The sequence below is a fragment of the Vibrio sp. 1S139 genome, assembly GCF_041439475.1.
GTDB classification, from domain to species: domain Bacteria; phylum Pseudomonadota; class Gammaproteobacteria; order Enterobacterales; family Vibrionaceae; genus Vibrio; species Vibrio crassostreae_C.
The window spans coordinates 1-53,937 of sequence record NZ_JBGOOD010000032.1 but is presented as its reverse complement, the minus strand read 5'-3'; the positions used below and the strand labels follow the sequence as shown (position 1 = coordinate 53,937).

Sequence of the window (53,937 nt, the reverse complement as noted above, 5' to 3'; positions counted from 1 at the left end):
AAAAGGTTACGACGTTCGTTTCGATGATTGAATGTGTCGATTTAAAGACGCTTACCTTCCACGCACAAAAAAGAGCACCGAAGTGCCCTTATTAGATTTCAAGCTAGCTATTAATAACTAACGATTATTGCCATATAGCTGAAAGTGAATCCATCAGGCCGCTCGTTGCACCTTGTGACTGCAGTGCTTGAAGAATGATGGGTGCAAATGTTGTAACCATTGATGGATCCATACCTAATCCAGAAAACGCACTTTCAACGGCACCTTGTGAGCTTAGTAGCGATGATAGACCAGTAGACTCAAGGCTCGACATACCCGGAATAAGTGTCGCGAGTTCTTTGTTGTCGGCTGTGCCAAGAGAGTTTTGTGCAAGGGCTAACATTGAACCAATACCGCCAACTGCTTGGTCGCTGGTAACAGAAGCTTGGTCAGCTACCGTATCCACAAGCGGTGTTGTTTCGTTCTGCTGAGACCACATATTCACTGCAGCCATCAGTGCAGTTTGGGATAGTTGGGAATAGTTGGTATCTGATGATGAACTGGTTTGTTCAGAGTCGCTAGTGCTAGCGCAAGAGACAACAGCAAGGCTGCTTAAAACTGTGATGAGTACTTTCTTCATTATTCGTCCTTAAGTAATAAAGTAATTTACTCTTTCACTATAAACGAAAAACGGCGATGTAGTCACATCGCCGTTGGATTATTTCAATTTTATTTACCTATAGTATTTTGTTTTACTAAAGGTTTTTATAAAAATTAAAGAATTGCTAGAAGTTCTACTTCAAATACTAGAGCAGCAAATGGTGGGATTGCAGCACCTGCGCCACGCTCACCGTATGCTAGATCTTGAGGGATGTATAGCTTCCACTTAGAGCCAACAGGCATCATTTGTAGAGCTTGTACCCAACCTTGAATTACGCCAGTTACTGGGAATTCAGCAGGTTGACCGCGAGATACAGAGCTGTCGAAAACAGTACCGTCAGTTAGTTCGCCGTGGTAGTGAACACGTACTTGCTTGTCTGCAGTTGGGATTTCGCCAGTACCTTCAGTTAGTACTTCGTACTGAAGACCAGACTCAAGAACCGTTACTTCTGAACGAAGAGCGTTGTCAGCTAGGAAAGCTTCGCCGTCAGCAGCAGCAGCTTTAGCTAGTTCTTGACGTGCAGCTTCACCACGAGTGTGTAGCTCTTGTAGTGCGTTGTTGATTTCGTCAACTTCGATAGCTGGCATGTCGCCAACTAGAGCTGTTGCGATACCAGCAGCGATTGCGTCAACGTTTAGGCCTTCAAGACCAGAACCAGCAAGTTGTTGGCCCATTTGTAGACCGATACCGTAGCTAGCTTTTTGCTCTACAGTTTCAAATTTTACTTCAGACATGAAAAGTCACTCTTTTTGTCAGTACGAAAAGGGTAAGAATACCAGTATTAGCAGCGTGAAGAAACGGCTAGTCCCTGATCACTTGCGCTTTACCGTGCCCAAATCACAGCCATGTCAATTTTCTCGCTTTGGGCCTTGTTGTGACGGAAAGATCTATACTGTTGGTACTTTGGTTTTTATACTGTAGTTATTCAATGTATAGGACGCAGTGGTATGAATCGTCGTCAAAAGAAAAAACAGAAAGTTGACCACTTAGCAGAATTCAAGGATCGACTGAATCAGGTCAAAGAGAAATTGAGTTCGATCGATGTGAAGAAAATGAAAACCTCGACAGCGCAAACTTGGGGTTCATTGCCGAAGTTACACCAAAGACTGTTGATGGTGATTTCTCCGATCGTACTGATATTACTTTTTGTGCCGCTACCAGAACCTAAAGTAGACACAGCTCCAACAACATCGCGCGTTGAGCTTGAAATAAACACCGTCGGCTTAAGCGAACAGCAAAATGCCAAGAACAGCTCATTAGAACCGAGTAACAAAAATTGGCAGGAGTACCTTGTTAAGCAAGGGGATACGTTAGCGCAGGTTTTTCGAAACAACGATTTGCCATTGTCTGACTTGAATGCGTTAGTGCGAATTGAAGGTGCAGATAAGCCGCTCAGTCAGATTCGTAAAGGCCAGCTGGTTCGTTTCAAACTTGCTGAAACTGGGCAGTTGGACATTCTTCAGCTAGAGAAAGGCGACACTTCGGTGATGTTCTTCCGCTTATCCGATGGTGGCTTTGGTCGCAGTAAGTAGATGAATAGTGAGCCTGAGTTAAAGCGCTTCACCAGACACAGATAAACGATAGAAAAGAGCTAAGCATTAGCTCTTTTTTTTGGTCGCTTGAAAGGGGCGAGTGGCAAGATGATAAGCATGATTCCGATAAAGGTTAATGTATCCGGAATCTCATCGAACCATATTGCACCTATTAGCGCGACAAACACCAATCCTGAATACTCAGCCAAGGCAATTTGGCTAGAGTGTGCTTTTTGATAGGCAGCAACCGCAAGGCCGTTGTAACTTAAGATTAGCGTCGCACTCAGGGCTATGTATCCCAAATGCTCCACAGACACTGGCTGCCAGTATAAGAAGCACAGTACTAATGAGGCTGGAATAGAGAATAAGGTTGTCCACCACAGCGTAGTGACCACCGTTTGCTCACTAGGAAGCTTTCTTACGAGTACATTAAATAGTGCTAGGGTGAGTGCTGTCCCCAAAGCAAACAGTGCCGCCCAATGAAATTGTGATGGCCTCAAGACAATCAATGCACCAATAAAACCTATGGTTGTGCCGATAACCTTGCCGAGTGCCGGTTGCTCTTTCAATAGCAACATTGAGAGCGGCAACATCAGTAAAGGCGCGACATAAAATACTGCGTTGGCGGTTGCCAAAGACAAGTGAGTGATCGCGACCACCATGCACCCACTGCCGATCAGAATTAACTGACCTCGAATGAAGGTTACCTTAGCCTGCTGTAAGCGCCGTTGTTCTTTTTTCTGCTGTAGCCACAAAGGGGTGATGATGACCAGAGATATCAACTGTCGGAAAAAAATATACTGTAAGGGCGGTACTTCGCCATTTAACAGCTTTACCGCTACGTCGGAAAGCGAGGCAAACAAGTTACCTGCAACCAACAATAGAATACCGGCAGTGATATTCGTCATTATTTTTCTAATCTCATGTCTATATGAGGAATGTCATCTTCGAGATACATATCCGAGATGGTGTTGAAGCCGTGGCTCGTATAGAAGTTTTCTAGGTGTTGCTGCGCGCCAATATCAATGGCCGTATTTGGCCAAAGAGCCTCGCAGCGTGTTAATGCTTCTTTGATTAATTGATGCCCCAAGCCACCACCTCTTGCCGATTGCTTTGTTGCGACTCGACCGATGCTGGTGTTGTCGTAAGAGGTACCTGGTGGTAATAAACGTGCACACGCTACCAACTCTTCATCAGCATAGCCAAGCAGGTGCTCAACACCCGCGAGTGTATCTTTACCGTCCAGCTCTGGATAAGGACAAGTCTGCTCGACCACAAATACATCGACTCTTAATTTAAGTAGTTGATAAAGCTGTTGTGTTGAGAGTTCAGAAAAAGGAATTGAGTGCCAAGTGATCATGTTTACATCCAGAGATTATCGATGCTATGAATGTACTATGCGTGATGATTGTTGGCATTAACTATTGTTAATTCGACCTTTAATTCTGCTCAGGCTGATTGCGGTGATTCCTAGATAAGCGGCAATTTGATTGTCATTTAAGCGCTGCTCAAGGTCGGGATAGTGCTCGCAGAACAGCTGATAACGTTGCTCTGGTGTATAGAGCAGCATGAAGCGTTCTTTGTTTTCCTTATGCATCAGCTGTGTTTCTAACAGCTTTAAATACAAAGGATTATTTGATGCACGCCACTCGATAACCGCATTCATTGGCAGCTCTAACATGGTGATGGGAGTCAGCGTTTCTAATAGGTAAGGGGACGCTTGGCTTTTTATCAGACTCTCAAAGCCGATGATCCAATCTTGTTCCCAATAGAACTCTTTACTGTATTGCTTACCATCATCAGTGAGGTAGCAGGCATGGCACAAGCCTTCAAGTACAAAGTAGATTGAACTCGCCATCTCACCTTGATTGATCAAGATGTGTCTGGTTGGCAACTCAAATGGCTTGGCGACAGCAACTAGAGATTCAATCTGGCTTTCAGAGAAGTCGAAGCTTTGTAGTTGTTCGATAAAAGAGGTGTGCATGAAAATAACCTAACCCAAATAAGTGCCGAAATCATCGCACTTATTTGGAGAGAGGTACAGAGCGGGATAAATCAGCGGCGTGCGTGTTGCTCTAGGTAATCTTGAGCAAGCTCTCTGCCCATGTATTTACCCAGAGTCTTCAGTGGTACCTTTTTAAGGTTCACCACAATCAAGCCATCCAAGGCATCATTAAACGATGGGTCGACATTAAAACACACCAGTTTACCGTTCATCCCTAGATATTGGCGCAGCAGTACCGGCAGGCCTTTACCTTGCTCCATGCGTGCTAACACTTTAGAGAGCAGAGGCACACTCGCCAGTGACGATAATAGATGATTCTGCCAGAACACATGACTGCTGGTATTGAGTGGTGATGAAGGTGAAACCAAGTTCGCCTTTTCCTCATCGTAGTGATGGATTGATAAGGTGGTCGCGATCAACAGACGCGCATTGTGGCTGTAATCATTACTGATACTGACTGGGCCGAACAGATGGGTATATTGAGGGTGACGAGAAACAAAAGTCGCAATGCCTTTCCACAATAGTAACAGGGAGTTCAGGCTCTTTTGGTAAGGTTTACTTACTACCGATCGCCCTAGTTCAATGCTGTTTTCTAACGTATCAATGAATTCTTGGTTGTAGTTAAACAGGCTACGAGAGTAAAGCTGATCAAGCCAGTGCTCTGCGATGAGTTTGTCGACCATACCGAGTCGATACGCCCCGACCAGTTCTGCCTTGGTTTTATTCCACACAAACAGTTGATGGTAGTAAAGGTCATACTCATCTAAATCACAGGCCAGCCCACTGCCTTCTCCGACTTCTCTAAAGCTTTCTTCTCTTACTCGACCAATCTCGCGCATTAAGTTAGGAATAGATTGGCTAGGCGTGCAGTAGACCTCGAAGTCCCCTTGCTCAAGTAACTTCATATCTTCCGGAAGAGAATCGACCTCTATTGCCAACACTTCTGGCGGAATAGGCGCAATCACTTGGGTATCAAAAGAAGGTGCGTGGATGGGCGTGCTCGGGCTGTCTTGTTGACTCATTAGATAGGTATTAAGTCGTAGGTAGTTGACGATATCCATCTCTTTTTCAAACGATTTTATCTCTGAATATGGAATCGATGAGCCAATCGAGATAGAGATAGTTGTCGCTTGTTTATTAAGAAGTTCACGCCCGAGTAGAGCGGTTCTCAACAGTGGATGAACACGACCCGCTTGATAGAAAAGCTCACTGTTCTTGCCATTGATAAAGATAGGTACCGTGGTGGCTTGGTGACGTTTGACGAATTTCGCTACCGACTTGCTCCACTCGATGTCTGTCAGTGTTTTTGCCCCTTTACGGTAGCTTGATACTTCACCTGCTGGGAATACAATCAATAGTCCACCATCAGCCAAATGACGATTGGCATCTCGAATCGCTTTGGCATTGGTGCGTTTCGATTCTTTACTGTTAAAGACATCGACACCGATGAAAAGATCATCCAGTTCAGGCAGGTGCTTAAGTAACTCATTGGCCAGCACCTTCACATCCTTTCTTACTGATCCTACGAGATCGGCAAGGATCACGCCTTCGATGGCGCCAAGCGGGTGGTTCGCCACAATCACGACAGGCCCTTCTTCCGGGATGTTTTCCGTGCTTCCCGATGCAACCGAGTAGTCGATATTGAGCGCCGACAGAGTGTAATTCATGAATTCGAAGCTAGATAACTCGTTTTTACGATCTTGGTAGAGTCGGTCTAGCTTAGATAGCCCAGTTGCCCACTCGACAACAGACTCACCTAAACCAAAAGGCGTGTAACGTGGTAAACGAAAAGGACTATCAATCATAATGAAATTACCTTACTTAATCAGTTGCGGCCAAACTTTATCGGCTTGTTGAATATGCTGTGCTTGGTCTTGTTCCCAGCGCTGCTTAATCTCTTGGTCGTAGTTGAGGTAAAGCTTGTTATCAACAATCGTCCATTGATGTGGGTCACTCGGTGCAAAGTCGCTCTTCGCTGATACTGCCCAAGCGCAATAGCCACCATATTGAGGGGCATATTTTTCAGGATTATTAACAAATAAAGTCAGATTCTTTTCAGAAGAGAAATACCCGTCCGCGCCTTTGTACTCTGTGCTGAACTTCTTGCTCCCTTCAACAGGCTTCCCAGACGTGAAATAAGCCACGGTATCGTAGCCATCGAGTGCCTTACTGCTAAAGAAGCCGGTATAGATTTCATCGGCGGCAAATACGTACGGGCTAACAAGTAGCAGAACCATGGTGAATAGTTTTCTCATGATGGACTCCATCTATAGATTGATTGCGGGTGATAAATCAAAGGTAAAGCGCTGCTGATTTATCTGACATGGTTTAATGGGTTCGCATGGTGAGCCGGGTGCATAAAACATAGAGGCTTGACCATGCAGGTTACGTAAGTGTGTAAAGCTCACGGTATGTGCGTCTTCGCGATGCATACAGGTCGCTAAATGAGGTTGCTCATTGTGATGGTGAGAGTGGAACATCAGTAAGTTCTGTTGATTCTTACCTGCCGCCATGAGCTGATCATATTTTGCTTGTCGGTAGGCTTGCACTCGCTCTAAATCAACACCGGATGAGAAGAGTGGAGAATCAGTGTCGACTATTTTCTGTTGAATACCATCCCACATGTAGGCGATAACCAGACCATTGTGTTGGGTTAGATTGGACGCGAAAGCTAGCAAGGTAAATGGGGCAAAAGAGTGTAGGTCTAGCTTGTGAAACGCTTCAGATAGCTGACTGATATTACGACTCGATGATAGGTTTTTAAGTAGCAAACCGCGGCTTACTAAAGGACCAACGGGCACTGTGCCTTGATAGTTATTGAGTAGGCATAGCGAAAGCCCGAACTCATTAATACTTATCCAGCTACCGCCGCCAGTTGGGTCGAGTGGCATGATGATATCGACACCGTTGACTCGATATTGTCTAGGTGGCATCGCCAGTGCTCGCGTCTTTTGTTCATCACGATTAAAAAAGACCTGATAACCATTTTCTTCAAGTAGCCAAGATACTGAACACATGATTATTGCTCCCTCAGATAGCTGTTGGTGGTTGGGGCATAACCAAAGGTATTGCAGGTTTCAATATCTAAGAAGGTGGTGAGCACTTTGATCATCGCATAGTGATGATTGGCATGCAGAGCAGCAAAGGTGACCTCTCTTTCTAACGTAGAAGGCAGGCTGGCGAACACTTGCGTATCCATTGAAACTTCGGTTTGGATCATGATAGGCGCTTCGAGATCTCGACGGTCTAATCGTTCAAGCCAGTTGATCACGTAATGGATCTCTTTCAACGCAATCGATCTGTCGAATTCGACGGGGTGACCACGACGACGAGTGTTGTAATCAACGGTCTCATCCTCTTTTAAAATCAAGGCGTGAAAAAGATCCAGTGTGTGACGAGTATGTTCACCGATAGAGCTTGTAACGTGTGGCTTTGCTCGTGTCAGGTAATCGCTGTCAGAAATCGCTAACAAAAACTCTAGACCCTGATTCAATATCTCTACCGCTCCCTTGATACTAGGAGAGAAAGAAGTAAGGGCGCTCGGTTGGGCTATGGGGTTCATTCATGATCCTCGTGCAAAGTTAGTCGGTAGTCGGATATTGTTGAACAAGACGTCGCTCTTCTTGCCACGCCGTAAATAAGCTCTTGAAAGAAGGGGATTGGTGGCCTCGTTGTTTTTGCTGAACGCCAATATCAAAAAGAATGCGATATTGCAGGAGTAGCGTAGAAAATATCTCTCGTAATGGGGTGTTGCGATCCCAGATATGTCCAGCCTCACTGCTTGCGCCATTGACCTCAAGAATCGTGAAATCCTCGCCGTTCATTAGGCTGTGCATGTCCTTAAACTTGACGTCGAGTCGACCAAAGTGAAAGCCATCGAAGTCGTCGAATATCTCATCTAAGCGTTCTGTTAGAGCCTGAGTGATGTATTGATTACCGTCTCGGAAGATACAGCCACGGCTATGGCTGCCTGAAAACGCGAGTTGGAACTCTTCGCCCTCTGCGAGCACTTGATCCAATTTATCTTGATGTCTCGGTAGATACAGGTGACTAAGCTGCCCAGCGCGCGGGCTATTTTCAATTAATTGTTTGAGTGTCGACTTGCCATCACCCATCACCATTGGCGCGTATTTGAGTGTGATCGAGATGATCTCACCTTGCTTTTTGTTTGGGTAACGAACATAGAAAACACCCGCTTCGGCTTGATAAGGCGCCTTTTTTTGCAGTAGAAAGCGAGCATTATTTGGGAAAGATTCGACATATTGCTCAAGTTGAACTTGGTTGTTGATCAGCTTAACGCCAACACCTCGACAACCAAGATCCGGCTTCGCCACGATAGGTAAATCAAGATCTGATTGTATGAGTGCGCTGCGTGCGTCTTCGGCTTGTTTTTTACTGCTGAGATCCGTTTTGGTTAGGGTAATAAACGGAGAGATCCAACGCTGACTCGATGATCCGGCAAGGCTCAATATCTCGTGCTTTGATTCGCCGACCATACCACTGAGTTTGATGCTTGGATTAGCGATGAGCGGAAGTGCCCAGTCAAAGTGCCGTAACCCTTGCATCAGACTTTGAATGACCACTGGCGTGTAGAAGAACCAAGTCGGAAGAAACTCATAAGGAGAGACACTGCGCACGGTATCTTTTTCAAGCAGAGGCATACCTGCATTAATTTGATGTGCGGGAATGATGCGAATATCTTGCGGTGAACTCATGATAGCCCTCTAGAGTAGGTTTTATTCATTAATCGATTGCCGATAAACAGCAAAACGATGGCACACGGGATGATGATCCATTGATATTCAGAGGCTTGCAGCCAGGCTGATGTCCCTAAATAGTAGATGGCAGAGAAGACAATGCCAGTCCAGAGCGCAGTTGCGCTGATGACGGCAAATAAGAAAGTAGGCAGTGGGATGGCGAAAAAGCCACTCAGAGTAAAACCAACGGTGCGTAGCCCAGGAATAAAGCGGATAACAAAAAGGCTGCTGAATGCGTTTTGGCGTAATTTGGTACGAAGCGAACGAAAGTACTTATTGGTGAGGGCTTTATATCGAACGCCTCGGAAGTAACGTCCTGATTTACCAAGGTAATAAAGACCAAGATCACCAGTGGCAATGCCAATGAAAATTGCAAGTAACGCATATTGCGGTGGGATGAGTGCTTGAGTCGCTAAACCAGCGGCCGTCACGATTGCCAGATCTTCAAGCAGGTAAGAAAGCGCGATAATGCCAAGCATCAGCCATAGCAGCGACTCCTCCCCTGAATGTAACCATGCTTGAATGCTCTCGACGGTGCCCATCAAATGTCCTTATCTATCCTATAGATGAATGGCTTACCGGCCATTCATTGAGTGTAGTAAATTAAATAGACAGGAGGAGCTCAGAAAAACTTACAGCGAATTGCTGCTTTTTTACGTTGATTGGATTCAATAGGTGATTTGAGGTGTGCGATATTAGGCGAAGAATGAGCAGGAGTTTAAGCTTCGAAAGCTGAGGCCTTACACTAAGAATTTAGATAAGAAAAGAAAAAGGCTGAGTTGTTAAACTCAGCCTTTAGAAGGTTAACTATTGATTACTGAAGTAATCTATTTAGTTAGGTCAATCTGGTAAACAGCGAAACCAACATCGTCAGTGGCAACACGTTTCATCGGGTATTGACCCTTCTCTTTGATGAACTCTGCTGCTTTCTCGCTTGGCGACGTTTCAAAGCGGATATCTAGTTTGTTATCTGTTTTGATTGGCGCAAATGACCAGTTGTTGTCAGCCGTTGGGCTTACTTGACCTTGCTCTTTGCTTACGCGAGAGATGTAGTTCGCCAGTACAGTACGGTTCTCATCTGGTGCATCAAATGCGATGAAGTCTTCACCCGTACCTGGGAACTTAGCACTGTACGCACGGTAGTTGTTGGTTGCGATCAGGAAGTCTTGCTTCATGTCGATTGGCTTACCTTGGTAAGTTAGGCCAACAATACGTTGTGAGTCAGGGTTAACGACTTTACAGTTTGCATCGTATTTCGCAGGTTGAGTTACGTCGATTTGGTAATCAACACCGTCGATAACATCGAAGTTGTAAGTGCGGAAGTTATCCCACTCGATCAACTGTTGTGGTGCTGTTGAGTTAACATCAACTTGGTTGAACTGACCAGCAGAACACTCAAGCCACTCTTTTACTTCATGGCCTGTTACCTTCATCGCGACTAGCGTGTTCGGGTAAAGGTACAAGTCAGCTGCGTTACGGAATGTCAGTTGACCAGATTCAACTTCAGTGAAGTTCGCTGGATCATTCTTACGGCCACCGGCTTTGAATGGTGCAGCTGCAGAAAGTACTGGCGTACCATCTAGGTCTGGGTCGCCTTGGATGAACTGTTCAACGTAATCTTTCTGCGCAAGGTTAACAATCTGTACTGTTGGATCGTCTTGCACTAGAGATAGGAAGCTGTACATCACGTCGTCTGCTTTACCAATCGGTTGGTTAACAAACTCACGAGTACCAGCGTGGTCTTTTTCTAATGCTGTTACGATGCCTTCATCAGCTGCAGCAAGCGATTTCTTCTCGATTTTGTCGTAGATAGGGCATGCTTCTGATTGGCCTTTAACGACTTCCCACTTACCGTCTTTTTGTGCAAGTGTTAGATCCATAACACCAACGTGGCTACCCCAACGACCAGGCATTACCGCCGCAACGCCGTTCATTGTGCCCGTTTCGTTGTCGATGCCTTGGATGTCATCAAAACCTTTGCCTGGGAACACAGCGTGAGAGTGGCCGAATGCGATTGCATCAATGCCGTCTACTTCAGATAGGTAGAACGTTGAGTTCTCTTCGCCATTTTTGTATGGGTCAGTTGATACGCCTGAGTGAGGGATAGCAACGATAACTTCAGCGCCTTCCGCTTTCATTTGAGGCACTAACTCGTTAGCCGTCTCAATGATATCGCGAGCGATCACTTTGCCTTCAAGGTTCTTCTTATCCCACGTCATGATTTGTGGTGGAACAAAACCGATGTAACCCACTTTTACTTCGTGCTCTACACCAGCAGTATCTTCGAACGTGTGCGTCTTGATGATATAAGGCGTGAAGTAGTGTTCTTTGGTTTCTGCGTCGTAAACGTTAGCACTGATGTACGGGAAATCAGCGTCGTTGATCGATTCTTCTAGGAACTCAAGACCGTAGTTGAATTCGTGGTTACCTAGGTTTGCAGCGTCGTAGCTTAGTTGGTTCATAGCTTTGTATGCAGGGTGAACTTCGCCTACTTCGATGCCTTTGTCTGCCATGTAGTCACCCATTGGGCTACCTTGCAGCAAGTCACCGTTATCAACTAATACGCTGTTGGTTACTTCGCTTTGAGCTTCTTTTACTAGAGTTGCAGTACGTGCTAAGCCAATTTTTTTCGATGGCTTGTCTTTGTAGTAGTCGTAATCCATTAGGTTGGTATGGATATCCGTCGTTTCTACGACACGTAATTTAATCACTTCATCGGTATCTGGTGTTGTTGTGCAGCCTGCTAAAGTCAAACCAAGACCCGCAAGTACAGCCAATGACAAAGGTTTCATTGCAACTTTCATTTTGTAGCTCCAAAGTGGATAGTAGAAAATTCGTTGCGTAATGTAACAAAATGGAATGAAACAATGATTACAACGAATGTTAATTCGTGACTTAGATTGATTACTTTATGGTGTTCTGCAAGACGCCTCCCAAACCTGATTAATCGATGTGCAACTGATATCGATAATATTAGTCCATTCATTTCACCTGCTTATCGATAAATTCAATCCCTTATCAGCTTTTCGAATAAAAAATGAAATTTTAGAATTTCCAGTAATATGAGAGGCTCGTCATAATGCCTATATCAAGGACGTATCAGGCAGACGAATAGCAAGGATAGCTCAACACGAAGCTTCTGTTTTCTTCTAGTGCCAATACTCCCATTCACTCAAGTGGATGAGTTAAATCCCATGCTTGGCAAGACCAAGTAATGAATTGCTCGTAACGCGAGCCTTAAAGGAAGCACTGAAATGGACCAAGAACGTTTAACCCACCTAAAACAGCTCGAAGCGGAAAGTATTCATATTATCCGTGAAGTGGCGGCTGAGTTTGATAACCCAGTGATGATGTACTCCATCGGAAAAGATTCTTCTGTGATGCTTCATTTAGCTCGCAAAGCGTTTTATCCAGGCAAGATTCCATTCCCGCTATTGCATGTAGATACGGATTGGAAATTCCGCGAGATGATTGAGTTTCGTGATCGTACGGCTAAAAAGTACGGCTTCGACCTTTTAGTACATAAGAACCCAGAAGGTATAGAGATGGGTTGTAGCCCATTTGTACATGGTTCTTCGAAGCACACTGACATCATGAAAACACAGGGCCTTAAGCAGGCGTTAAACAAGTATGGGTTCGATGCGGCTTTTGGTGGTGCGCGTCGTGATGAAGAAAAATCTCGTGCGAAAGAACGTGTTTATTCTTTCCGTGATAAGAACCATACGTGGGATCCAAAAAACCAGCGTCCAGAGCTTTGGAACACCTACAACGGTCAGGTTAATAAGGGCGAAAGCATTCGTGTCTTCCCGCTATCTAATTGGACTGAGCTCGATATCTGGCAATACATCTATCTAGAGAGCATCGATATTGTTCCACTTTACCTTTCAGACAAACGCCCTGTAGTTGAGCGTGATGGCATGCTGATCATGGTTGATGATGACCGTATGGAGCTGCAAGAAGGTGAAGTGATTGAAGAGAAAAGCGTTCGTTTTCGTACTTTAGGCTGTTACCCATTAACCGGAGCGGTTGAATCTGAGGCGAATACGCTAACGGGCATTATTGAAGAGATGCTGGTGGCGACGTCTAGTGAGCGTCAAGGTCGAGCGATTGACCATGATCAGTCGGGCTCTATGGAGCTGAAAAAGCGCCAAGGTTATTTCTAAGAATCTAAGGAAAGAAAAATGAATAGTGCAGTAGAAGCCGAATTGGCTGAACTAGGGATTGAAGGTTATCTAAGTCAGCATCAGCATAAATCTATGCTTAGATTTTTAACTTGTGGCTCGGTAGATGACGGTAAAAGTACGCTAATCGGTCGCTTACTCCATGATACAAAACAGATTTATGAAGATCAGCTAGCGGCGGTTCACTCGGATAGCCAACGAGTGGGAACGACAGGTGAGAAACCTGATTTGGCACTGCTTGTTGATGGTCTGCAGGCTGAGCGTGAGCAAGGGATCACGATCGATGTGGCTTACCGCTACTTCTCGACTCAAAAACGTAAGTTCATTATTGCTGATACTCCTGGGCATGAGCAGTATACGCGCAACATGGCAACAGGCGCTTCAACGTGTGATCTGGCGGTGATCTTGATTGATGCTCGTAAGGGCGTTCTGGATCAAACACGTCGTCACTCGTTTATCTCTAACCTGCTTGGTTTGAAGCATTTCATCGTTGCTGTAAACAAGATGGATCTTGTGGAGTATTCACAAGATCGTTTTGAAGAGATTCGCGATCAGTATCTAGAGTTTGCAGAAAACCTAGAAGGCGAAACCAATATTCAGATCTTGCCAGTATCGGCGCTTGAAGGCATCAACGTTGCTGCACCAAGTAAAGAGCTTGCATGGTTCGAAGGCCCATCTCTGCTAGAAGTGTTAGAGAACGTCGACATTGACCAAAAGCGTTCGGCAGGTGAATTCCGATTCCCAGTTCAGTACGTCAATCGTCCTAACTTAGACTTCCGCGGTTTTGCTGGCACCGTTGCCTCTGGCCGTGTCAGTGTCGGTGATGAAATCAAGGCGCTGCCGTCGGGTAAAACCTCTAAGGTTGCACGCATTGTAACTTTTGATGGTGATTTGGAGTCTGCGCAAGCGGGCTTGGCAGTAACACTGACCCTTGAAGATGAGATTGATATCAGTCGTGGTGATTTGATTGTGCTAGAAAACGCGCAGATTGAATCCACTAACCACGTATTGGCTGACATCGTGTGGATGACAGAGCAACCATTGCAACCGGGCAAAGCTTACGACATCAAGATCGCAGGCAAGAAAACCGTTGGTCAGGTTGAAACGGTTCGTCACCAATACGACATCAACAACCTATCGACTCACGCTGTCGATGAGTTGCCATTGAATGGCATTGGCTTGTGTGAATGGTCACTGAACGAGACTGTCGCGCTGGATAAATACCGTGAAAGTGCCGATACCGGTGGCTTCATCGTTATCGACCGACTAACCAACGTGACGGTTGGCGCGGGTTTGATTCGAGACCGTTTGGACTCTGTTGAACAGCAAGTCGGTAACTTCTCTGCATTTGAACTTGAGTTCAACGCATTGGTTCGCAAACATTTCCCTCATTGGGATGCCAAAGATCTAAGCCAACTACTGAAGTCATAAACGACCAAGTAACAGCTTATTGAATCAGGCGGAAACCGATCGTTTCCGCCATAAAGGACGGGTATATGTGGCAACAAGGATTTGTATTAGCGATTTTGCTCGGCATCATTACTTGCCTGCTCGTTACCCGTATTAAGCCAAGCTTTATCTTTGCTGGCGCGGCGTTTATTGCTTTTATGGCTGGCATGATCGACTTGTCGAGCTTGGCTAATAACTTCACTAACTCCTCGTTACTGACTTTAATTCTTCTGATCCTCGCATCAAGTGCGTTGGAGAAAACTCGCTTAATCAGCTGGGTTAGCCGCAATATCTCTGAAGGTAGGCTAGGTACCGTGGTTGCGAAGTTGGGTATTTCTACAGCGTTACTTTCTTCTTTTACTAATAACACCGCGGTGGTTGTTTCTTTGATCGGGGCGATCAAACGTAATCAACAGCACGCGCCGTCTAAGTTACTTATCCCTTTGTCATACGCTGCCATCTTAGGTGGCACCCTGACATTGATCGGCACCTCTACCAATTTGATCATCAATAGTTTTGTTGAAGATGCAGGTTTACCGAGCTTAAACTTTTTCACACCTACCTTGATCGGTTTAGCGGTTTTGGTCGGTGGGGTATTGATCCTTATTCCTCTTAGCTATTTTCTACCCAGCTACGATGATGGTTCTCAAGATGATCTGCCTTACTTTCTCGAGGCGCGAGTTGAGCCAGGTTCTCCATTAGTTGGCCGTAGCGTCAGTGAAAATAATCTTAGAGCTCCGCCGCCGTTTCCCAGTCGATATTGTGGTGATCGTGGGCTCTGCACTTTCTATTGCTCAACTGATGATTTCATCGGGTTTATCTGAGCGGATGGGGCTGATGTTTATGGAGGCGTTTAATGGCTGGGGCGTATTCGGTGCGTTAGTTGCTACCTACTTTATGACTTTGGTTTTGACAGAGCTGGTGACCAATAATGCGGCTGCAGCACTCTCATTTCCGATTGGCTACAGTATGGCAGTAGGTTATGGCGTTGACCCTATGCCGTTCATCATGGCGGTACTGTTTGGTGCCAGTGCCAGTTTTATCTCTCCATACGGCTACCAAACCAACTTACTTGTTTATAGCGTAGGTAATTACCATTTAACGGATTATCTGCGTATCGGCATTCCAATCTCGATTGTATATTCGGGCTTGGTGCTGACCCTAATTCCTTATTTTTTCCCATTTTAATGCTGTTTATTTAAAGGACTAATTATGACCGCAGTACTCAAACCCAAAGATGAGAATGTTGTGTGGCATCAACACTCGATTGATAAAACATTTCGCGCGGATCTGAAATCACAAAAGCCAGCCGTGCTCTGGTTCACGGGGTTGTCTGGTTCTGGTAAATCGACAGTCGCTGGAGCATTAGAAAATCGCTTGGCACAGCTTGGTTACCATACTTATTTATTGGATGGCGACAATGTGCGTCATGGATTATGTAGTGACCTTGGCTTCTCTGAGCAAGATCGTCGAGAGAACATCCGTCGTATTGGTGAGCTTGCTAAATTGATGGCAGATGCAGGCTTGATCGTGTTGTCAGCCTTTATTTCTCCGCATCAAGCTGAAAGGCAACTCGTGAGAGATTTATTGCCGGAAGGTGAGTTTCTTGAGGTGTTCGTCAATACTCCATTAGAGGTTTGCGAACAGCGTGACCCTAAAGGTCTGTATAAGAAAGCACGTGCCGGAGAGATCCCGAACTTTACAGGTATTAGTTCAGTGTACGAAGCGCCTCAGAACCCTGAGATTGATCTACCTGCAGGTGAGAAGACACTCGATGAATTGGTCGAACTGTGTATTGATGCGTTGGAGAAGCGAAATATCTTAGCCAACTGAGATCGTTGGTATGACTAAGGCTACTCAGCTGTTTATCTGTTTATTCACGACCGATAAATAGTGCAGCCTTAGTTTACCGAGACAAGAAACCTATCCTCTAGATTCTCTTTATTCCTCTCTATACTTCACTTTTTACACCGTCTATTTTAGCTCCGTCGAGTGTCTAGACGGTGTAATTCACACTGCTTTTCACTTCTGTCTGTACTGTGAATTTCTGGCTCAATAGTGCAATCAGTTGATCGTAATACTGCGTGTTTGGCTTGTTACCGAGCAAGGTACAAAGCTCATTGCCTGTAGGGCTGAATCGGTAGTAAACCAGCTTCACGCCTTTTGATAATGGTGCCAGTGACATGCTCTTACCTTGATAGGTTAGGTGCAGGGCTGGATCGAAATCAATATCTCCGGATTCTAATTCTGTGCCCAGAATAATCCCGAGCTCTATCAAGTGGAGCAAGCTGGAGTAGGGCAGGTTGTGCCCACCAAGGTTGATGGTGTTGGTGGTGTCCCTTTTGCCAAAGTTGAATAGCCCAGCATGAGATTTAAAGCCGAGTAAGAGCTTTCTGCTGTTATCGCTACCAAAGCTACAACCCAGTGATGCTGCCCTTTGTAGGGTTAACGCTTCTTTTGGTGTCATGTCTTTTAAGATTTGCAGTGCCTTCATCGACGTCGAGCCTGGGTTGGTGACTTCTCGTTTCAGTACTTGAGCCCATAGCCTCTGCATCGATGTATTGTGGATCTCTTGTGCCATGTCGAAGAAACGGTATAACCAGTCCTGATCCGGGTCTCCAGCCGCTTCATCCTTACATGAAGAGTGCGCCAACTTTAGAATCTGTTCTAGGTTCTTTTGGCGAAGCTCTCTACGTTTTTTCTCTCGCAATAGTGCCCGTTCGATAAGCGTACTCTCAGCTTTATCCTTTGGCTTGGCACTATGACTAATTAAGGAATCGAGGCCGAAGCTTTGTGCGATGTGCAGCATTCTGCTGGCACTGTCGGCAATATGAGGCTTTTTCTCATGCTTATGCTGTGTGTCGCTAGCATGCTCAATGATCACTGGCTGTTTGGTTTTTGACATAAGAGTACCGTTAGGAGACGACTCAAAACCAATCGTAGTAAATAATTGCTCAGCCTAGCTTGTTAAAACGCTTGATAACTGAGCTACAATTTTTGATTGTAGAATAACTACTTATCAAAAAGCTCCGCCTTGTTCTCAAGGCTTTTTCCTACGCTATTTCTGAACACTTACTTATTGTGATTGGTATAACTGTCTAAAATGTAACTCTTTATCTTATTGGTGGCTAGATTTTGCGAGCATAGTTGAAGGTTTCAACAAAATTTTACTTTTGTTAATGATAATAAAATGTTAAATTTGTTGTAATTCTCAAGGAGGAGTTATGAATCAAGTCAATGATAACAAGCTGAAGAAACAGCTTAGTATAGGGTTATTACTCGCGATTTATGTCGCTGTTCTAGCTTACTTATCTAATTACATCGCGTAATTCAGAAGAAAATTATCGTTATTAAACTGTTATTGAATGATCACACTCGTTCAGTGACGGCAGCTCATCCTTGAGCCACCCTTCTAATGACTACATGTCGTCATACTCTTCAATCGCAGTACCTTCAATAAGATAACCGGTTTGCGCTAAGTCATGGCTGATTGACTCAGTTTTCAGCGTTCCGACCAAATAGATCACATCCCATAACTGCTGTATTGGTGCACCTTTCGGGAACTTCACGTAGATGATTTGGTTCGGTGGCGGCGGTGGCACGTGGATACATGCGCCAAAGTACGGTACCAGCAGAAACTCAGTGATCATATTCTCATCACCTTCCAATGGAATCACAAAGCCAGGAATCTTCACTGTGCTGCCATTCAGCTCTGGGCGAACAGCACCAAGTGTCGATTGTTGAGGTTTGTCCATACTATTGTGGTCAACCATCGGCATACCAAATGAATCTAGCTGAGCACGTTCTGATTCTGGAATCAAATCAATCCATTCAAGTGTTAATACCGATTCGTCATTCTGAGTGGTTTCAGCGTGAGCTGTACTGATAAATGGGAACAGAAGTAGCCCAAGTATCAGTAGGAATTTGCGTTGCATCGTAGGTTCCTATTTTAGATTCGAATCGTCATGCCATCAGACAATGACTGGCGGTAAGCCCTGAAAGCGGGAATAAAGCCGATAATGATTCCAGCAACTTGTACCAGCATAAGCAGTTTCCACTCATGCGGTGTGATTGCGGATATCGATATGTTGATACCATAACTTTGTTGCACAATAGGAGCAACCACTGCGATCAGCGCAAACAGCACTGCAACACCTAATGTAATGCCAAGGAAGGTTAGCGCACTGGCTTCACTGATCAGTAAACCAAACACATGACGAGGTCTTGCGCCCATCGCACGTAGGATAGCCATCTCTCGACGCCTTTCTTGCAAGCTAGTGAGTAGGCTACTGAGCATACCCAATAATCCGGCGACAACAACAAACCCTGAAACAATCAGTAATGCTTGTTCTGCTACAGCCATCATTCCCCACAATTCGTGAAGCGCAATGCCCGGCATAATGGCGCTTAAAGGTTCTTGGCGGTAGTTATTGATTTCTCGTTGCAGTGCGAAGGTTTGGATCTTCGATTTAAGGCCAACCATCATCGCGGTAATCTGCTTCGGTTGGAAGTCACGTTGCTTTAGCGCTTCAGCATTCGGTGTGTGCCCGAGGTTGGCACCTGATTCCCAGCCAACATGAATTGCTTCGATTGCCTCTAGCGATACGTGTACGGTTTTGTCTACTGGTGTTCCTGTTGGCGCGAGTATTCCCACAATCTTGAAGGGCAGATTATCGTGACGGCTAAACGCAACATCACTGATACCGTGCGCAAGAATGATTTGATCACCTATTTTGTAATCTAGCTTCTTCGCGACGTCGGCACCAATCACTACGTCAAATAGCTGATTAAACTCTTTGCCTTGCTGAAAAGTAAGTGGTTGCTTACTTCCATAGCGATAATTCTCGAAGTAGCTATGGTTCGTGCCCATTACGCGGAAGCCTTTGTGTGAATCGCCCAATGAGATTGGGATCGCCCACTTTACTGCGTTGTGCTGGCTAAATTCTTCATAGCTTTTCCAGTCGATGTTGTTGGTCGCATTACCGATTCTGAATACTGAGTAAAGCAGCAGGTTGACCTGACCAGAACGGCCACCGACGATAAGGTCAGTACCTGAAATCGTATTGGCGAAGCTGCTCTTAGCTTCGGTTCTTACACGTTCCACACCGAGTAATAGAATGACGGATACAGCCACAGTGAGAATAGTTAGAATGGCTGTGGCTTTACGGTTGAGTACGCTTTTTAAGGCTAAGTGAGTAATTACTTTCATACGACAACCTTAGCTTGGTTAACGGTTTTTAAATCTATGGTTCGAGTGAACAACTTTTCTAGTGTTGGATCATGGCTAACAAAGATAAGAGTAGAACCTGCCTGGTTGGCTTGTTCTAACAACAGTTCGATAAAAGCTTCTCGGTTGTCATGATCCAAAGCCGAGGTTGGCTCGTCGGCAATAATGATTTTGGGTTGGCCGATCAAAGCACGAGCGGCAGCAACACGTTGTTGTTGACCGATGCTTAACTCGGTAACGGGCTTGTCCATTAAAGCTTGAGGTAGTTTTAATCTGAGTAACAACTCTCGAGCCGTCTCTTGTAAGCTTTTCTGGCTTTCAGCGACTTGCTGTTTACGTATCTGTGAAAACTGGCAAGGAAGCGTCACGTTATCGATAACTGATAGATAAGGAAGCAGGTTAAATTGTTGGAAAATATAACCAATCTGATCGGCTCTGAATTTATCTCTTTGACGAGGTGTAAGCTGAGTGAGGTCTTGATCAAGGATAGAGACTTCTCCTTGCTCAGCTTGGTTGATTCCGGTCAGTAGCCCTAACAAAGTTGATTTTCCACAACCACTTGGCCCTTTGATAAAAAGGTGCTCTTGGGCTTGGATGTACAGAGAGGGGATCTCTAGCGTTGGTGGTAATTCAGGCTTCCAACGAAAGCTGATATTTTCGAGTTTGACCACAAGTGATGAACTGTCAGAAGACATGCTAGCTCCAATAATTAAAGCGGTGTATCTACTGGACAGTAATTTGAAACATAAATTCACAGGAACACACCGATTTGAACAGCCAAGTAAGCGATGACTTACCTGGCTGTTTATTTTACGTTTAATCCGATCTAGGAGTGATTAGAATCGGAAACTAATACGCTCTGCGTTAAGCACTTCTTGTACTTGAGCTGTGTCTGTTAGTAGGTTCACCGTCATTTTTTCAGTGTTGCTGAACTTAGAGAACCACTGAGTGCTAACTGTGTCTAGCTTAGCAACATCTGAACATTCATAGTGGTACTCAACAGTGAACTCACCGTGGCCACCTTCTGAGTGATCGTGGCCTTCATGATCGTGGTGGTCGTGACCTTCGTGGTCATCATGATCGTGCTCAGCGTGGTCATGGTCTTTGTAGTCATCATGATCGTGTTCAGCGTGGTCATGGTCTTTGTGGTCGTCATGATCGTGTTCAGCGTGATCATGGTCTTTGTGGTCGCCATGACCGTGTTCCGCATGGTCATGGCCTTCATGGTCGTCATGACCGCCTTCTAAGGTGTTTGCTACTGACTTGAACTTCAGAGTACAACTCGCATTGTTAAAACTAAACAGCTCTTCTGGCTTGTTTAATTGTGCGATAGCCTGTTCAAACACTTTCTTCTGTTCTGCAGTTTTTGGAGCATGTTCAAACCCAACCACATCTGCGCCTGGAGCTGTTACTTCAACAAGCAATTCTTGCCCATCTTGCGCGATGTTTACTTCAACTTGGCCATGTACGTGTGCATCATGAGAGCGGAATTCTTCGTTAGCTAGAGCATTTGTAGAGACAGTCATGCCGATAACAACGGCTAAAAAAGTAGGTTTCATGTTTTTTCCTGAATAAAGGTTAATTAAAAAGTAGTGGTAATTAAGCGATATTTACAGGAGGTGAGCGTGCCAAATAAGCGAAATATAGCCGCTGTAGTGAAGTTACTGACTCTGTAATAGCGACAGTAAATTCCGAATGGAACTCTGGAATCTGTGGTAGTGAGTGCGCTGTGATGAACTGATTAAGCGAAAACAGCTCACAATGGTGTGAAGTGTGGTGCTCTGGTGCGATATCCACAATGTGTGTTGCGGCTAACACGCTTAACATGAGCATAAGCCCAAGCAAGAAGCCTGTTTTGCGTTTCACATTGTTGGGTGTGTTTTGCCACATCAGGATGATTAACCACAGAATTAAAAAAAGGATACTGTTATAATATAACAATATCCTTTGGTTAGGTCTCGAAAAAGACGCGAATATCTTATTAAAGGCTCGCTTTAATCAACTCAATGACTTGAGTGACTTCTGATTCGTTTAATGCACCTTCTTTTACAAACAAGATTTTACCTTGCTTGTCTTGAACGATAATCGCTGAGCTTTCTTCTTTTAGAGCCCATGTTGACGCAACGGCGCCGTCTTCATCTAGGACCATAGAAGACCATGGAAATTCTTCTTTGCTGCTTTCGGCAGAGGACTTAACAAAAGACCCAGTACCCCAAATCGCATCATCTTGGTTGATGATAGTGGTGGTTTGGTAGCTGTCTTCTGAGAATTTCGATGCGGTAATGGCTGCCATCAGTGGTGCGTTGAGCTCTTTAGAGCTGCTGCGGCCAGCGATAGCTTGAACGACGCGAACTTTACCTAGAAGATCATTGGTTGCCCAAGCTTGATATCCAGTATTTCCGTCGTTTAGAACAATCTCACCATAGTTACTCACATCGACGGCAGGCAGGGTAGCGCCTACTGATAGGTTGTGAGCATTGGCGAAGAGTGGAGAGGCTGCGGCTAGAAAAGCCAGTAGAGTTTTGTTTTTCATTATATTTTTGTTCCGCTTATTGGTTTGCACAGGAAGTATAATATGAAATTTGAAAAATGCCTCTTTAACTTTTTTATCGTACGACGTAGAAAGAAGTTGCAGGCTTGTTACCAAAAGGTATAATGCATCAATATCAAGATGAACAATAGATTATATTGCTGTTTGCTAAAGGAATTAGCGATTAAATGTGCTTTGAACAGCGACGCTGTTCAGGTATGTGACTGTAGTACTCAAATGGAATTGAGGTTGTATTATGTTAAGAAAATTTTCTACTTACCGTCCACGTCAGGTGGCGCGTTTCGTTAAAGTCCTGTTCAAAGGCCAATTTGCTATTGAAGGTGTTGGAGAGTTTCGCTTCGACCAAGGCAAGGTGCTACTTCCTGAAGTTTCAGACAAACAAAAGCTCACTATTTTTAAAGAAGTTAACGGCACCATTGCAGCGTTGCCGGTGTAACTGAGCTTTATCGATTTGTCTTGCACCGAATAGATTAACAATGAAAAGGGCTTCCTGATGGAAGCCCTTTTTTAATGCGTGTCGTTCACGATGGTATGTCGAACGGCACTTTATTGTGGAGGGAAGCACACACCTGTTCCACCCAACCCGCAATACCCATTCGGATTTTTAGCTAGGTATTGCTGGTGGTAGGTTTCTGCGAAAAAATATTTTCCAGCAGGCAGAACTTCCGTCGTGATCTCGTTGCCTAAAGATTCAGTCATTGCTCGTTGATATTCACGTTTAGAGTGCTCAGCGATAGATTGTTGTTCTTCACTGAAGGTGTAAATCGCAGAACGGTACTGAGTCCCTAAATCGTTGCCTTGGCGCATCCCTTGAGTTGGGTCATGACGCTCCCAAAAGGTTTCAAGTATTCGAGCTAGAGAGGTTTGTTCACTATCAAATATGACACGAACGACCTCGGTATGGCCGGTTTGCCCAGTACATACTTGTTCATAAGTGGGATTAACTGTGTATCCGCCAGCGTAACCAACGGATGTTGAAATAACGCCATCCAATTGCCAAAACAAACGCTCAGCTCCCCAGAAGCACCCCATACCAAACAGGACTTCTTGTTGAGAGCCCGTGGGTGCATCGAACAGGTCGGTTTGATTGACGAAATGGCGCTCAGTGATTCGAATTGGGTCAGCATTTCCCGGTAGTGCGGTTGCTGCAGAAATCAGTTGTTGTTTGTTTAGCATGTTATATTCCTTTTCGCATACGTTTACCGCGCTGGCTTTTATTTAACGTGGGTTCATATTAACTGTTGGTCAATATTGAATAAGTCTTTAAATTAGACCGTGTTATTCCAGGATTTATTACAGACTCAATGCCTATTTAGCGGTATTATTTCTTTTCACTTATTAACGTATTGATAACTTCTTCACCAATTAAACATGATAAGAAAAACTTTACCAGTTCTGATTGGCACTCTATTGTCATCGACGCTCGCTTTCGCTGACGTTTCCCTTGAAATCAAAGGGCTAGATGGAGCGCTTGAGGATAATGTTGATGCTTATCTGAGTGCGATCCCTGAAGAAGAGTATTCGGTTTCACTAAGATTCCAATCCCGCTTGGAATCTATGATTAAAGAAGCCCTGAATGCGTTAGGCTACTACCACCCTAAAATCACATTTACTCACTCCGAAGATGATACCGAAATGACCGTTACGGTTGAGCCGGGAGAGCCTGTTGTTATTTATACTTCAGATATCGTTCTAACTGGTGAAGCCAAGGATGACCCAGACTTTTTAGCCTTGATAGCGAAGAGTAGCTTGTCTAAAGGTTCGACTCTGAATCATGGTAATTATGACTCTTTGAAATCGTCGATCCGCAACCTTGGCTTAGCGAAAGGCTACTTCGATGGTGCTTATGATCTTAGTAAGCTAGAAGTCGCTCCTGAATTGAACCGCGCTTATGTTCGTCTTCATTATAACAGTGGTATCCGCTATCACTTTGGTACTACTCAGGTTACTGGTAGCCAGATAGAAGAAGATAAGGTGCAGTCACTTAAACCATTTGAGGGTGGCGAACCTTACTCAATCACCAAAGTCGGTGAGTACAACCAAAACCTGTCCAATACGGATTGGTTCTCCTCGGTATTTGTTGAACCAAATTTAAGCCAGTTAGGCGAAGGCCGAGAGATCCCGATGAAGGTTAGCCTTGCTCCGCAAGCTCGTAACCAAATCGAAACGGGTATCGGTGTCTCAACCGACCTTGGCGTAAAAGGCACTCTGAAGTGGAAAAAACCTTGGGTTAATGAACAAGGCCATAGCTTCAATAGCAGCCTGTCGATTTCTAAACCTGAACAGACGATTACCGCTACCTATAAAATCCCTCTGGATGACGTGCTGAACGACTACTATCAAGTTAAGTACGGTATGAAAAACTTGGATAATCGTGATACCAAGAGTTTGGAGTCAAACTTAGCGCTAGAAAGATATTGGCGACTGGATAACGGTTGGCAACGCACGGTCTTCATTCGATACTTGGTCGAAAACTATGAGCAAGGTTTGCAGGATGATTTAGCGCAATTTGTGCTGCCGGGTATCTCTTTCTCACGCACTCGAACGCGAGGCGGTTCGATGCCGATGTGGGGCGATAAACAAACCATTATGGTTGAAGCGGGTGATGATACCTTGTTATCTGAAACTAAGGTTGTTCGTTTTCAAGGTCAAACCGCTTGGATTCGAAGCATTGGCGACAATCACCGAGGCTTAACTCGACTTCAATTTGGCGGCAACTTTGCCGACGAGTTTGATAAGCTATCTCCCTCACTAAGATTCTTTGCTGGTGGTGACAATAGCATTCGTGGTTATGGTTATGAGTCGATCTCTCCTCGAGATGAAAGTGGCGCACTAACGGGTGCCAAATTCATTGCAACCAGCTCGTTTGAATACCAATACCGCTTGGTTGGAAACTGGTGGGGCGCAGCATTCTACGACATTGGTGATGCATTTAATGACAAACCCGAATGGAAACACGGCACCGGCGTCGGTGTTCGTTGGGCGTCACCTGTTGGTCCAGTGAGTTTAGATTTTGCTTGGGGTCTAGATGCAGAAAAAGGTGATGAGTTCCAGTTACACTTTAGTTTAGGGCCAGAATTATGATCAAAGTGATGGGCAAGTACATCAAGTGGACGTCGATCTCATTGACGTCTATTTTGCTGTTGTTGATAGCCTTGCTAGGTTTTGTTTTGTTCACCAATCCAGGGTTGAACACTGTGTTGTGGGGCGCTGAAAAAGCGTTGCCACAGCTTAAAGTGGAAAGCACTAAAGGGGCTCTGTTCCCGAGCTTTACGCTTAATAATGTTCAGTTTAAAGATGACAGCCTGCATATAGACACCAAAGTTCAAAAGCTGAACTTGGCGATTAATCCTCGCTGTCTGCTCGACCCTAAGTTGTGTGTCGATCGTTTAGCGATTCAAGGATTGGACTTCGCATTTACTGAACTGCCTCCGGCCTCTACAGAAGAAACAGAACCTACTCCGCCCGTAACATCGGTAAAAACACCGTTGCCAATCGTAATCAACCGTATCGCTTTGTCTGATATCAAGTTGAATATCTTAGGGCATGAAATTGAATGGAGCTTGTTCTCTACGGCTTTGAGTATGCAGGGCGAAAAGCTAACTGTATCGCCAACCTTATTCAATGATCTTAAGGTTAAACTCGCGGAGTCGACAGAAGAACCGCAAGCAGAAAAGGTTGAGCCAAAAGCTGCCGTTAAAACGGCTATCGAATTGCCGGAAGTCTGGATTCCTCTGCAGGTTGTGTTGGAGCGTTTTGACCTCAACCGTTTCACCTTAGAACAAGAAACACCAATCGTTGTTAACCACCTTGGGTTAGAAGCTCGCGCGGGCAAACACACGGTTGATGTTTCAACTCTCGAACTCGATATGCCACAAGCAAGCGCCAATCTAACCACGAAGGTTGAGCTCAAGGGCGGTTACCCGCTAGAACTTTCTTTGGATGCGTTGGTGAAAGAAACCGACCTTGTTGGGCAGAAGTTGTCTCTGAAAGCACAAGGCAGCGTGGCTAAGCTAAACCTAGACTCCCAATTTTCTGAGCTGATTGAGGCAAAGTTGTCTGGGGATATTCAACCCTTAGAACCGACTCTGCCATTTGACCTTCTTTTAGAGGGCGGACAAGCACAGTGGCCCCTTACCGGAAAAAGCGATTACCAAGCGACAATTGAGCAATTTAAAGCTGATGGCTCACTAGATGGTTTTAATGTTCTTCTTAAAGGTGAAGCCGATGGTAAGGAAATCCCTGAATTAGCCATCGATCTACAGGGTAAAGGCACGACGGAACAAATTGTTCTCGAGCGTCTAAAGCTCAACACGCTAGGCGGTGAGCTTAACGGTGTCGTTAAAGCGAACTGGAAGAGTCTCGTTAACTGGCAAGCTGACGTGACACTCAAAGATATTCAACCGGGTCTGCAGTGGCCAGAAGCTGAGGGCAACATTAGTGGAAACATCGTCACCTCAGGTGAGTTGACTGAAGCGGGCGGCTGGGTGATTGAACTGCCTAAATTGGATATTGAAGGGATCTTGCGAGAATACCCTCTGGATATCGAAGGTCAGTTGTCAGCGTCGGATCGCAGCGCGAGCGGTGAACCAAAACTGAAAACCAGTGGTTTGAGCTTAGCTCACGGTGTTAACTCGATTAAGGCTCAGGGTGAGCTTGATAAGAAATGGGACATGGGTGTTGAGATTCACTTCCCTGAGCTTGTAAAAAGCGTCCCTGATTTGAAAGGTAAAGTGATTGGTAACATCCAGCTCAGTGGTCCAACGAAAAAGCCTGAAGTCGATCTCGCTCTAAATGTGGATAAGGTAGATTGGAATAACGAAGCAACACTAGAATCCTTGTCGCTTAATGGTTCTGTGGTTCCTCTGCCATTGCCTGAAGCTCAAGCTGATCTTGAATTAAAAGCTAACAACCTAACCTATCAAGATCAGAGCGTAAAAAGCATTGATCTCACGGTGAGTGGTGGTGAGAAGAAACACACAGTGACACTTGATGTGATATCCGACATCGTGTCTACAAGCTTAGCTATTTCCGGAGAGTTGATTCAAAAGCCTTCTCTTATTTGGTATGGATCGTTAGACAGAGTCAAAATCACCACTCAGCAAGGCCCTTGGGTGTTAGATCAACCTGTCGCGATAAATGCGGATGTTGATAAACAGTTTGCCGATGTTCAAGCGCACTGTTGGAAACAATCGGGTTCGAGCGTGTGTTTGGATGAAGACGTTCGTGTCGGAAAATCGGGTGAGGCCAAGGTAGTCATCAATCAATTCGATTTCGAGCAGATTAAAGCCTTTGTGCCTAAAGAGACGCAATTACAGGGCTTAGTCAATGCGACTGCTCATGCAAAGTGGTCTGAACAAGATGAGCCTGAAGTCACGGTAAGCGTTGATATGCCGAAAGGACAGGTTGTTCAACAAGTGGGTGAGCCAATCACACTGGGTTGGGAAAGCGTTGCATTGAATGCCCAACTGAAAGACAACAAACTGGATGCCGATTTTAAGTTGGATGTTTCCGACAATGGTGACCTGTCTGGCACGGTGTCGTTACCGGATATTCTTGCCGAAGACAAAATGGTCGATGCGGCAATTAAGCTGACCACGTTCCATCTTGATTTCTTACAACCAATTCTAGGTGAATACAGCTTATTGAATGCCGACCTTGAGAGTGATCTTCAAGTTAAAGGCTCTCTGATGCACCCTCAAGTCTTTGGCCAATTCTCTGTTGATGGTATTCAAGTCAAAGGCGATGTTACGCCTGTTGATGTGAAAGATGGCCGCATCGACCTCGACTTTGATGGTTATAGTGCAAAACTGGATGCGAATGTCGAAACGCTTGATGGTCACCTTGATATTGAGGGAACCGGAGATTGGCAAGATCTTAAAGCATGGAACTCGAACGTTAGAGTTTTCGCTGATGAGTTGATGGTTGATATCCCACCGATGGTTAAGGTGAAGGTCGTACCTGATATGACTATTGATGTCACACCAGATCTGGCGAAAATCACCGGTGATATTGCATTACCATGGGGACGAATTGTTGTTGAAGATTTACCACCGTCAGCGGTTGGCGTCTCTTCTGATCAGGTTATTTTGAATAAAGATCTAGAGCCAGAAAACGAAGATACGATTCCATTCAATGTGATGACGAATATTAATATCTCCATTGGTGATGACTTTAAACTGTCTGCCTTCGGTCTTGAAGGTGATTTGGTCGGTAAGCTCAACGTGGCTCAAAAAGACCAAGGTCCATTTATTACAGGTGAAGTGAACATCGTCGATGGTACTTATCAATCATTCGGGCAAGACCTCTTGATCGAAGAGGGTAAGATCCTAATGAATGGACCACCGGATCAGCCATACGTAGCCATCAACGCGATTCGTAATCCTGATAATACTCAGGATGACGTGACCGCTGGTATTCGAGTGACTGGCCCTGCGACAGAGCCTACCATCGAGATTTATTCTGACCCAGCGATGCCACAAGCGAACGCACTGTCTTATATTTTGCGTGGCCAAGATATCGACGGTGAGTCGAGCGGTTCGATGACAACGACTTTAATCGGTTTGAGTTTAGCGAAGAGTGGTAAGGTTGTTGGTGAAATCGGTGAAGCCTTTGGTGTACAGGACTTGCAACTGGATACTGCAGGCTCTGGCGATGACTCTCAAGTGACGGTAAGTGGTTACATCCTGCCTGGCTTACAGGTGAAGTATGGTGTGGGTATCTTTAACTCGTTAGGTGAGTTTACCGTTCGTTATAGATTGATGCAGGATCTCTATGTTGAAGCTGTTTCTGGCCTAGACAGTGCTGTGGATCTTCTCTATCAATTTGAGTTCGAGTAGAGCCGTATGGGAGGGCATATGCAGCATCTTGTTTTTGTCTATGGAACCTTGAGGCAAGGTCAGTCCAATCACCATTATTTGCAGGGCTGCGATTTATTAGGGCAGTTTGATACACCTAAGGAATACGCACTTTTTGATTTAGGTGCCTATCCGGCGATGATTTTGGGAAAGAAAAGTGTCGCTGGTGAGGTCTATATCATTAACGACGAAATTTTAGAGTCGCTCGATCGGCTAGAAGATGTTCCTGTTGAGTATCGTCGCGAGCAAATAGAGACTATATTTGGATTAGCATGGGTATATTTGTATCAGCTTGATCTAACAGCTAATAAAGAAATACTTTCGGGTAACTGGTGTCAGCGGAACAATGATTCCTAACTAGTTAATCACCTTACGAGACAACAAAAAGCCAGCACTGAGGTGCTGGCTTTTTAATAGCGTTAGTTTGAGAATGAAATGAGAGGGTTACTCAGGGTTCAGCTCAAGAAACTCTTCTACTTTACGTACCATTTTTGTTGAACCAACGAAGAAAGGCACACGTTGGTGTAGCTCAGTTGGTTTGATATCCATGATACGCTGTGCACCGTCTGATGCAATACCGCCAGCTTGCTCCATAAGGAAAGCAATAGGGTTGCATTCATAAAGCAAACGCAATTTACCTTGAGGGTGGCTCTCTGTACTTGGGTATAAGTAGATGCCGCCTTTTAGCAAGTTACGGTGGAAATCAGACACAAGAGAACCAATGTAACGTGACGTGTAAGGGCGGTTATCGCTTGGCTCGCTTTCCTGACAGTATTTGATGTACTTCTTAACACCGGTTGGGAAGCGGATGTAGTTACCTTCGTTGATCGAGTAGATCTTGCCTTCGTCTGGAATCATCATGTTTTCATGAGATAGACAGAAAGTACCCAGAGATGGATCGTAGGTGAAACCATTTACGCCAGCACCAGTTGTGTAAACCAGCATGGTTGAAGAACCGTAAATTACGTAGCCGGCAGCTACCTGTTTGTGACCTGGTTGCAGGAAGTCTTCTTGAGTCGGTGGTGTTCCGATTGGAGAGACACGGCGGTAGATAGAGAAAATCGTACCAACCGATACATTTACATCGATATTTGATGAACCATCAAGTGGATCCATCAACACGACGTATTTTGCGTTTTTGTTGAGCTCTTTATTGAAGGCAACCGCTTCGTCTTCTTCTTCACTTGCAACACCACAAACTTGGTCACGAGCTTCTAGAGCCGCTTTAAATTTGTCGTTCGCATAAAGGTCTAGCTTCTGCTGCTCTTCACCTTGAACGTTGTCTGTACCAACAGCGCCAGTAATGTCGACAAGACCTGCTTTGTTGATTTCACGGTTAACAATTTTTGCAGCAAGACGAATTGATGACAAAAGGGATGATAGATCACCGCTTGCATGGGGGAAGTCACTCTGTTTCTCAACAATGAACTCACCAAGGGTGCGCATCTCAGACATGTTATTTCCTTAAACTTCTCTCAATATTAGGGGGGATTTGAGCACTGTAGATTCGGCCTCTTGAGTGGGCTTTATTCATCTAGACGCTTACCTAAATTCTAAAGGTTAGATCTTTTTAATGGTAATGAACTAAGCGACACAGATCTCACTTACTATGTCGACTCAATTTGTTTTGCATTGCCGCTCGCTTTTAATCGCCATTTAATGATAATGAGTGCAAGCCGTTTTAATTAGGCACTGTTTATTTAGCCAAGCGTTTGGAAGCAATTTATGCATATTCATATCTTAGGAATTTGTGGCACCTTCATGGGTGGTGCTGCGGTATTGGCTCGTCAATTAGGTCACAAGGTTACGGGTAGTGACGCGAATGTTTACCCACCAATGAGCACCTTGTTGGAATCACAAGGGATTGAAATTATTGAAGGGTTCGACCCTAGCCAATTAGAACCAAGGCCAGATCTCGTGGTTATCGGTAACGCAATGAGCCGCGGTAATCCGTGTGTTGAGTATGTGTTGGATAACAACCTTAGATACACCTCTGGTCCTCAGTGGTTGCAAGAGTTCTTACTGCATAACCGTTGGGTGTTAGCGGTATCGGGAACGCACGGTAAGACCACGACATCAAGCATGTTGGCTTGGATCTTGGAAGACTGTGGCTATGCACCGGGCTTCTTAGTTGGCGGAGTGTTGGGTAACTTTGGTATCTCTGCTCGCCTTGGTGAAAGCATGTTCTTCGTGGTAGAAGCCGACGAATACGACAGTGCTTTTTTCGATAAACGATCTAAGTTCGTTCATTACCACCCAAGAACCTTAGTGATGAATAACCTAGAGTTCGATCATGCGGACATCTTTGACGATCTTGAAGCGATTAAGCGACAATTTCATCATTTGGTGCGTACTGTGCCAAGCAATGGTCGCATTTTCTCACCTAAGCAAGACAGTGCTATTGAAGATGTTCTAGCTCGCGGTTGCTGGAGTGAAACTGAATCGAGTGGCGAGCAAGGCGACTGGGATGCCAAGAAACTGGTCAAAGATGGCTCTCAATTTGAGGTTTACTTCCAAAATGAATGTGTTGGAACCGTAAATTGGGATTTAGTGGGCGACCACAACGTAAATAATGCTTTGATGGCGATTGCAGCTGCACGTCATGTGGGCGTGACACCTGACCTTGCTTGTGAATCACTAGCTACCTTTATTAATACTAAGCGCCGTTTGGAGTTTAAAGGCGAGGTGGCAGGTGTGTCTGTTTATGACGATTTTGCTCATCATCCAACGGCGATTGAACTTACGCTCGGGGGATTACGTAATAAGGTCGACACTAAGAAAATCATTGCCGTTTTAGAGCCTCGTTCTGCCACCATGAAACGTGGTGTGCACAAAGAAATACTGGCTGATTCGTTGAAGCAGGCGGATTCTACCTACTTATTCCAACCGGATAACATTGATTGGTCAGTTCAAGATGTTGCAGACGCTTGTCACCAACCGGCACACGTGAGTGATGACATGGATGCATTCGTTGCTAAAATTGTCTCAGAGGCACAAGCTGGCGACCAAATTTTGGTAATGAGTAATGGTGGCTTTGGTGGCATTCATCAAAAACTGTTGGATGGATTGGCACTCAAAGGCTAACGGCATCCACGACCTTATAATTTGAAGTAATTGAGAACATGACAAAACACGATAAAGCGATAACCCTTGCTTTCACTGGCGCATCTGGTGCGCCTTATGGCCTGCGTTTACTTGAATGCCTTTTGGCAGCCGACTATCAGGTCTACTTGCTGATTTCATCGGCAGCGCGAGTGGTATTGGCGACCGAGCATGAACTTAAGTTACCTGCTGGGCCAGATGCGGCGAAACAAGCTTTGGTTAAACATCTTGGCTGCGACCCTGAAAAGCTGGTGGTGTGTGGCAAAGATGATTGGTTCTCGCCGGTTGCCTCTGGTTCAGCAGCACCTAAACAGATGGTCGTTTGTCCATGTTCAGCGGGAAGCTTGGCTTCGATTGCTCATGGTCTATCAGATAACCTGATTGAGCGAGCAGCAGACGTAGTCATGAAAGAGCGAGGCCAATTGTTGTTGGTGGTTCGCGAGACGCCATTTTCGACGCTTCATCTCGAGAACATGCACAAACTTTCGACCATGGGCGTGACGATCATGCCTGCAGCCCCGGGTTTTTATCATCAACCTAAGTCAATTGAAGAACTGGTCGACTTTATGGTGGCGCGTATTCTAGATCACCTTGGTATCGAACAAGGTTTAGTGCCACGTTGGGGTTACGATCAACGTAATTGATCCAAACTTGATAGCTTATTGTTAAAAATCAAATTACAATTCTGAACACTCATCGGGGAGCGAACCATTCAAATAATGAATGCGAGCTGAGATCAAGCAGGTGCTTGGGACCCGTAAACCTGAACCAGATAATGCTGGCGTAGGAATTGAGTTAGGAACAACCTCTACCGTTCTCCTCCCTCAAACCTGTGCCGCTCAGACCATGGAGAGCGTCCAGTGAAATTCACATTAACTACCCTTGCTGTTACTACAGCTATTTCTTTTTCTGCCTTTGCTGCAGACAACACTTTGACTGTATACACCTATGACTCTTTTGCTGCGGATTGGGGCCCTCGTCCTGCCGTTGAAAAAGCATTCGAAGAGAAGTGTGGTTGTGATGTGAATTTTGTCGCTCTAGAAGATGGTGTGTCTATTCTGAACCGTTTACGTCTTGAGGGCGGCAACAGCAAAGCCGATATCTTGCTAGGTCTCGACAACAACCTGATGGCTGAAGCGAAAGCGACGGGCTTATTGGCTGAGCATAATGTTGATACTTCATCAGTAACGCTTCCTAATGGTTGGAACGACAGCACTTTTGTACCCTATGACTTTGGCTACTTTGCTTTTGTTTACAACAAAGAGAAGTTGGTAAACCCACCGAAGAGTCTTAAAGAGTTGGTTGAGCAGCGTGATGATCTTAAGGTTATCTACCAAGATCCACGTACATCAACACCAGGCCAAGGCATGATGCTTTGGATGAAATCAGTATACGGTGATGAAGCGACAGCAGCATGGAAGAAGCTTGCTCAAAAAACAGTGACTGTAACCAAAGGTTGGTCTGAAGCTTACTCAATGTTCCTAGAAGGCGAGTCGGATTTAGTGTTGTCTTACACAACGTCTCCTGCTTACCACATTATTGCAGAGAGCGATTCTAAGTATGCAGCAGCAAGCTTCGAAGAAGGGCATTACACTCAAGTGGAAGTGGCCGCTAAAGTTAAAGGCAGTAAGAACGAGAAACTTGCTGATGAGTTTATGGCGTTTATCCTAAGTGATGAATTCCAATCGGCGATGCCAACAGGTAACTGGATGTACCCAGTGACCGATATTGAGCTTCCAAAAGGGTTCGAGCAACTTACGGTTCCTCAGAAAGCGCTAAGCTTTACACCCGAAGAAATTGCAGCTAAGCGTAAGCCATGGATTCGTGAATGGCAGAGTGCACTTACTTTTTAATTTTCTTTTAAAAAATTAGCTTTCTAACTTTCTGTATTTAAAGGTTTGTTCGATGTTAACTGAGCGAACCATTTACGGTAAAAAATCAATCTATGATAAAGAAAACACCTAAGGTAGGTATCTGGGTTGCGATACTCATTACCGCCTTCGTGGTTTCAGCAGTTGGGGCATTGCTTAGCAATGCCCCTTCTCTTGATATCAGCCAAGTATGGTCCGATCCCTACTATTGGCATGTAACGAAATTCAGTTTTTATCAGGCGACACTCTCAACGGCACTGAGTGTTGGCTTTGCTATACCTATTGCTCATGCGCTGTGTCGTAGACAATTTTTTGGACGCGCTTTGTTGTTAAGGCTGTTCGCGTCGACCTTAGTCCTGCCAGTGTTAGTGGGTGTATTTGGCTTACTTGCGATCTATGGCAATAGTGGTTGGTTAGCTAAGTTTTTGGCGAACTTCGATATTGAATTGCCATTTTCCATATACGGATTGAATGGTATTTTGCTGGCGCACGTTTTCTTCAACTTGCCTTATGCCAGTCGCTTACTTCTGCAAGCGTTAGATACCGTGCCTGCCGAGCAACACAAGCTTTGTGCTCACTTGAGTATGAGTCATTGGAACAAATTCAGATGGGTTGAATGGCCTCGCTTAAGACAGCAATTACCACATGTGTGTGGCTTAGTCTTCATGTTGTGTTTTACCAGCTTTGCTACCGTGATGGCGCTAGGCGGTGGACCTAAATCAACCACTATCGAGCTCGCTATTTATCAGGCGATTAAATTCGACTTTGACCTTCAAGCTGGTGCCTTGCTCGCGATATGGCAAATGCTGCTGTGTGGTGTGCTAGCGGTGAGCATTCAACGCCTATCGAAGCCTATTTCAGTGACGGCCAGTCAGCTGTCGGAAGAGAAATATTTGGTTAAGGACAGCTGGTGGTCAAAAGCTTGGGATAGCTTTTGGATCATCATAGTCTCAATGCTGGTATTGCCGCCATTAGCTATGGTTATCGTCAGTGGAATTAACTCGCAGGCATTAACCGTACTCAGCAGCGAGCCGTTTTGGGCGGCGTTAATGACCTCGGTTAAAGTCGCGTCATTAGCAAGTGTTATCGCAGTTGGTATTGGTATCGCCATACTACTGACTAGCCGAGCATGGCGTTTACAGAACAAGAATTTTCGAGCCGATAAAATCGAGCTGATTGGCACTATTATCTTGGTGACTCCGGGGCTGGTGATCAGTACGGGTATCTTCTTATTACTGCGTTCATTCACCGATGTATTCAGTTTAGCTTTCTTTATCGTGATTGCCGTCAACAGCTTAATGGCGCTGCCTTACGTAATTAAAACCCTAGCTCAACCTATGCTGCATTTGTCTCAGCAGTACCAGTATGTGTGTGCAAGCTTGGGTATGACAGGTTTCACGCGTTTTAGGTTAGTGGAGTGGCGAGCATTGCGTAAGCCGATGGCGCAAGCCTTCTCGATTAGCTTTATGTTGGCGATGGGTGACTTAAGCGCGATTGCTTTGTTTGGTAGCCAAGATTTTAGAACTCTGCCTTTGTACCTATTCCAATTGTTAGGCAGCTATCAAATGGAAGCGGCGGCGGTAGTTTCTGTGAGCTTACTGTTGCTGAGTGTCGGCAGTTTTAGCTTAATAGAATTCTTATTTACTCGAAGATCTAAGCTCGATGCTAAAGAATTAAGGAACCGATGATGTTAGTGATGAAAGATGTGGATTACCACTATCACAGAGAGTTGTTTAGCTTTGATTTTCAAGCTGAGCAGGGCGATATTGTTGCGCTTATGGGGCCGAGTGGTGCGGGTAAGTCTACACTGTTGGCGCTAGTTGCTGGTTTCATCGAGCCTACATCGGGTGAGATATCAGTGGCTGGGCAGTCGCTTATTGGTAAAGAAGCACATCAGCGTCCGTTGGCGATGTTGTTTCAAGAGCACAACCTGTTTGCTCACCTTACGGTGCGAGAAAATATTGGTTTAGGTCTGCATCCAGGTTTAAAGCTTACTGCAACCCAAAAGCAAGCTGTGGAGCAAGCCGCAGCGCAAGTTGGCGTCGCTGAGTATTTGGATAGGTTGCCTGAGCACTTATCCGGCGGTCAACGCCAGCGTGTTGCGTTAGCGCGTTGTTTTGTCCAACCTCATGATATTTGGCTGCTTGATGAACCTTTCTCTGCGCTTGATCCTTTGCTGCGTGAAGAGATGCTTAGCTTAGTGAAGCGATTAGCGGCAGAGCGAAATATTACGGTCTTGATGGTGACTCACCATTTAGGTGACGCACGCAGTATCGCGAATAAGTTTGTGTTTGTGGCGCTAGGTAAGGTGTTGGTTGAAGACTCGATAGAGGCACTGACGGCGGATCATCCACAGACAGAATTAAGCTCATTTGTTAAAGCGGGTGAGTGACGATTCATCACTCTTGTTTAATCTCTCTGATATTGAGTACGTAGAAAACAAAAAGACCTAGCATGCGCTAGGTCTTTTATTGTCTTACAGAATAAAGCGACAAAGATTAGTCTTCTAGCTTTAGCTCTTTTAAGATTTGGAAGATTTCACGAGAAGCCTTTGCTGGCTTGTTCGCTGATTTCTCTTTGTTAGCTTGGCGAGCTAGCTGACGAAGACGCTGACGGTCTGCTTCAGGGTACATGTCCATGACTTCTGAAATGGCAGCATCGCCTTCAGCAACAACGCGATCACGCAGTTGCTCAAGCTTGTGCAGTTCAGCGGTTGCTTGCGAGTGCTTGTTACGTACTTTATCCAAAGCCGCTTGAATTGGCTCAGGATCAACATTGCGCATTACTTTACCAATGTATTGAAGTTGACGGCGCTTCGCTTCATTTTTAAAGCGTTGTGCATCTTTAATCGCTTGTGCCAAATCTTCAGACAGAGGAAACTTGTCTAATACAGAAGGCTTCAGGGAAACAAGTTCTTCCCCCAGTTTTTGTAGCGCTTCCATGTCGGTTTTCATTTCTGTCTTACTTACCCAGATGATTTCTTCTTCTGGTTCCCATGGGGCTTTTTGGTTTTTGCGAGCCATCTTTTCTGCCTATGTCACTATCTCAAACGAATATATTGCCTATTTTAGCAAGAATCTTGGGGAGAAAGCGAAATTCTTGTTATCCTACGTAATATTGACCTACAAAATTAGAATAGATATGGATGTAAAACAGCAAGTCGCCCAGCAAAGAGTTGAGCTAGAAGCCGCAGTAGCAAAAGCGTTGGACATGGCCTCTGTGAGTGCCGACGCCGCTGAAGTTGCTATTACTAAGTCAACGGGTTTAAGTGTTTCAACACGTATGTGTGAAGTGGAAAACGTTGAATTTAATAGTGATGGTGCACTTGGTATTACTGTTTATCGCGGCCAGAAAAAAGGCAGCGCATCTACATCTGACCTGAGTGAGAAGGCTATTGCTCAAACGGTAGCAGCCGCGCTTGATATCGCTCAGTACACATCTGAAGACCCGTTTGCCGGTCCTGCGGCAAAAGAATACATGGTAAAAGAAATTCCAGACTTGGATCTTTTCCACCCTGACGAGCCTAACCCTGACTATGCCGCTGAGATTGCGATTGCAGCTGAGAAGCAAGCGCTCGCTTATAGCGATAAGATCAAACAGAGTGATGGCGCGAGCTACGACAGTCACTACGGTGTTAAGGTTTACGGTAACAGTCATGGCTTACTAGCCAGCTACGCTTCAAGCCGTCATAGCACGAGCTGCTGCGTGATTGGGCAAGGCGCTAATGGTGAAATGGAACGTGACTACAGCTACACCGTTGCACGTCACCGTGACGAACTGTGGACGCCTGAGCGTGTAGGTCAGGAAGCTGCAGAAAAGACGATTAGCCGCTTGGATGCGAAAAAGCTACCAACAGGCCAATACCCAATTATGTTCGCTAACGATGTTGCGACAGGTCTTATCGGTCACCTTGTGATGGCGATCAGTGGCGGCAACCTTTACCGTAAGTCATCTTTCTTATTGGATCATTTAGGTCAGAAAATCCTACCTGATTGGTTCAATATCTCTGAGCGTCCTCACATCCTACGTGGTTTGGCTTCAAGCCCATTTGATAGCGAAGGTGTGTTCACTCAAGATCGTGAAATCATCACTGACGGTGTGCTAGCAACTTACCTACTAACGAGCTATGCCGCACGTAAGATGGATATGACGCCAACCGGTCATGCTGGTGGTATTCATAACTGGTTCGTTAAATCGACCGGTCAAAACTTTGAGCAGATGCTAAAAGAGTTGGGTACTGGCTTCCTAGTCACTGAAGTGATGGGCCAAGGCGTAAACACCGTAACGGGTGATTATTCACGTGGCGCTGCAGGTTTCTGGGTTGAAAACGGAGAGATCCAATCCCCAGTATCAGAAGTAACAATCGCAGGTAACCTAAAAGACATGTTTACTCAGATTGTTGCGGTTGGTAATGACGTAGAAACACGTTCGCAAATTCAAACGGGTTCTATCTTGCTTGAGTCAATGAAAGTCGCAGGCGAGTAATTCAATTAACACTAATTGATTGAATTAAAAAAGGGAGCCAATGGCTCCCTTTTTGTTTTCTGTATGTCGCCAAAAATTGGCTAGCTGCTTCTGCTAACTAGATCAGTATGGTCGCTAAGCCTAAGAACACCGATAGGCCGATAACATCAGTGACTGTTGTGAGTGCCATACCACCTGCCAATGCCGGATCGATCTTCATCTTCTTCAGCATCACAGGGATGGTTACACCAGCGATACCGGCGACAATCAAGTTGGTCATCATCGCTGCTGAGATGATGCCTCCCAGTATCCAGTTACCTTTCCAAGCTACAACGATACCACCAATGATAACGGCCCATAGAACGCCGTTTAGGAAGCCGATGGCCGCCTCTTTGAGTAGTAGTTCGCGTTTGTTACTGTCACCGATATGACCGAGTGCCAAACCACGAATCACCAGAGCAACGGTTTGGTTACCGGCAACACCACCCATTGAAGGTACGATAGTCATCAGTACTGCAATCGCTGCCATTTGGTCGAGCGTTGCTTCAAACATATTCGATACTGATGCGGCAGCAAGTGCCGCGAGTACGTTAGCACCAAGCCACACACTACGACGACGAGCGGATTTTACGACCGGTGCGAAGGTATCTTCGTCATCGTCCATACCCGCCATACTCATCATTGAGTGCTCGGCATCTTCACGAATAACATCAACCACGTCATCGATGGTGATACGACCAACAAGATGTTGATTGCTATCGACTACTGGCGCTGAAACCCAGTTACGACGTTCGAACAGGCTCGCAATGTCTGAAGCACTGGTTTCTACCGCGATCGCTTCGTCGGCATCATCCATCACTTCTGAAACAGGGACATCAGGTTGAGTCGTTACTAGCGTGGTAAGTGATAGGTTACCGATAAGACGTTCTTCTTCATCAATAACATACAGAGCATCAGTTGCATCCGGCAGTTCGCCACGCATACGCATGTAGCGCAATACAACGTCAACATCGACATCACCACGAATCGTGATTACGTCGGTGTTCATGATCGCACCCGCTGAATCTTCAGGGTACGACAGGGCAGTTTCAACTAATGCACGATCGACGGAGTCCATTTGAGAAAGGACTTCGCGAGAAACATCGTCGGGTAGGCTTCGAAGTACGTACGCGACGTCATCGGTTTCCATACCTTCGGTTGCTTCTGCCAAGGTCTCAGGTGCCATTTTCGACACAAGAGCATCTTTGACGTCTTCGTTTAGTTCATCAAGAATTTCACCGTAGTCTTCAGGATCGGTGAGTTGCCAGAGTACGTCACGACTTTTGCGAGGGGAGGCTTCTAAAAGGTGTGCAATATCTTCAGGCTCCATGTCCTGAAGTTGTCGGCGTACGTGAACAAATCGGCCGTTTTCTAGGGCTTCGCTGACTTCTTGGAGGGTTTGGTGAGCTTGGTCGAATTCTAATTGCTCTGCCATATTTTCCTCCTATCTCATTATTCTTACAATGCTTGGAATAGTAACTTAATTCTAGGGCTTATTTAAATCATAAACTTAGGTAGAACTAAGATTTAATATAGGTTGGTTCACCGTTTGAGTTTGCGGTGTTGTGAGTAAAGCGTCTTAGCTACTCACCCTCATCAAATTTATCTTCGATAAGGTGGCAAACGGCATCAAGTGCTTGTTGTGAATCAGTACCCGAAGCTTGAATCGTGATGTGTTGGCCTTGGGCTGACTCCAGCATCAATAGTCCCATTACGCTGTCTGCGGTGGCACTTTTATCTTCTTCACTATGAATTGTGATAGTGGCATCAAAGCTTTGTGCAAGCTCAACCAACTTTACGGCCGCTCTAGCGTGAAGACCCAAACGGTTTTGGATCAGTACAGTTCGAGTTAATTCCATGGTTAGCCCTGTTGGTGCGTCTCTAAAGAGGCATGTCTGATTTGAACTTGATGACCAAGTTGTTCGAAGTACTCACCAATTTTCTGGGTTAGATAGACCGAGCGGTGTTTGCCGCCAGTACAGCCAATCGCGACCGTTAGGTAACTGCGATTGTTCTTCTCTAACATTGGTAGCCACTGCTCAACAAAGCCTTGAATCTGTTGTTTGAGTTCAATCACTTCTTGATGCTGCTCTAGGAAGGAGTGAATCGGAGCATCAAGGCCTGTCATTGGTCGTAAGTCAGGTTCCCAGTGAGGGTTTGGTAAGAAGCGAACATCAAACACGTAGTCGGCATCGCTTGGCAGACCAAATTTAAAGCCGAAAGATTGAAAGACAATGATTAGTTCTTGCTTCTCTTTGCCTTCGACTTTAAAGCGCACTTTTTCACTCAACTCGTAGAGGTTGCAGTCACTGCTATCAATCACAATGCTGGCTTGCTCTGCTAGAGGACTGAGAAGTGTCTTTTCTAAATCAATAGCCTGCTCTAGAGAAAGTTTCTCTTGGCCAATTGATAAAGGGTGGATTCTGCGGGTTTCGCTGTAGCGCTTAAGGAGTGTCTGCTTGCTGGCATCGAGGAACAATACATCAACATCGATGTTTGTAGCTGACTCGAGTTGCTCGAGCGTGTCGGTGACTAACTGAGGCTCTTTCGGTAGGTTACGTATATCAATACTTACCGCAACGTTTTGGTTGCTTTCGCGTACCGATTCGACAAAGTTGTTGAGCAGGTTTACTGGTAGATTATCGACACAGTAATACCCCAAGTCTTCTAGGACTCGTAACGCAACACTTTTACCGGCCCCTGATTGGCCACTAACCACGATTAATCGCATGTTATTGCTCGCAAGTTGGCACTTGAATCATGATGTCGTAAAGCTCTTGATCGCTCTGAGCATTACGCAGCTGTTTAAGAGTCTGCTTGTCGTTTAGTCGTTCTGCCATACAAGAAAGGGTTTTTAGATGCTCTTTGCATTGTTCGCTAGGAACAAGCAGGGCAAATAGTAGGTCGACAGGACGATTATCAATCGCATCAAATTCGATAGGATCTTGGCATTGCAGTAATACAGCTATCGCTTTATCACTGACATTCATACGAGCATGGGGAATCGCGATACCATTACCAATACCGGTACTGCCCATCTTCTCACGGCTCAACATACACTCAAATAGCTCTGTTGAATCTTGACCGCAGCTCTCAGCTGCTATCTGGCTGATGAGCTCAAGGGCTCTTTTTTTGCTTGTGCATTGGACTGCACTTTTGGTGCAGTCCAATGAAAGTACTTCGCTTAATTGCATGTTAGTGACTACTTAGCTTTTCTTTGTGCTTGTTGAGTTGGCGGACGAGTTTATCAACCAATGAATCAATCGCGGCATACATGCTTTCATCTGTTGCTGTCGCATGGATTTCCCCCTGATTTATATGCAGGGTAGCTTCTGCGATTTGATTGATTTTCTCAACTTTTAAAACAACCTGAACGCTATTGATATGATCAAAGAAGCGCTCAAGTTTGTCGAATTTGGTGTGAACATAGTCTTGCATTGAATCGGTAAGATCAACGTGATGGCCTTGAATATTGATTTGCATAGACTTTCCTTTTCAGTTGGTTGCCTGATCATAGTTGCTAAGTAACTAGCGACTAAATGAGCTTATAGCAGGCGTTTACGCTGACTCGATGGGGCAATGCCCAGAGACTCACGGTATTTCGCTATGGTACGTCTAGCTACCTGAATTCCTTGGTCAGCCAGTAAAGCAGCAATCTTACTATCACTTAGAGGCTTCGCGGTATTTTCCGCTGCGACAAGCTTCTTGATGAGTGCGTGAATTGCTGTAGATGAACATTCACCGCCATTGTCAGTGCTGACATGGCTTGAGAAAAAGTATTTGAGCTCGAAGATGCCACGTGGCGTATGCATGAATTTTTGAGTCGTCACACGAGAGATCGTGGATTCGTGCATATCAACAGCTAACGCAACATCATTAAGAACCATTGGCTTCATCGCTTCTTCGCCATGTTCGAAGAAATCACGCTGATGTTCAACAATGCATCGCGCAACTTTGAGTAGCGTCTCATTTCGGCTCTCTAGGCTTTTAATTAACCACTTTGCTTCTTGCAAATTTGAGCGGATGTATTGATTGTCGGCGCTGTTGCCTTTACTGCCCAGATCAGCGTACTGCTGATTCACTTTCAACTTAGGCACGCTATCAGGGTTAATGGTCACTAACCATTTGCCAAGGTCTTTGAAGACAGATACATCTGGAACCACATACTCAGTTTCATCCGGAGTAATCTTACTGCCAGGACGAGGGTCCAGCTGTTGAATCAGTTGCAAAACTTCACGTAGTTCTGCTTCTTTCAACTTGGTCTCTTTGATAACCAGTTTGTAATCGCGATTGCCGAGTTGGTCGATATGGCTAGTAAGTACTAACTTAGCTTCGTTAAGCCAAGGCGTATCTTGGGGAAAGGTTGCCAGTTGCAGTAACAAGCAATCTTGCAGGTTGACTGAACCGACACCTAGCGGATCAAACTGCTGAATTCGTTTACGTACCGCTTCAATTTCATCAAGCTCGATCTCTTCATTGTCGAAGTTTTCAAGGATGTCTTCACAAGTTACAGTGAGGTAGCCGTAGTCGTCGATGGCATCGATTAATGCAAAAGCGATGCTTCGGTCGGTGTCAGTGAATGGCGTTAAGTCGAGTTGCCAAAGTAGGTAATCGTGCAGGCTTTGAGTGGTTTCGCCTTGATAAACCGGCATGTCGTCATCAATCGCAATACCCGTGTTACCGGTGTTCGCGCTGTAGACGTCTTCCCAAGTTGTGTCGATTTCTAGTTCGTTGCCAATCTCTGATTTTTCGATTAAGTCTGAGCTATCAGGTAAGTCTTGCTCTGTGGCTTCAACAGTTTCTTTTTCGTCACTGCTAGGTTTTTCTTCCGATGTTGGCGTATCTTCATTGCCTTCTTCGACATCGAGTAGTGGGTTAGATTCAAGTGCTTCTTGAATCTCTTGCTGCAAATCTAAAGTAGACAATTGCAACAAACGAATCGCTTGCTGCAATTGAGGAGTCATTGCTAACTGTTGGCCTAGCTTAAGTTGTAATGAGGGTTTCATTCAGTGTGACTTACCTAGTTATTATTCTTAGAACTCTCGATACTCTCTATATAATCATAGACGGAATTGTTCGCCTAGATAAACTTGTTTAACTTGTTCGTTATTGAGAACATCTTCAGGAGTACCCTCAGCGATCAGGTGTCCTTGGCTTACGATGTAAGCTTTTTCACACACGTCTAATGTTTCACGAACGTTGTGGTCGGTAATCAAAACGCCCAAGCCGCGATCACGCAGGTGAACAATGATTTTTTTGATATCGATTACTGAGATCGGGTCAACACCGGCGAATGGTTCATCCAATAGAATGAACTGCGGGTTTGCTGCTAGTGCACGAGCAATCTCTACACGACGACGCTCACCACCCGACAGAGCCATACCATTGCTGGTGCGGATATGTTGGATGTGGAACTCTTCTAGCAGGTCTTCCAGCTTATCTTGGCGTTGTTCGTTGGTCATTTCATCACGGGTTTGTAAAACCGCCATGATGTTGTTCTCTACGGACAACTTACGGAAAATCGATGCTTCTTGAGGCAGGTAACCGATACCAAGACGAGAGCGGCTGTGCATTGGTAAGATACTGATGTCTCGGTCATCAATGCTGATGGTACCTTCATCACGCGCCACCAAACCAACAATCATATAGAAAGATGTGGTTTTACCTGCACCGTTAGGCCCAAGCAGACCGACGATCTGGCCTGACTCTACCTGTAAGCTTACATCGGTAACAACCTTACGTTTACTGTAGGTTTTCGCTAGGTTTTTTGCTTTAAGAACAGCCATCGTTACTTATTCACTTCCGTTGGTTGTAAAACCGTTGACACTCGTTTGTTTTCACCACTGTCAGCGACTAATTTCTGAGAACCGATCTGGTAAGTGATCTTAGAACCGCGAATGATGCTGCCATCTTGAGATAACATCGCATTCTTAGTCATGATCAGTCGGTCGGCAACAAGCTGGTAGTGAAGGTCGTCAGCTTCACCGTAGAGTGTCTTACCGTCGTCAGTAAGCTGAGAGAAGGTTGCTGGCTTACCGAAGCCTTGAATTTCTTCAATCTCACCGTTTACGGCGTTACGAGTAACAATAACCTTATCGGCATTGATATTGATGCTGCCTTGTTTAAGGTTCACATCACCAAGGAAAGTCACTTGGTTACTTTTCATATCCAATTGCTGGCTGTCTGAGTCAATGTAGACAGGTTGCTCACTATCCGAAGACAGAGCATAGACATTAGGTGCCGCAAGGGTCAAAGCGAATAAACTAAGGTGTAAGAGTTTCATATCTACCTTGAACAGAATTAAAGAGGATTGCATTGTTGGTACCGAAGTTACCTTTCATTGCTTGTCCCTCAGTTTCAAAAAATGTACCGATCATATGGACCGGAGTCTCTGAATAAAAATCTCGGCTAGGCAGCTCAACAACCATTTTATCTGTGGTCATTGTATCGAAGCTGGCTTCTGGCAACAGGTTCTTTGCCACGACGTTGTCATAAAACGTGACAACTTGATTCTCATCCATAATCGCGCGATCAGCGGTGACTTGCCATTCAATCGTGTGCCCTTCACGGAATACCGAAAGAACTGGGTTTTGAAAGTGCGTATCGCCAACTACTGAGTAGTGTTCTAAATACGTCGATTCAACCTGATAGCTGCGAATACCGCTTTCGTCGTAGCTAATGTTGTTCAGGCTTTTGCCACTAAACGCGGGCAGCTCCAAATTTGGAGCCACTTGTATCGTTGATGTTTGCTCTTTGTCGTACAAGTAATAGGTCGACCAAGAGGCAATAAATATGAGTATTAAATAGATAATACGAGTAAAACTCATATGCTTAAACCTTTATGCACGTCGAGTTCATTTCTTGCTTGTAAAATAAGGTCACAGACTTCACGTACCGCGCCATGACCACCGTTAATGGTTGTCACGTAGTTTGCACGCTTTGCAAGTAGCGGGTGCCCATCTGCCACACAGACCTTCAAGCCAACTTTTTCCATTACAGGCCAGTCAATCAGATCGTCTCCGATGTAACCTGTATTTTCAGGGTTTACAGAAAGCTTATCGCAAATATCTTGGTATGCCTTAACTTTATCGTCTTGACCTTGATAAATCAGCTTAATGCCTAGAGCGGTCATACGATTCTCAACAATTTGAGATTTGCGACCCGTGATGATCGCGATTTCAATGCCTGCGTTCATCAGTGATTTGATACCGTAACCGTCACGAGTGTGGAAGGTTTTCAGCTCTTCACCGTTGTTGCCCATGTAGATGCGACCATCAGAGAAGACACCATCGACATCGCAAATCAGCAGTTTGATCTCTTTTGCAATTGCAAATACATCTGAATTAACAGTGCCGTATAGAGTTTCGACTGTCTGTGTCATTACATTACTCCTGCTTTCAGTAAGTCATGCATGTTTAACGCTCCGACTAATTTACCTTCTTGGCATAACATCAGGCCATTGATGCTCTTCGCTTGCATCAAGTTTAAGCCCTCAACCGCGAGCATGTTTGGCTCGGCTACCGTCGGGTTTAGCGTCATCACATCACCGATCTGCGTGTTATGGATATCAACGCGTTTGTCTAAGATACGGCGTAAATCACCATCGGTAAAAATACCGGCCATTTGGCCATCTTCACCAACGATTGCTGTCATGCCTAAGCCTTTCTGAGATATCTCTAGTAGAGCGTCTCTTACTAGTGCGTCGGGTGCTACAACAGGAAGTGAATCGCCTGTGTGCATGATGTCGTCGAGCTTCAACAGCAGCTGACGACCTAAAGCGCCACCAGGATGAGACAGGGCAAAGTCTTGAGCGGTGAAGCCTCGAGCCTGCAAAAGTGCAACGGCTAATGCATCACCCATGACCAAAGTCGCCGTGGTGCTTGTTGTTGGTGCTAAGCCCAGCGGACAAGCTTCTTCCGGTACTGAAATTTGTAAATGGATATCAGACAGGGTTGCCATGTTTGATGCTGGCTTGCCTGTCATGCTGATGATCTTGATGCTCAGACGCTTTAACACAGGAAATAGGCTGAGGATTTCTCCCGATTCGCCGGAGTTGGATATTGCAATCACAATATCACCAGGTTCGATCATGCCTAAGTCGCCATGCGCCGCTTCGCCTGGGTGAACAAAGAAAGCCGATGTCCCGGTACTTGCCAATGTTGCTGCGATTTTGTTGCCAATGTGGCCTGATTTACCCATGCCCATCACAACGACTTTGCCTTTGTTGTTCAGGATAAGGTCGCAAGCTTTACAAAAATCATCATTAAAATATTGGTCTAATTGAGTGAGACCTGCAACTTCGGTTTCCAAAACTTGTTTTGCAACGCTGCGGTAATCAAATGGCTGAGACATCAAATACTCCAAGTACGGGAAGTTAAATCAACAATTAAGCCGACATGTTCATTAATAGGTAACTTTGGTAGGCCACGAACGTCACAATTAACACGCCGCCTTCAATACGATTCACACTACGAGATTTTCCTAGTGCCATCACAACAAGTAGTAGCGATACGCCTAGCATTACCCAGAAGTCACGACCCATAGCGAACTCGCTCAAGATCGAAGGGTTTAGGATGCCCGGGATACCCATAACAGCAAGGATGTTGAATACGTTTGAACCAATGATATTACCTACAGCCATATCATCTTCACCCTTCATAACGCCGGCTAGTGATGCTGCAAGTTCAGGAAGGCTAGTACCAACAGCAATGATGGTTAAACCAATGACAAGGTCGCTCATGCCGAAGAACTTCGCGATGATCACAGCGTTATCTACCAGCATATCAGCAGCTAAAGGTAGGACGATTAGACCAATCACGACCCACATTGCAGCCTTAGGGTTACTTACGCCTTCAGGGATCTCTGATTCTTGCTCATCAAGGAAAGCATCGCCGTTCTTTTTCTCGCTGCGGCTGATTTGCAACATAGCAAACAAAAACGCGGCAAAAAGAACAAACAACAACACGCCTTCATAGAAGCCTAAATGGTTATCCCACAATAGGGCGCCCGCTAGCAGAGTGACACCGATCATTAATGGTAGTTCACGACGAATCACGCCTGAGCTAATCGATAACGGCTTGATAAGGGCTGTAATACCTAAAATCAGCGCGATGTTGGCGATGTTAGAGCCCAGTACGTTGCCTACAGCTGTATCTGTTTTGCCATCAAGGGCTGCTGTCGCAGAAACCATCATTTCAGGAGCCGAAGACCCCATTGCTAAGATCGTCATACCGATAACTAGTGGTGAAATACCGAAGTTGCGAGCAAGAGCAGCGGCACCGTAAACCAGCTTATCTGCACTCCACACCAAAAAACCTAGACCGATAATAAGAAACGCAATCGCTTCAAGCATGATGATTCCTAAAAAATTAATAAAAACGGAGAATTAACCGCTAATTTTGACCTGTTGCTAGATAAAAGGGAAGTCACTCGGCAAATTAATTACCAGTTAGCAGGCAAGAAAGAGAGAACAATAGATAATTTCCTAATGCTTTCAAATCCCTGCATAGATTCCTGTTTAATATGAATTAATTGAACAGCGCTTTTAATTCTAAAGTAGACTCATTATTATTGCAGCCATAATTGGCGTTTTTTAAAGCAAGGAAACAACAAAAATATGTTGAACACTGAGCTTGTGAAAGTTAAGAACCTCAGCTTCTCACGCGGTGACCGCGTTATCTTTGATGACATCAGTTTAGAGGTGCCTCAAGGCAAGATAACCGCCATCATGGGGCCGTCTGGGATCGGCAAAACGACTTTACTGCGTTTGATCGGTGGGCAACTGCCGCCAGATGAAGGCGAAGTTTGGTTTGATGGTGACAATATCCCTGCATTATCACGTCGAAAGCTATATCAAGCACGTAAGAAAATGAGCATGCTATTCCAATCGGGTGCGCTTTTTACGGATCTCAATGTCTTTGATAATGTGGCGTTTCCGCTGCGAGAGCACACTGAACTTAATGAAAAATTCATTCGTACCATCGTATTACTTAAGCTTGAAGCGGTAGGATTACGTGGTGCTGCGCAATTGATGCCGAGTGAGTTGTCTGGCGGAATGGCTAGGCGTGCCGCACTGGCGCGCGCAATCGCACTGGATCCAGAACTTATCATGTACGATGAGCCGTTTGTTGGCCAAGATCCCATCACCATGGGCGTATTGGTTGAATTGATACGAAATCTCAATCAAGCCTTGGGCTTAACCTCGATTGTTGTTTCTCACGATGTGCCAGAGGTGATGAGTATTGCTGATTGGGTTTACCTCATGGCAGATAGCAAGATTATTGCCGCTGGAACACCTGATGAGTTGTACAACAATAGCGATCCGAGAGTGCAGCAATTTTTGCAAGGCGAAGCCGATGGTCCAGTACCATTTAGATTCCCTGCGAAGAGCTTAGAAAAGGATTTGTTTTAATATGATTGTTAAAACTATTGCGGGTGTCGGTAAGCGTACACTTGCGAGCTGTGAGTCATTTGGTCGAGCAAGCCTGATGTTATTTGGGGCTTTGTTTGGCATCCCGCGACTAAAAAACTTCCCCTTATTAGTAAAACAACTTTATAGCGTTGGCGTTCAGTCATTGGCTATTATTTTAGTTTCGGGTCTGTTTATCGGCATGGTGCTCAGCCTGCAGGGCTATGTCGTGTTAATTGACTACGGCGCTGAGGGAAACCTTGGTCAAATGGTCGCGCTTTCACTGTTGCGTGAGTTGGGGCCTGTGGTGACTGCGTTATTATTTGCAGGTCGAGCCGGTTCAGCACTCACGGCAGAGATTGGGTTAATGAAGGCAACAGAGCAGATCTCAAGCCTTGAGATGATGGCCGTTGACCCTCTTAAACGCATTATTGCACCACGTCTTTGGGCCGGGCTTATCTCAATGCCATTGCTTGCTATGATTTTTATGGCGGTAGGTATTTGGGGCGGTCAACTGGTTGGTGTTGATTGGAAAGGCATTGATCACGGCAGTTTCTGGTCTGCGATGCAGTCTTCAGTAGAACTTGGCCGAGATATTGGTAACAGCATGATCAAATGTATGGTCTTCGCTATCACCGTAACTTGGATCGCACTTTTCAATGGTTATGACGCAGTACCGACTTCAGAAGGTATCAGTCAGGCAACCACACGCACTGTAGTGCACTCTTCTCTAGCGGTACTAGGGCTAGATTTTGTTCTTACCGCATTGATGTTTGGGAATTAATCATGCAACAAACTCGAAAATTAGAATTATGGGTCGGCACCTTTGTTATTGCCGGAATTTGCGCAATCTTAATCATGATCTTTCAAGTCGCTGACGTAAAAGGCATAGGTTCGAACCATACTTACAATCTAAAAGCGACCTTTGACAACATTGGCAGCCTAAAAGTTCGTTCTCCAGTGAAAGTGGGTGGCGTCGTTGTTGGACGAGTTAAAAGCATTGAGCTTGATACCGAGAGCTACCTTCCTGTCGTTGAACTGTCTATTGACGGGAAGTACTCACAATTTCCAGATACCTCTAGTGCTCAAATTTTAACATCTGGCTTAATTGGTGAGCAGTACATTAGTCTGGTTCCAGGCTTCATTTTTGATGATGAAGAGATGTTGGTCGATGGTGATTCAATTGAAGACACTAAGTCAGCATTGGTACTAGAAGATTTGATTGGCCAAGTGCTGTATAGCGTTGGTGGTTCTAATGACAGCGAAGTTAAGGAATAAGATAATGTTGAAAACTATTAGTTATTTAAAAGCTATTGGTTACTTGAAATCAATGTTTATGGCGGCAATGGCGTTGCTTATTTCTACCCAAGCCTTTGCTGCAGAATCGATTGACCGTACTCAGCCTTACCAGATGATGACTCAAGTTGCCGAAGTGGCATTTGAGCGTTTGAAGAGTGAACAAGACAACATCCACCAAGATCCAGAGTTGTTGAAGGTCATCGTGGAAGAAGAGTTGATGCCTTATGTGAATGCACAATATGCAGCTCTTAAGTTACTTGGACCAAACTTGAAAGGCGCGGATAGAAAAGACGTGGGCGTGTTTATCGATTCATTCCGTAAATACCTTGTTTCTTCTTATGCCCAAGTGCTGACTCAATACACAGATCAGACGATTGAATTTGGTCCAGAACCAAAAATCAAAGCGGATAGCCGCATTACCAGTATCAAGGTCGACATCATCGATACGCCGCGACCAAACATTAAGCTTGAATTTAAGCTTCGCAAAGACAAGAAATCTGGCGAGTGGAAAGCATTTGATATGGTTGCCGAAGGTATTAGCTTGTTGTCGAGCAAGCAATCGGAGTGGAATACTAAGATTCGTCAAGAAGGCATCTTACAAGTTGCAGACGAACTAGAGAAATTAGCCGCACAACCGATTCGTTTTGAGAGTAACAAATAATGAGCCATTCTCAATGGCAAGCACTAAGCTCTAAAGAGTATCAACTGTTCGGTGATTTAGACCGAGACAGTGTCCCTGCAATCTGGCGTATATTGGAAAAGTGGCAAACGACGGAATCGAGCGTTGAAATTGACCTTAGCCATATAAATCGAGTCGATTCAGCAGGAATGGTGATGCTAATTCACTTATTAGAGCATGCAAAAAATCAAAACTGTCATATAATGCTCAGTTTCGTGCCAGAACAATTACGAACGTTGTTCCAATTGAGCAATATCCAGCCAATGATGGCAGAACACATAAAAAATTAGGCAGGAGCTATTTGTGGACAGCACAAAAGTACAAGAATTATTAGCAGAAGCACTGAACCTTCAGGGAATTTTCGTGAAAGGGGAAGGCAGTCATTACGAAGTTGTTGCGGTTGATCCATGTTTTGACGGCATGAATCGAGTTAAGAAGCAGCAACTAATCTACGGCCCACTAATGGAATACATTCAACGCAATGACATCCATGCTCTTTCTATTAAGGCTTTCACGCCGGAAGAGTGGGAACGTGATAAGAAACTGATGTCACTTTAAGGTTTATGATGGAAAAGTTTCGAGTTATTGGATCGGATAAGCCGCTAAGCGGTGAAGTGACGATCTCAGGCGCAAAAAATGCAGCGCTACCTATCTTATTTGCTTCAATTCTTGCTGAAGAGCCAGTGGAAGTAAGTAACGTTCCTCACCTACGTGACATCGATACTACGATGGAACTGCTTAAGCGTTTAGGCGCAAAAGTATCGCGTAATGGTAGTGTTCATGTTGATGGCAGCGAAATTAATGAATTTTGTGCGCCTTACGATTTAGTGAAAACAATGCGTGCTTCTATCTGGGCTTTAGGTCCTCTAGTCGCTCGTTTTGGTGAAGGCCAAGTGTCACTTCCAGGCGGTTGTGCAATTGGTGCTCGACCTGTTGATCTGCATATCCACGGCCTAGAGCAACTAGGTGCGACCATTAAGTTGGAAGATGGTTATGTGAAAGCAAGTGTTGATGGCCGTCTGAAAGGCGCGCACATCGTGATGGATAAAGTAAGTGTGGGTGCCACCATTACTATCATGTGTGCAGCAACGCTAGCGGAAGGAACAACAGTACTCGATAACTCAGCGCGTGAGCCTGAGATTGTTGATACGGCTGACTTCCTAAACAAACTGGGTGCTAAAATTTCTGGCGCAGGTACAGATACGATTACTATCGAAGGCGTTGAACGTCTTGGTGGTGGCCAACACTCTGTGGTTGCTGACCGTATTGAAACAGGTACTTTCCTGGTTGCTGCTGCTGTTTCTGGCGGTAAAGTGGTTTGTCGCAACACCAACGCTCATCTTCTTGAAGCTGCCTTAGCGAAGCTTGAAGAAGCGGGTGCGAAGGTTGAAACGGGCGAAGACTGGATCAGTCTTGATATGACGGGTCGTGAACTGAAAGCGGTGAAAATCGTAACGGCACCTCACCCTGGTTTCCCAACCGACATGCAAGCACAGTTTACTCTGCTTAACATGATGGCGAAGGGCAGTGGTGTTATCACTGAGACTATCTTTGAAAACCGTTTTATGCACATTCCTGAGTTACAGCGAATGGGTGCAAAAGCGGAAATCGAAGGTAACACGGCTATCTGTGGTGAAACGGAAAAACTGAGCGGCGCTCAAGTAATGGCAACGGACCTTCGCGCATCTGCGAGCCTTGTTATTGCTGGCTGTATTGCTCAAGGTGAAACCATCGTTGACCGTATTTATCACATCGATCGTGGCTACGATAAGATTGAAGATAAATTGTCAGCCTTAGGCGCAAACATTACACGATTTAGTGAGTCGAACTAACCTAGGTTAGTGGATTCATGAATCAGTAAGATGAAAACATAAAAGTCGGAACCTTGGTTTCGGCTTTTTTATAGTTGTATTTACCGCGAGTAAATCTATTGCTCATTTTTGCGCGAATAGATGAATCAACTTGGCGGTCGGTGAGGAACAAAATGATAGCAATATTACGTATTTTCGCAGTGGCGATATTTGCGATTCTTATGTTTGTATTTGGTTGTGGTTACTGCCTATTAAGTCCACGCAACCCGAAACACGTATTTACCTTTGGCCGTTATTTCGGTCGCATGTCGAAGATCTTCGGCATGAAGTTAGAGCTTCGCATCCCAGAAGATGCCTACTCTCGCGGCCAACATGTTTATGTGGCGAACCACCAAAACAGCTGGGATCTATTCACGATTTCATCAGCGGTAACGCCAAAAGTGGTAACTGTTGGTAAGAAAAGCCTAGTGTGGATGCCTCTATTTGGTCAGCTTTACTGGTTGACGGGTAACATCCTAATTGACCGTGCTAACCGTAGCAAAGCGGTAGGTACGATTGATCAGGTCGTGACGAGTCTAAAAGAGAGCGATGTTTCAGTTTGGATGTTCCCTGAAGGCACTCGTTCTCGTGGCCGTGGTCTGCTGCCATTCAAAACAGGTGCATTCCATGCTGCGATTGGTGCTGGCTTGCCTATCATCCCTATCGTGTGTAGCTCAACCGGTGGCGTGAAGCTAAACCGTTGGAACAATGGTCACGTGATTGTTGAAATGCTGCCACCAATCAGCACTGAAGGCTACGACAAGTCTAATGTTCGTGAACTGGCTAACCTAGCTCGTGAGCAGATGGCTGCGAAACTTGAAGAGTTAGACAAAGAAGTGGTTGAGCTTAATAAAAAGTAATTATCTAAGCGAAACGATGAACAATAAAAAAGGTTGCCAACGGGGCAACCTTTTTTGTATCTAATAAACACTCAGCATTACGCTAAGTCGTTTATCCGAAGGTGTTTAATCGTAAGCGTCTTTAAATCGACACATTCAATCATCGAAACGAACGTCGTAACCTTTT

General features: G+C 45.2%; 56 protein-coding genes, 1 pseudogene and 1 riboswitch. Of the genes and pseudogenes, 23 read left to right on the top strand and 34 right to left on the bottom strand.

The window, feature by feature from the left end; genetic code table 11:
* Positions 1 to 124 precede the first annotated feature (124 nt).
* The gene (locus tag ACED46_RS12540) at positions 125 to 619 is read right to left on the bottom strand and encodes a DUF2780 domain-containing protein (RefSeq protein ID WP_017058875.1); all 495 of its coding nucleotides are present in this window, start codon (positions 617 to 619) and stop codon (positions 125 to 127) included.
* 134 nt (positions 620 to 753) lie between these two features.
* Positions 754 to 1,374, bottom strand: a complete 621-nt coding sequence (locus ACED46_RS12535; protein ID WP_008220519.1) for an FKBP-type peptidyl-prolyl cis-trans isomerase — start codon at positions 1,372 to 1,374, stop codon at positions 754 to 756.
* 213 nt (positions 1,375 to 1,587) lie between these two features.
* Here ACED46_RS12535 and ACED46_RS12530 point away from each other — a divergent pair, with 213 nt between their 5' ends.
* The gene (locus ACED46_RS12530; protein ID WP_017068022.1) at positions 1,588 to 2,172 is read left to right on the top strand and encodes a LysM-like peptidoglycan-binding domain-containing protein; all 585 of its coding nucleotides are present in this window, start codon (positions 1,588 to 1,590) and stop codon (positions 2,170 to 2,172) included.
* Positions 2,173 to 2,231: 59 nt separating this feature from the next.
* Here the strand turns inward: ACED46_RS12530 and ACED46_RS12525 are convergent, their stop codons facing one another.
* The 10 genes from ACED46_RS12525 to ACED46_RS12480 all read right to left on the bottom strand — a co-directional run bounded on the left by ACED46_RS12525 (position 2,232) and on the right by ACED46_RS12480 (position 11,738).
* On the bottom strand, positions 2,232 to 3,080 hold the full coding sequence (locus ACED46_RS12525) for a DMT family transporter (protein WP_017063713.1): 849 nt from the start codon (positions 3,078 to 3,080) through the stop codon (positions 2,232 to 2,234).
* Positions 3,080 to 3,532 carry a GNAT family N-acetyltransferase gene (locus ACED46_RS12520; RefSeq protein ID WP_371721576.1) on the bottom strand — a complete coding sequence of 151 codons (453 nt, stop codon included), beginning with the start codon at positions 3,530 to 3,532 and terminating at the stop codon, positions 3,080 to 3,082. Before ACED46_RS12520 ends, ACED46_RS12525 begins: the two co-directional genes overlap by 1 nt.
* A 57-nt stretch (positions 3,533 to 3,589) precedes the next feature.
* Complete coding sequence (locus ACED46_RS12515) at positions 3,590 to 4,156, bottom strand: Crp/Fnr family transcriptional regulator (RefSeq protein ID WP_371721575.1); 567 nt, start codon at positions 4,154 to 4,156, stop codon at positions 3,590 to 3,592.
* Positions 4,157 to 4,227: 71 nt separating this feature from the next.
* Positions 4,228 to 5,982, bottom strand: a complete 1,755-nt coding sequence (locus ACED46_RS12510; protein WP_371721574.1) for a lysophospholipid acyltransferase family protein — start codon at positions 5,980 to 5,982, stop codon at positions 4,228 to 4,230.
* A 12-nt stretch (positions 5,983 to 5,994) separates the two neighbouring features.
* Positions 5,995 to 6,432, bottom strand: a complete 438-nt coding sequence (locus ACED46_RS12505) for a YHS domain-containing (seleno)protein (RefSeq protein ID WP_371721573.1) — start codon at positions 6,430 to 6,432, stop codon at positions 5,995 to 5,997.
* A gap of 12 nt (positions 6,433 to 6,444) precedes the next feature.
* Entirely contained in the window at positions 6,445 to 7,194 is a 750-nt protein-coding gene (locus ACED46_RS12500; RefSeq protein ID WP_371721572.1) for an NRDE family protein, read from the bottom strand.
* A gap of 2 nt (positions 7,195 to 7,196) precedes the next feature.
* Positions 7,197 to 7,739 (bottom strand): hypothetical protein, encoded by a 543-nt coding sequence (locus ACED46_RS12495; protein ID WP_371721571.1) that lies wholly within the window; start codon positions 7,737 to 7,739, stop codon positions 7,197 to 7,199.
* Between the two features lie 19 nt (positions 7,740 to 7,758).
* Positions 7,759 to 8,892 (bottom strand): D-alanine--D-alanine ligase, encoded by a 1,134-nt coding sequence (locus ACED46_RS12490; RefSeq protein ID WP_371721570.1) that lies wholly within the window; start codon positions 8,890 to 8,892, stop codon positions 7,759 to 7,761.
* Entirely contained in the window at positions 8,889 to 9,476 is a 588-nt protein-coding gene (locus ACED46_RS12485; protein ID WP_017071303.1) for a DedA family protein, read from the bottom strand. The genes ACED46_RS12490 and ACED46_RS12485 overlap by 4 nt, the downstream gene beginning before the upstream one ends.
* Positions 9,477 to 9,761: 285 nt before the next feature.
* Positions 9,762 to 11,738 carry a bifunctional 2',3'-cyclic-nucleotide 2'-phosphodiesterase/3'-nucleotidase gene (locus tag ACED46_RS12480; protein WP_371721568.1) on the bottom strand — a complete coding sequence of 659 codons (1,977 nt, stop codon included), beginning with the start codon at positions 11,736 to 11,738 and terminating at the stop codon, positions 9,762 to 9,764.
* A gap of 414 nt (positions 11,739 to 12,152) precedes the next feature.
* On the opposite strand from ACED46_RS12480, the gene cysD reads away from it, so the two are divergent.
* From cysD to cysC, 4 genes and pseudogenes are all read left to right on the top strand, one after another.
* Positions 12,153 to 13,097: a sulfate adenylyltransferase subunit CysD gene (gene cysD / locus ACED46_RS12475; RefSeq protein ID WP_371721577.1), complete on the top strand. Its 945-nt coding sequence runs from the start codon at positions 12,153 to 12,155 to the stop codon at positions 13,095 to 13,097.
* Positions 13,098 to 13,115: 18 nt separating this feature from the next.
* Positions 13,116 to 14,546: a sulfate adenylyltransferase subunit CysN gene (gene cysN, locus ACED46_RS12470; RefSeq protein WP_017063719.1), complete on the top strand. Its 1,431-nt coding sequence runs from the start codon at positions 13,116 to 13,118 to the stop codon at positions 14,544 to 14,546.
* A gap of 65 nt (positions 14,547 to 14,611) precedes the next feature.
* A pseudogene (locus ACED46_RS12465) lies at positions 14,612 to 15,752 on the top strand (SLC13 family permease).
* Positions 15,753 to 15,776: 24 nt separating this feature from the next.
* Positions 15,777 to 16,397: an adenylyl-sulfate kinase gene (cysC, locus tag ACED46_RS12460; protein ID WP_017067555.1), complete on the top strand. Its 621-nt coding sequence runs from the start codon at positions 15,777 to 15,779 to the stop codon at positions 16,395 to 16,397.
* Positions 16,398 to 16,560: 163 nt separating this feature from the next.
* Here cysC and ACED46_RS12455 read toward each other — a convergent pair whose 3' ends face one another.
* The 7 genes from ACED46_RS12455 to ACED46_RS12425 form a co-directional block, all read right to left on the bottom strand.
* Positions 16,561 to 17,469 (bottom strand): TIGR03899 family protein, encoded by a 909-nt coding sequence (locus ACED46_RS12455; protein ID WP_371721567.1) that lies wholly within the window; start codon positions 17,467 to 17,469, stop codon positions 16,561 to 16,563.
* A 514-nt stretch (positions 17,470 to 17,983) separates the two neighbouring features.
* Positions 17,984 to 18,499: a DUF3299 domain-containing protein gene (locus ACED46_RS12450; RefSeq protein ID WP_017058892.1), complete on the bottom strand. Its 516-nt coding sequence runs from the start codon at positions 18,497 to 18,499 to the stop codon at positions 17,984 to 17,986.
* Between the two features lie 14 nt (positions 18,500 to 18,513).
* Complete coding sequence (locus ACED46_RS12445) at positions 18,514 to 19,773, bottom strand: ABC transporter permease (protein ID WP_017058893.1); 1,260 nt, start codon at positions 19,771 to 19,773, stop codon at positions 18,514 to 18,516.
* Positions 19,770 to 20,486 (bottom strand): ABC transporter ATP-binding protein, encoded by a 717-nt coding sequence (locus tag ACED46_RS12440; RefSeq protein ID WP_371721566.1) that lies wholly within the window; start codon positions 20,484 to 20,486, stop codon positions 19,770 to 19,772. The genes ACED46_RS12445 and ACED46_RS12440 overlap by 4 nt, the downstream gene beginning before the upstream one ends.
* Before the next feature lie 141 nt (positions 20,487 to 20,627).
* Entirely contained in the window at positions 20,628 to 21,350 is a 723-nt protein-coding gene (locus ACED46_RS12435) for a DUF2796 domain-containing protein (protein WP_371721565.1), read from the bottom strand.
* 40 nt (positions 21,351 to 21,390) lie between these two features.
* Positions 21,391 to 21,681, bottom strand: coding sequence for a DUF2607 family protein (locus ACED46_RS12430; protein WP_017063722.1), 291 nt, complete (start codon positions 21,679 to 21,681; stop codon positions 21,391 to 21,393).
* A 91-nt stretch (positions 21,682 to 21,772) separates the two neighbouring features.
* Positions 21,773 to 22,324 (bottom strand): YtfJ family protein, encoded by a 552-nt coding sequence (locus ACED46_RS12425; RefSeq protein ID WP_017063723.1) that lies wholly within the window; start codon positions 22,322 to 22,324, stop codon positions 21,773 to 21,775.
* A gap of 253 nt (positions 22,325 to 22,577) precedes the next feature.
* Here ACED46_RS12425 and ACED46_RS12420 point away from each other — a divergent pair, with 253 nt between their 5' ends.
* The gene (locus tag ACED46_RS12420) at positions 22,578 to 22,778 is read left to right on the top strand and encodes a DUF1107 family protein (protein WP_017058898.1); all 201 of its coding nucleotides are present in this window, start codon (positions 22,578 to 22,580) and stop codon (positions 22,776 to 22,778) included.
* 110 nt (positions 22,779 to 22,888) lie between these two features.
* Here ACED46_RS12420 and msrA read toward each other — a convergent pair whose 3' ends face one another.
* On the bottom strand, positions 22,889 to 23,518 hold the full coding sequence (msrA, locus tag ACED46_RS12415) for a peptide-methionine (S)-S-oxide reductase MsrA (protein ID WP_371721564.1): 630 nt from the start codon (positions 23,516 to 23,518) through the stop codon (positions 22,889 to 22,891).
* A 195-nt stretch (positions 23,519 to 23,713) separates the two neighbouring features.
* On the opposite strand from msrA, the gene ACED46_RS12410 reads away from it, so the two are divergent.
* Genes ACED46_RS12410 through ACED46_RS12400 form a run of 3 tightly spaced genes read left to right on the top strand, consistent with a single transcriptional unit; the run spans position 23,714 to position 29,556 of the window.
* A complete protein-coding gene (locus tag ACED46_RS12410; protein WP_371721563.1) occupies positions 23,714 to 25,426 on the top strand; it encodes an autotransporter assembly complex family protein in 1,713 nt (570 codons plus the stop codon).
* A complete protein-coding gene (locus ACED46_RS12405; protein ID WP_371721562.1) occupies positions 25,423 to 29,181 on the top strand; it encodes a translocation/assembly module TamB domain-containing protein in 3,759 nt (1,252 codons plus the stop codon). The genes ACED46_RS12410 and ACED46_RS12405 overlap by 4 nt, the downstream gene beginning before the upstream one ends.
* An 18-nt stretch (positions 29,182 to 29,199) precedes the next feature.
* A complete protein-coding gene (locus ACED46_RS12400) occupies positions 29,200 to 29,556 on the top strand; it encodes a gamma-glutamylcyclotransferase (protein WP_017069403.1) in 357 nt (118 codons plus the stop codon).
* An 87-nt stretch (positions 29,557 to 29,643) separates the two neighbouring features.
* Here the strand turns inward: ACED46_RS12400 and fbp are convergent, their stop codons facing one another.
* Entirely contained in the window at positions 29,644 to 30,654 is a 1,011-nt protein-coding gene (gene fbp / locus ACED46_RS12395) for a class 1 fructose-bisphosphatase (RefSeq protein ID WP_008220458.1), read from the bottom strand.
* Positions 30,655 to 30,924: 270 nt separating this feature from the next.
* Between fbp and mpl the strand changes: the two genes are divergently transcribed.
* From mpl to thiQ, 5 genes are all read left to right on the top strand, one after another.
* Positions 30,925 to 32,283: a UDP-N-acetylmuramate:L-alanyl-gamma-D-glutamyl-meso-diaminopimelate ligase gene (mpl, locus tag ACED46_RS12390; RefSeq protein ID WP_017063729.1), complete on the top strand. Its 1,359-nt coding sequence runs from the start codon at positions 30,925 to 30,927 to the stop codon at positions 32,281 to 32,283.
* A 38-nt stretch (positions 32,284 to 32,321) separates the two neighbouring features.
* Positions 32,322 to 32,945: a flavin prenyltransferase UbiX gene (locus ACED46_RS12385; protein WP_017058905.1), complete on the top strand. Its 624-nt coding sequence runs from the start codon at positions 32,322 to 32,324 to the stop codon at positions 32,943 to 32,945.
* Positions 32,946 to 32,988: 43 nt separating this feature from the next.
* Positions 32,989 to 33,108: riboswitch (TPP riboswitch) on the top strand.
* Between the two features lie 53 nt (positions 33,109 to 33,161).
* Positions 33,162 to 34,154 carry a thiamine ABC transporter substrate binding subunit gene (gene thiB, locus ACED46_RS12380; RefSeq protein WP_017063730.1) on the top strand — a complete coding sequence of 331 codons (993 nt, stop codon included), beginning with the start codon at positions 33,162 to 33,164 and terminating at the stop codon, positions 34,152 to 34,154.
* Between the two features lie 92 nt (positions 34,155 to 34,246).
* The gene (gene thiP / locus ACED46_RS12375; protein WP_371721561.1) at positions 34,247 to 35,860 is read left to right on the top strand and encodes a thiamine/thiamine pyrophosphate ABC transporter permease ThiP; all 1,614 of its coding nucleotides are present in this window, start codon (positions 34,247 to 34,249) and stop codon (positions 35,858 to 35,860) included.
* On the top strand, positions 35,860 to 36,564 hold the full coding sequence (gene thiQ, locus ACED46_RS12370) for a thiamine ABC transporter ATP-binding protein (protein ID WP_017071293.1): 705 nt from the start codon (positions 35,860 to 35,862) through the stop codon (positions 36,562 to 36,564). The genes thiP and thiQ overlap by 1 nt, the downstream gene beginning before the upstream one ends.
* A 106-nt stretch (positions 36,565 to 36,670) precedes the next feature.
* Here thiQ and yjgA read toward each other — a convergent pair whose 3' ends face one another.
* Positions 36,671 to 37,195, bottom strand: coding sequence for a ribosome biogenesis factor YjgA (gene yjgA, locus ACED46_RS12365; protein ID WP_017069408.1), 525 nt, complete (start codon positions 37,193 to 37,195; stop codon positions 36,671 to 36,673).
* Between the two features lie 118 nt (positions 37,196 to 37,313).
* On the opposite strand from yjgA, the gene pmbA reads away from it, so the two are divergent.
* Complete coding sequence (pmbA, locus tag ACED46_RS12360; protein ID WP_371721560.1) at positions 37,314 to 38,657, top strand: metalloprotease PmbA; 1,344 nt, start codon at positions 37,314 to 37,316, stop codon at positions 38,655 to 38,657.
* 97 nt (positions 38,658 to 38,754) lie between these two features.
* Here the strand turns inward: pmbA and mgtE are convergent, their stop codons facing one another.
* From mgtE to ACED46_RS12300, 12 genes are all read right to left on the bottom strand, one after another.
* A complete protein-coding gene (gene mgtE, locus ACED46_RS12355) occupies positions 38,755 to 40,110 on the bottom strand; it encodes a magnesium transporter (RefSeq protein ID WP_371721559.1) in 1,356 nt (451 codons plus the stop codon).
* A 148-nt stretch (positions 40,111 to 40,258) separates the two neighbouring features.
* Positions 40,259 to 40,534: an HPr family phosphocarrier protein gene (locus tag ACED46_RS12350; RefSeq protein WP_008220439.1), complete on the bottom strand. Its 276-nt coding sequence runs from the start codon at positions 40,532 to 40,534 to the stop codon at positions 40,259 to 40,261.
* Positions 40,535 to 40,536: 2 nt separating this feature from the next.
* The gene (rapZ, locus tag ACED46_RS12345; protein ID WP_371721558.1) at positions 40,537 to 41,406 is read right to left on the bottom strand and encodes an RNase adapter RapZ; all 870 of its coding nucleotides are present in this window, start codon (positions 41,404 to 41,406) and stop codon (positions 40,537 to 40,539) included.
* Between the two features lies 1 nt (position 41,407).
* Positions 41,408 to 41,869 carry a PTS IIA-like nitrogen regulatory protein PtsN gene (gene ptsN, locus ACED46_RS12340; protein WP_004738707.1) on the bottom strand — a complete coding sequence of 154 codons (462 nt, stop codon included), beginning with the start codon at positions 41,867 to 41,869 and terminating at the stop codon, positions 41,408 to 41,410.
* A 1-nt stretch (position 41,870) separates the two neighbouring features.
* Complete coding sequence (gene hpf / locus ACED46_RS12335) at positions 41,871 to 42,158, bottom strand: ribosome hibernation promoting factor (protein ID WP_009847742.1); 288 nt, start codon at positions 42,156 to 42,158, stop codon at positions 41,871 to 41,873.
* Between the two features lie 62 nt (positions 42,159 to 42,220).
* Positions 42,221 to 43,681, bottom strand: a complete 1,461-nt coding sequence (locus ACED46_RS12330; RefSeq protein WP_371721557.1) for an RNA polymerase factor sigma-54 — start codon at positions 43,679 to 43,681, stop codon at positions 42,221 to 42,223.
* Between the two features lie 54 nt (positions 43,682 to 43,735).
* On the bottom strand, positions 43,736 to 44,461 hold the full coding sequence (gene lptB, locus ACED46_RS12325) for an LPS export ABC transporter ATP-binding protein (RefSeq protein ID WP_004735304.1): 726 nt from the start codon (positions 44,459 to 44,461) through the stop codon (positions 43,736 to 43,738).
* Between the two features lie 2 nt (positions 44,462 to 44,463).
* The gene (gene lptA, locus ACED46_RS12320; protein WP_017058914.1) at positions 44,464 to 44,958 is read right to left on the bottom strand and encodes a lipopolysaccharide transport periplasmic protein LptA; all 495 of its coding nucleotides are present in this window, start codon (positions 44,956 to 44,958) and stop codon (positions 44,464 to 44,466) included.
* Positions 44,939 to 45,502 carry an LPS export ABC transporter periplasmic protein LptC gene (gene lptC, locus ACED46_RS12315; protein ID WP_017058915.1) on the bottom strand — a complete coding sequence of 188 codons (564 nt, stop codon included), beginning with the start codon at positions 45,500 to 45,502 and terminating at the stop codon, positions 44,939 to 44,941. Before lptC ends, lptA begins: the two co-directional genes overlap by 20 nt.
* Entirely contained in the window at positions 45,499 to 46,056 is a 558-nt protein-coding gene (gene kdsC / locus ACED46_RS12310) for a 3-deoxy-manno-octulosonate-8-phosphatase KdsC (protein WP_017058916.1), read from the bottom strand. Before kdsC ends, lptC begins: the two co-directional genes overlap by 4 nt.
* The gene (kdsD, locus tag ACED46_RS12305; RefSeq protein WP_017058917.1) at positions 46,056 to 47,027 is read right to left on the bottom strand and encodes an arabinose-5-phosphate isomerase KdsD; all 972 of its coding nucleotides are present in this window, start codon (positions 47,025 to 47,027) and stop codon (positions 46,056 to 46,058) included. The genes kdsC and kdsD overlap by 1 nt, the downstream gene beginning before the upstream one ends.
* Before the next feature lie 34 nt (positions 47,028 to 47,061).
* Positions 47,062 to 48,027 carry a calcium/sodium antiporter gene (locus ACED46_RS12300; protein ID WP_017063737.1) on the bottom strand — a complete coding sequence of 322 codons (966 nt, stop codon included), beginning with the start codon at positions 48,025 to 48,027 and terminating at the stop codon, positions 47,062 to 47,064.
* 264 nt (positions 48,028 to 48,291) lie between these two features.
* Between ACED46_RS12300 and mlaF the strand changes: the two genes are divergently transcribed.
* The 8 genes from mlaF to ACED46_RS12260 all read left to right on the top strand — a co-directional run bounded on the left by mlaF (position 48,292) and on the right by ACED46_RS12260 (position 53,771).
* Positions 48,292 to 49,086, top strand: coding sequence for a phospholipid ABC transporter ATP-binding protein MlaF (gene mlaF / locus ACED46_RS12295; RefSeq protein WP_017058919.1), 795 nt, complete (start codon positions 48,292 to 48,294; stop codon positions 49,084 to 49,086).
* 1 nt (position 49,087) lies between these two features.
* Positions 49,088 to 49,867: a lipid asymmetry maintenance ABC transporter permease subunit MlaE gene (gene mlaE / locus ACED46_RS12290; RefSeq protein WP_017058920.1), complete on the top strand. Its 780-nt coding sequence runs from the start codon at positions 49,088 to 49,090 to the stop codon at positions 49,865 to 49,867.
* 2 nt (positions 49,868 to 49,869) lie between these two features.
* Positions 49,870 to 50,361, top strand: coding sequence for an outer membrane lipid asymmetry maintenance protein MlaD (gene mlaD, locus ACED46_RS12285; protein WP_371721556.1), 492 nt, complete (start codon positions 49,870 to 49,872; stop codon positions 50,359 to 50,361).
* Between the two features lie 52 nt (positions 50,362 to 50,413).
* Positions 50,414 to 51,043, top strand: a complete 630-nt coding sequence (locus ACED46_RS12280) for a phospholipid-binding protein MlaC (RefSeq protein WP_120459707.1) — start codon at positions 50,414 to 50,416, stop codon at positions 51,041 to 51,043.
* Positions 51,043 to 51,351, top strand: a complete 309-nt coding sequence (locus ACED46_RS12275) for a lipid asymmetry maintenance protein MlaB (RefSeq protein WP_017058923.1) — start codon at positions 51,043 to 51,045, stop codon at positions 51,349 to 51,351. The genes ACED46_RS12280 and ACED46_RS12275 overlap by 1 nt, the downstream gene beginning before the upstream one ends.
* Before the next feature lie 13 nt (positions 51,352 to 51,364).
* Positions 51,365 to 51,619 (top strand): BolA family iron metabolism protein IbaG, encoded by a 255-nt coding sequence (gene ibaG / locus ACED46_RS12270; RefSeq protein ID WP_371721555.1) that lies wholly within the window; start codon positions 51,365 to 51,367, stop codon positions 51,617 to 51,619.
* Positions 51,620 to 51,627: 8 nt separating this feature from the next.
* Entirely contained in the window at positions 51,628 to 52,893 is a 1,266-nt protein-coding gene (gene murA / locus ACED46_RS12265) for a UDP-N-acetylglucosamine 1-carboxyvinyltransferase (protein ID WP_017058925.1), read from the top strand.
* Between the two features lie 152 nt (positions 52,894 to 53,045).
* The gene (locus tag ACED46_RS12260; RefSeq protein ID WP_017058926.1) at positions 53,046 to 53,771 is read left to right on the top strand and encodes a 1-acylglycerol-3-phosphate O-acyltransferase; all 726 of its coding nucleotides are present in this window, start codon (positions 53,046 to 53,048) and stop codon (positions 53,769 to 53,771) included.
* Positions 53,772 to 53,937 lie beyond the last annotated feature (166 nt).

Bases quoted from the DNA above. Each gene is read 5' to 3' on its own strand.
- ACED46_RS12490 (WP_371721570.1), bottom strand. From the start codon at position 8,892: ATGAGTTCACCGCAAGATATTCGCATCATTCCCGCACATCAAATTAAT.
- ACED46_RS12495 (WP_371721571.1), bottom strand. From the start codon at position 7,739: ATGAACCCCATAGCCCAACCGAGCGCCCTTACTTCTTTCTCTCCTAGT.
- cysC (WP_017067555.1), top strand. From the start codon at position 15,777: ATGACCGCAGTACTCAAACCCAAAGATGAGAATGTTGTGTGGCATCAA.
- ptsN (WP_004738707.1), bottom strand. From the start codon at position 41,869: ATGCAATTAAGCGAAGTACTTTCATTGGACTGCACCAAAAGTGCAGTC.
- cysN (WP_017063719.1), top strand. From the start codon at position 13,116: ATGAATAGTGCAGTAGAAGCCGAATTGGCTGAACTAGGGATTGAAGGT.
- lptC (WP_017058915.1), bottom strand. From the start codon at position 45,502: ATGAGTTTTACTCGTATTATCTATTTAATACTCATATTTATTGCCTCT.
- ACED46_RS12430 (WP_017063722.1), bottom strand. From the start codon at position 21,681: ATGTGGCAAAACACACCCAACAATGTGAAACGCAAAACAGGCTTCTTG.
- ACED46_RS12455 (WP_371721567.1), bottom strand. From the start codon at position 17,469: ATGTCAAAAACCAAACAGCCAGTGATCATTGAGCATGCTAGCGACACA.
- ACED46_RS12350 (WP_008220439.1), bottom strand. From the start codon at position 40,534: ATGGAATTAACTCGAACTGTACTGATCCAAAACCGTTTGGGTCTTCAC.
- yjgA (WP_017069408.1), bottom strand. From the start codon at position 37,195: ATGGCTCGCAAAAACCAAAAAGCCCCATGGGAACCAGAAGAAGAAATC.
- mlaD (WP_371721556.1), top strand. From the start codon at position 49,870: ATGCAACAAACTCGAAAATTAGAATTATGGGTCGGCACCTTTGTTATT.
- ACED46_RS12520 (WP_371721576.1), bottom strand. From the start codon at position 3,532: ATGATCACTTGGCACTCAATTCCTTTTTCTGAACTCTCAACACAACAG.
- mlaF (WP_017058919.1), top strand. From the start codon at position 48,292: ATGTTGAACACTGAGCTTGTGAAAGTTAAGAACCTCAGCTTCTCACGC.
- ACED46_RS12280 (WP_120459707.1), top strand. From the start codon at position 50,414: ATGTTTATGGCGGCAATGGCGTTGCTTATTTCTACCCAAGCCTTTGCT.
- thiP (WP_371721561.1), top strand. From the start codon at position 34,247: ATGATAAAGAAAACACCTAAGGTAGGTATCTGGGTTGCGATACTCATT.
- mpl (WP_017063729.1), top strand. From the start codon at position 30,925: ATGCATATTCATATCTTAGGAATTTGTGGCACCTTCATGGGTGGTGCT.
- ACED46_RS12485 (WP_017071303.1), bottom strand. From the start codon at position 9,476: ATGGGCACCGTCGAGAGCATTCAAGCATGGTTACATTCAGGGGAGGAG.
- kdsC (WP_017058916.1), bottom strand. From the start codon at position 46,056: ATGACACAGACAGTCGAAACTCTATACGGCACTGTTAATTCAGATGTA.
- kdsD (WP_017058917.1), bottom strand. From the start codon at position 47,027: ATGTCTCAGCCATTTGATTACCGCAGCGTTGCAAAACAAGTTTTGGAA.
- lptB (WP_004735304.1), bottom strand. From the start codon at position 44,461: ATGGCTGTTCTTAAAGCAAAAAACCTAGCGAAAACCTACAGTAAACGT.
- ACED46_RS12505 (WP_371721573.1), bottom strand. From the start codon at position 6,432: ATGAGAAAACTATTCACCATGGTTCTGCTACTTGTTAGCCCGTACGTA.
- ACED46_RS12440 (WP_371721566.1), bottom strand. From the start codon at position 20,486: ATGTCTTCTGACAGTTCATCACTTGTGGTCAAACTCGAAAATATCAGC.
- ACED46_RS12385 (WP_017058905.1), top strand. From the start codon at position 32,322: ATGACAAAACACGATAAAGCGATAACCCTTGCTTTCACTGGCGCATCT.
- ACED46_RS12260 (WP_017058926.1), top strand. From the start codon at position 53,046: ATGATAGCAATATTACGTATTTTCGCAGTGGCGATATTTGCGATTCTT.
- ACED46_RS12515 (WP_371721575.1), bottom strand. From the start codon at position 4,156: ATGCACACCTCTTTTATCGAACAACTACAAAGCTTCGACTTCTCTGAA.
- ACED46_RS12540 (WP_017058875.1), bottom strand. From the start codon at position 619: ATGAAGAAAGTACTCATCACAGTTTTAAGCAGCCTTGCTGTTGTCTCT.
- ACED46_RS12500 (WP_371721572.1), bottom strand. From the start codon at position 7,194: ATGTGTTCAGTATCTTGGCTACTTGAAGAAAATGGTTATCAGGTCTTT.
- ACED46_RS12445 (WP_017058893.1), bottom strand. From the start codon at position 19,773: ATGAAAGTAATTACTCACTTAGCCTTAAAAAGCGTACTCAACCGTAAA.
- ACED46_RS12535 (WP_008220519.1), bottom strand. From the start codon at position 1,374: ATGTCTGAAGTAAAATTTGAAACTGTAGAGCAAAAAGCTAGCTACGGT.
- thiQ (WP_017071293.1), top strand. From the start codon at position 35,860: ATGTTAGTGATGAAAGATGTGGATTACCACTATCACAGAGAGTTGTTT.
- ACED46_RS12530 (WP_017068022.1), top strand. From the start codon at position 1,588: ATGAATCGTCGTCAAAAGAAAAAACAGAAAGTTGACCACTTAGCAGAA.
- ACED46_RS12435 (WP_371721565.1), bottom strand. From the start codon at position 21,350: ATGAAACCTACTTTTTTAGCCGTTGTTATCGGCATGACTGTCTCTACA.
- pmbA (WP_371721560.1), top strand. From the start codon at position 37,314: ATGGATGTAAAACAGCAAGTCGCCCAGCAAAGAGTTGAGCTAGAAGCC.
- ACED46_RS12410 (WP_371721563.1), top strand. From the start codon at position 23,714: ATGATAAGAAAAACTTTACCAGTTCTGATTGGCACTCTATTGTCATCG.
- mgtE (WP_371721559.1), bottom strand. From the start codon at position 40,110: ATGGCAGAGCAATTAGAATTCGACCAAGCTCACCAAACCCTCCAAGAA.
- ACED46_RS12480 (WP_371721568.1), bottom strand. From the start codon at position 11,738: ATGAAAGTTGCAATGAAACCTTTGTCATTGGCTGTACTTGCGGGTCTT.
- lptA (WP_017058914.1), bottom strand. From the start codon at position 44,958: ATGAAACTCTTACACCTTAGTTTATTCGCTTTGACCCTTGCGGCACCT.
- rapZ (WP_371721558.1), bottom strand. From the start codon at position 41,406: ATGCGATTAATCGTGGTTAGTGGCCAATCAGGGGCCGGTAAAAGTGTT.
- ACED46_RS12450 (WP_017058892.1), bottom strand. From the start codon at position 18,499: ATGCAACGCAAATTCCTACTGATACTTGGGCTACTTCTGTTCCCATTT.
- msrA (WP_371721564.1), bottom strand. From the start codon at position 23,518: ATGCTAAACAAACAACAACTGATTTCTGCAGCAACCGCACTACCGGGA.
- ACED46_RS12275 (WP_017058923.1), top strand. From the start codon at position 51,043: ATGAGCCATTCTCAATGGCAAGCACTAAGCTCTAAAGAGTATCAACTG.
- ACED46_RS12510 (WP_371721574.1), bottom strand. From the start codon at position 5,982: ATGATTGATAGTCCTTTTCGTTTACCACGTTACACGCCTTTTGGTTTA.
- ACED46_RS12425 (WP_017063723.1), bottom strand. From the start codon at position 22,324: ATGAAAAACAAAACTCTACTGGCTTTTCTAGCCGCAGCCTCTCCACTC.
- ACED46_RS12300 (WP_017063737.1), bottom strand. From the start codon at position 48,027: ATGCTTGAAGCGATTGCGTTTCTTATTATCGGTCTAGGTTTTTTGGTG.
- mlaE (WP_017058920.1), top strand. From the start codon at position 49,088: ATGATTGTTAAAACTATTGCGGGTGTCGGTAAGCGTACACTTGCGAGC.
- ACED46_RS12420 (WP_017058898.1), top strand. From the start codon at position 22,578: ATGTTAAGAAAATTTTCTACTTACCGTCCACGTCAGGTGGCGCGTTTC.
- ACED46_RS12400 (WP_017069403.1), top strand. From the start codon at position 29,200: ATGCAGCATCTTGTTTTTGTCTATGGAACCTTGAGGCAAGGTCAGTCC.
- ACED46_RS12405 (WP_371721562.1), top strand. From the start codon at position 25,423: ATGATCAAAGTGATGGGCAAGTACATCAAGTGGACGTCGATCTCATTG.
- murA (WP_017058925.1), top strand. From the start codon at position 51,628: ATGGAAAAGTTTCGAGTTATTGGATCGGATAAGCCGCTAAGCGGTGAA.
- ACED46_RS12525 (WP_017063713.1), bottom strand. From the start codon at position 3,080: ATGACGAATATCACTGCCGGTATTCTATTGTTGGTTGCAGGTAACTTG.
- fbp (WP_008220458.1), bottom strand. From the start codon at position 30,654: ATGTCTGAGATGCGCACCCTTGGTGAGTTCATTGTTGAGAAACAGAGT.
- ACED46_RS12330 (WP_371721557.1), bottom strand. From the start codon at position 43,681: ATGAAACCCTCATTACAACTTAAGCTAGGCCAACAGTTAGCAATGACT.
- hpf (WP_009847742.1), bottom strand. From the start codon at position 42,158: ATGCAAATCAATATTCAAGGCCATCACGTTGATCTTACCGATTCAATG.